36 protein-coding genes and 1 pseudogene are annotated in these 43784 nt (G+C 57.3%); 29 read left to right on the top strand and 8 right to left on the bottom strand.

What is annotated here, in order from left to right; all coding sequences use genetic code 11:
* From MPRO_RS18030 to xylB, 5 genes are all read left to right on the top strand, one after another.
* Positions 1–466: TOBE domain-containing protein (locus tag MPRO_RS18030; RefSeq protein WP_158651862.1), on the top strand; the 466-nt coding region annotated here is incomplete at its 5' end.
* A 128-nt stretch (positions 467–594) separates the two neighbouring features.
* Positions 595–2070: a mannitol dehydrogenase family protein gene (locus MPRO_RS18025; RefSeq protein WP_067296167.1), complete on the top strand. Its 1476-nt coding sequence runs from the start codon at positions 595–597 to the stop codon at positions 2068–2070.
* A 2-nt stretch (positions 2071–2072) separates the two neighbouring features.
* The gene (locus MPRO_RS18020; RefSeq protein WP_067296164.1) at positions 2073–2753 is read left to right on the top strand and encodes an HAD family hydrolase; all 681 of its coding nucleotides are present in this window, start codon (positions 2073–2075) and stop codon (positions 2751–2753) included.
* 43 nt (positions 2754–2796) lie between these two features.
* Positions 2797–3789 (top strand): transaldolase, encoded by a 993-nt coding sequence (gene tal / locus MPRO_RS18015; RefSeq protein WP_067296161.1) that lies wholly within the window; start codon positions 2797–2799, stop codon positions 3787–3789.
* Positions 3790–3884: 95 nt separating this feature from the next.
* Positions 3885–5378 carry a xylulokinase gene (gene xylB, locus MPRO_RS18010; protein ID WP_067296158.1) on the top strand — a complete coding sequence of 498 codons (1494 nt, stop codon included), beginning with the start codon at positions 3885–3887 and terminating at the stop codon, positions 5376–5378.
* Between the two features lie 51 nt (positions 5379–5429).
* On the opposite strand, the gene MPRO_RS18005 is transcribed toward xylB, so the two are convergent.
* The 3 genes from MPRO_RS18005 to MPRO_RS17995 all read right to left on the bottom strand — a co-directional run bounded on the left by MPRO_RS18005 (position 5430) and on the right by MPRO_RS17995 (position 7495).
* A complete protein-coding gene (locus tag MPRO_RS18005) occupies positions 5430–5900 on the bottom strand; it encodes a Crp/Fnr family transcriptional regulator (RefSeq protein ID WP_067296155.1) in 471 nt (156 codons plus the stop codon).
* Between the two features lie 58 nt (positions 5901–5958).
* Positions 5959–6774, bottom strand: a complete 816-nt coding sequence (locus MPRO_RS18000; RefSeq protein WP_067296152.1) for an MBL fold metallo-hydrolase — start codon at positions 6772–6774, stop codon at positions 5959–5961.
* A 112-nt stretch (positions 6775–6886) separates the two neighbouring features.
* Positions 6887–7495: a TetR/AcrR family transcriptional regulator gene (locus MPRO_RS17995; RefSeq protein ID WP_067296149.1), complete on the bottom strand. Its 609-nt coding sequence runs from the start codon at positions 7493–7495 to the stop codon at positions 6887–6889.
* Between the two features lie 108 nt (positions 7496–7603).
* Between MPRO_RS17995 and MPRO_RS17990 the strand changes: the two genes are divergently transcribed.
* Complete coding sequence (locus MPRO_RS17990; RefSeq protein ID WP_067296147.1) at positions 7604–8782, top strand: efflux RND transporter periplasmic adaptor subunit; 1179 nt, start codon at positions 7604–7606, stop codon at positions 8780–8782.
* A complete protein-coding gene (locus MPRO_RS17985) occupies positions 8779–11898 on the top strand; it encodes an efflux RND transporter permease subunit (RefSeq protein WP_067296145.1) in 3120 nt (1039 codons plus the stop codon). The genes MPRO_RS17990 and MPRO_RS17985 overlap by 4 nt, the downstream gene beginning before the upstream one ends.
* 13 nt (positions 11899–11911) lie before the next feature.
* Here the strand turns inward: MPRO_RS17985 and MPRO_RS17980 are convergent, their stop codons facing one another.
* Positions 11912–12571 carry a YoaK family protein gene (locus tag MPRO_RS17980; RefSeq protein ID WP_067296144.1) on the bottom strand — a complete coding sequence of 220 codons (660 nt, stop codon included), beginning with the start codon at positions 12569–12571 and terminating at the stop codon, positions 11912–11914.
* A 195-nt stretch (positions 12572–12766) separates the two neighbouring features.
* On the opposite strand from MPRO_RS17980, the gene MPRO_RS17975 reads away from it, so the two are divergent.
* From MPRO_RS17975 to MPRO_RS17960, 4 genes are all read left to right on the top strand, one after another.
* Positions 12767–13228: a methyltransferase family protein gene (locus tag MPRO_RS17975; protein WP_067296142.1), complete on the top strand. Its 462-nt coding sequence runs from the start codon at positions 12767–12769 to the stop codon at positions 13226–13228.
* Positions 13229–13284: 56 nt separating this feature from the next.
* On the top strand, positions 13285–14082 hold the full coding sequence (locus tag MPRO_RS17970; protein WP_082708955.1) for an EcsC family protein: 798 nt from the start codon (positions 13285–13287) through the stop codon (positions 14080–14082).
* 309 nt (positions 14083–14391) lie between these two features.
* Positions 14392–14673: a sll1863 family stress response protein gene (locus MPRO_RS17965; protein WP_245635132.1), complete on the top strand. Its 282-nt coding sequence runs from the start codon at positions 14392–14394 to the stop codon at positions 14671–14673.
* Positions 14674–14921: 248 nt separating this feature from the next.
* Positions 14922–15416, top strand: coding sequence for a gamma-glutamylcyclotransferase family protein (locus MPRO_RS17960; protein WP_067296135.1), 495 nt, complete (start codon positions 14922–14924; stop codon positions 15414–15416).
* Positions 15417–15490: 74 nt separating this feature from the next.
* Here MPRO_RS17960 and MPRO_RS17955 read toward each other — a convergent pair whose 3' ends face one another.
* Positions 15491–16162, bottom strand: a complete 672-nt coding sequence (locus tag MPRO_RS17955) for an FMN-binding negative transcriptional regulator (protein ID WP_067296132.1) — start codon at positions 16160–16162, stop codon at positions 15491–15493.
* Positions 16163–16281: 119 nt separating this feature from the next.
* Complete coding sequence (gltA, locus tag MPRO_RS17950; protein WP_067296128.1) at positions 16282–17553, bottom strand: citrate synthase; 1272 nt, start codon at positions 17551–17553, stop codon at positions 16282–16284.
* Positions 17554–17892: 339 nt separating this feature from the next.
* On the opposite strand from gltA, the gene MPRO_RS17945 reads away from it, so the two are divergent.
* The 14 genes and pseudogenes from MPRO_RS17945 to MPRO_RS17890 all read left to right on the top strand — a co-directional run bounded on the left by MPRO_RS17945 (position 17893) and on the right by MPRO_RS17890 (position 35389).
* Positions 17893–19734, top strand: a complete 1842-nt coding sequence (locus MPRO_RS17945) for a LodA/GoxA family CTQ-dependent oxidase (RefSeq protein WP_067296125.1) — start codon at positions 17893–17895, stop codon at positions 19732–19734.
* A complete protein-coding gene (locus MPRO_RS17940) occupies positions 19734–20846 on the top strand; it encodes an NAD(P)/FAD-dependent oxidoreductase (RefSeq protein WP_067296122.1) in 1113 nt (370 codons plus the stop codon). Before MPRO_RS17945 ends, MPRO_RS17940 begins: the two co-directional genes overlap by 1 nt.
* A gap of 124 nt (positions 20847–20970) precedes the next feature.
* Positions 20971–23133, top strand: coding sequence for a multicopper oxidase family protein (locus tag MPRO_RS17935; protein ID WP_067296120.1), 2163 nt, complete (start codon positions 20971–20973; stop codon positions 23131–23133).
* 320 nt (positions 23134–23453) lie between these two features.
* Positions 23454–24059: a tetratricopeptide repeat protein gene (locus MPRO_RS17930; protein ID WP_067296116.1), complete on the top strand. Its 606-nt coding sequence runs from the start codon at positions 23454–23456 to the stop codon at positions 24057–24059.
* Positions 24060–24346: 287 nt separating this feature from the next.
* On the top strand, positions 24347–25018 hold the full coding sequence (locus tag MPRO_RS25185) for a PEP-CTERM sorting domain-containing protein (protein WP_082708954.1): 672 nt from the start codon (positions 24347–24349) through the stop codon (positions 25016–25018).
* A 587-nt stretch (positions 25019–25605) separates the two neighbouring features.
* Positions 25606–26139 carry a hypothetical protein gene (locus tag MPRO_RS17925; protein WP_067296113.1) on the top strand — a complete coding sequence of 178 codons (534 nt, stop codon included), beginning with the start codon at positions 25606–25608 and terminating at the stop codon, positions 26137–26139.
* A gap of 588 nt (positions 26140–26727) precedes the next feature.
* Positions 26728–26997: pseudogene (locus MPRO_RS17920) on the top strand (NAD-glutamate dehydrogenase domain-containing protein); the annotation flags it as partial.
* Between the two features lie 289 nt (positions 26998–27286).
* Complete coding sequence (locus MPRO_RS17915; protein ID WP_067296106.1) at positions 27287–28501, top strand: M24 family metallopeptidase; 1215 nt, start codon at positions 27287–27289, stop codon at positions 28499–28501.
* A 148-nt stretch (positions 28502–28649) separates the two neighbouring features.
* Positions 28650–30257: a BCCT family transporter gene (locus tag MPRO_RS17910; protein ID WP_067296103.1), complete on the top strand. Its 1608-nt coding sequence runs from the start codon at positions 28650–28652 to the stop codon at positions 30255–30257.
* Positions 30254–31021 (top strand): creatininase, encoded by a 768-nt coding sequence (locus tag MPRO_RS17905; protein ID WP_067296101.1) that lies wholly within the window; start codon positions 30254–30256, stop codon positions 31019–31021. Before MPRO_RS17910 ends, MPRO_RS17905 begins: the two co-directional genes overlap by 4 nt.
* A 584-nt stretch (positions 31022–31605) precedes the next feature.
* Positions 31606–32820: a M24 family metallopeptidase gene (locus MPRO_RS17900; protein WP_067296099.1), complete on the top strand. Its 1215-nt coding sequence runs from the start codon at positions 31606–31608 to the stop codon at positions 32818–32820.
* Between the two features lie 296 nt (positions 32821–33116).
* The gene (locus MPRO_RS26520; protein WP_281177198.1) at positions 33117–33239 is read left to right on the top strand and encodes a hypothetical protein; all 123 of its coding nucleotides are present in this window, start codon (positions 33117–33119) and stop codon (positions 33237–33239) included.
* Between the two features lie 16 nt (positions 33240–33255).
* On the top strand, positions 33256–34764 hold the full coding sequence (locus MPRO_RS17895) for a sodium:solute symporter family protein (RefSeq protein WP_082708953.1): 1509 nt from the start codon (positions 33256–33258) through the stop codon (positions 34762–34764).
* A 97-nt stretch (positions 34765–34861) separates the two neighbouring features.
* Positions 34862–35389: an ACT domain-containing protein gene (locus MPRO_RS17890; RefSeq protein WP_067296097.1), complete on the top strand. Its 528-nt coding sequence runs from the start codon at positions 34862–34864 to the stop codon at positions 35387–35389.
* A gap of 11 nt (positions 35390–35400) precedes the next feature.
* Here MPRO_RS17890 and MPRO_RS17885 read toward each other — a convergent pair whose 3' ends face one another.
* Positions 35401–36285 (bottom strand): LysR substrate-binding domain-containing protein, encoded by an 885-nt coding sequence (locus MPRO_RS17885; protein ID WP_067296095.1) that lies wholly within the window; start codon positions 36283–36285, stop codon positions 35401–35403.
* A 146-nt stretch (positions 36286–36431) separates the two neighbouring features.
* A complete protein-coding gene (locus tag MPRO_RS17880; protein ID WP_067296093.1) occupies positions 36432–37853 on the bottom strand; it encodes a sigma-54 interaction domain-containing protein in 1422 nt (473 codons plus the stop codon).
* Positions 37854–38087: 234 nt separating this feature from the next.
* Here MPRO_RS17880 and speB point away from each other — a divergent pair, with 234 nt between their 5' ends.
* From speB to MPRO_RS17860, 4 genes are all read left to right on the top strand, one after another.
* Entirely contained in the window at positions 38088–39044 is a 957-nt protein-coding gene (speB, locus tag MPRO_RS17875) for an agmatinase (RefSeq protein ID WP_067296085.1), read from the top strand.
* An 80-nt stretch (positions 39045–39124) separates the two neighbouring features.
* Positions 39125–40534 (top strand): YjiH family protein, encoded by a 1410-nt coding sequence (locus MPRO_RS17870; protein ID WP_082708952.1) that lies wholly within the window; start codon positions 39125–39127, stop codon positions 40532–40534.
* A 106-nt stretch (positions 40535–40640) separates the two neighbouring features.
* Complete coding sequence (locus tag MPRO_RS17865) at positions 40641–42263, top strand: 5-guanidino-2-oxopentanoate decarboxylase (RefSeq protein WP_067296082.1); 1623 nt, start codon at positions 40641–40643, stop codon at positions 42261–42263.
* Between the two features lie 16 nt (positions 42264–42279).
* Positions 42280–43740 (top strand): aldehyde dehydrogenase family protein, encoded by a 1461-nt coding sequence (locus MPRO_RS17860; protein ID WP_067296079.1) that lies wholly within the window; start codon positions 42280–42282, stop codon positions 43738–43740.
* Positions 43741–43784: the final 44 nt, after the last annotated feature.

Below are 43784 nucleotides of genomic sequence, written 5' to 3'. Positions count from 1 at the left end.
CGGCTCGCCGCTGGAACTCTACCACCACCCGGTGAACCAGTTCGTGGCAGGCTTTATCGGCACGCCGAAAATGGCCTTCCTCAAAGGCAAAGTCAGCGCGGTCAGCAGCAGCGACGTGACAGTAGCCCTGGAATGCGGCCCGGAATATCAGCTGCCGCACCAGAGCACCAACCTCAAGGTCGGTGATGACATCACCATGGGCATCCGCCCCGAGCATATCGAAGTGGTCGCCAGCGATGCCAGCCCGTTCAAGGTCCGCCTGGACGTAACCGAGCACCTGGGTGCCGATACCTACTGCTACATCAAGCTGGGCAATGGCGAAATGATGACCGTGCGTGCGCCGGGAGATTTCAGCGCAGACTACGGCCAGAATGCAGCCCTGATCCCGGACCTGACCCAGGCACACCTGTTCGATGCCGATGGCAAGACCATCCCGCGCCCGCGCACCCAGGCCAAGGTTGCCTGAGCAGAGGCACAGCGAAAAATCCGTCCGGGCGCTGGGAGTGATTCCTGCCGCCCGCACAAGCCGAATTATGCTTAGCCGAGCTCTGCTGGCCTGAACAGGGCCACCCTTGGCCCGAGGTTACTACGACCATGAAACTGAATGCTGAAAATCTCCCATCGTTGCCGGCCCGGGTACTGCGGCCTGGCTATGACCGCAGCCTTGTGCGCCAGGGGATAGTGCACATAGGCGTGGGCGGCTTTCACCGTGCCCACGAGGCGGTATACACAGAAATGCTGCTAAACCAGGGGCAGGCAAATGACTGGGGAATCTGCGGCGTGGGCCTGCGCGCAGAAGACAGAGCCATGCAGACGGCGTTGGCGTCCCAGGATTATCTTTATACCCTGGTCGAGCTCGGGGATGGTGCCGATACCGCGGTGCAGGTCATCGGTGCCATTGGCGACTTTATGTTGGCCGATGATGGCTGCGATGCCCTGATTGCAAAGCTGGCGTCCCCCGACACCCGTATCGTCTCCCTGACCATTACCGAGGGCGGCTACTGCACCGATGACAGCACCGGCCAGTTCAATGCCAACTTGCCACAAATTCAGCACGACCTTGAACATCCCCAGGCGCCAAAGACCGTGTTTGGTTTTCTGGCCGAGGCGCTGATACGTCGCCGCGATGCCGGTATCGCACCTTTTACCCTGATGTCCTGCGACAACCTGCCCCATAACGGCGATGTTGCCCGCAAGGCGCTGCTGGGCTTCTGTACCCTGCGCGACAGCGCGCTGCATGATTGGGTGGCCGCCAATGTCAGCTTCCCCAATGCCATGGTGGATCGCATTACCCCCATGACCAGTGCCAGCCACCGCGCTCAGTTGCAGGCGAATACCGGTATTGAGGACAGCTGGCCGGTGGTGGCAGAACCTTTTCTGCAATGGGTGCTGGAAGACAAGTTCTGCAATGGTCGCCCCGAGTGGGAGCGGGTCGGTGTTCAGTTTACCGATGATGTAACGCCCTACGAGGAAATGAAGATTGGCCTGTTGAATGGCGCTCACCTGGCCATGGCGTATCTGGGGGCGTTGCTGGGGCATGAGTTTGCCCACGAAACCATGCAGGATACTCAACTGCGTGACTATGTACGCCGCTATATGGATCAGGATGTAACGCCGCTGCTGGCCGAAGTGCCGGGCATTGATCTGAACGACTACAAGGACACCCTGATAGAGCGCTTCTCCAATACGGCCATCTGCGATCAGGTCAGCCGGCTCTGTTCCGACGGCTCGTCCAAGTTTCCCAAGTTTGTTTTGCCGACCCTGCTGGGGCAGATCGAACAGGGCAGGGCGCTGGATCGAACTGCGCTGATCATCGCCGCCTGGTGCCATTACCTGGGCGGTGTGGATGAAAAGGGCAAGCGTTATCCTATTCCTGATCCGCGCGCGGCCTGGCTGGCCGAGGCCATCAGTGATACGGATAAACTCACCGACAACTTTCTTGCACTGGAAGACGTGTTCGGCCAGAAAATCCCGCAATCAACGGCCTTTAAAGAGGCCTTCCAGCGCCAGCTGGAACGGCTGCAAACTCTGGGTGTACGTGCCACCCTCGCAAAAGTGATGGCGGACTGAGCATGCAACAGCAACCCCTGGCTTGCGCGATCTTTGATATGGATGGCTTGCTGATCGACTCAGAGCCACTCTGGCTAGATACCCAGCAGACCCAGCTGCGCGAGCTCTATGATCTGGTGGTACCCGATGCTGAGCTACGGGCGTTTCAGGGCACCAGCACGGTGGAATTTTGCAGCCTTATGGCAGAGCGCCACCGTGCCCGGGGCGTCGATGCAGACAGGCTGCTGGCAGCGATGCTGCAACAGATGCAGAGCGCCATTGTTCGCGCGCCTCTGATGCCGGGGGCGCTGGCGCTGCTGCAGCGCCTGGCACAGCTGGATATTCCCATGGCCATTGCCTCTTCATCGCCGCTGGCGTTTATCGAGGCGGTGGTACAGACCCATAGGCTGCCCGTAACGGTGTTTGCCTCCGGGCTTGAGGTGGCGCGCTCAAAGCCCCACCCGGCGGTGTTCGAACTGGCTGCGACACGCCTCGGTGCCCAGGCGCTTGGGCACTGCCGCGTATGGGAGGACTCGGTCAATGGCGTTATTGCCGGCCGTGCCGCCGGCATGCGAGTGATCGCCGTGCCGGATCAGGCCCATCCGCAGCCGCAGCAGTTCGCCATTGCCCACCACATTCATGCATCGCTGCACGACAGTCTCGACGCCGATGGTCGCGTGCCTGTGCTGCACGACACACCTTAGCGAACAGTTTCCTAGCGATTTAACCCAATTCATGAGGGCCCCGATGGCCAATTTGCTGCAACAACTCAAACAACAGAGCACAGTGGTAGCCGATACCGGTGACCTGGACGCCATCCGTCGTTTTTCCCCCCAGGATGCCACTACTAACCCCTCGCTGATTCTGCAGGCCGTACAGTCCGGCAACTATGATGCGCAGGTGCAGACCATTTTGCACCAGGTGCGTGATCATGCCGGCAGTCTGGATGCGGCGGTGGACGAAGCCTGTGACCGCCTGGTAGTGGCGCTGGGGGCCATGATCTTGGCCCAGGTGCCGGGGCGGGTCTCTACCGAAGTGAATGCACGGCTGTCGTTCGATACGCAGGCGAGCCTTGCCAAGGCGCGCCGGCTGGTTGAGCTGTATGGCGATGTCGGCATCCCGCGTGAGCGCATCCTGATCAAGCTGGCGTCCACCTGGGAGGGTATCCGTGCCGCCGAAGTGTTGGAGAAAGAGGGCATTCAGTGCAACCTAACCCTGATTTTCAGCTTTGCCCAGGCCCGCGCCTGTGCCGAAGCTGGCGTCTATCTGATTTCGCCCTTTGTTGGCCGCATCCTCGACTGGTACCGCAAGGACGATCCGGCTCGCACCTATGCCCCGGCGGACGAGCCCGGTGTGCAGTCGGTACAGCGCATCTATCGTTACTTCCGCGCGCTTGAATACCCCACCGTGGTGATGGGGGCAAGCTTTCGCAACAGCGGTGAGATTCTGGCGTTGGCAGGCTGCGATCGGCTGACCATCAGCCCCAAACTGCTGGATGAACTGGCCAGCACTGAGGGTGATCTGGACGTGGTGCTGGCCGACAGTGGCGCGCGCGCCGAGCGTCCGGCACTGCTCACAGAAGCAAATTTTCGCTGGGACATGAATGAAGATGCCATGGCCACCGAAAAGCTGGCCGAGGGCATTCGCGGTTTCGAGGCCGACCAGCGCAAGTTAGAGCTCCTGCTGCGTGATCAGCTGGCGGCCATTCATACCTCCGGCAGCGCGGGACAGCAGGCATGAATGTGGCGGCTACAGAGCTGAATTGCCGCACACTCGCTGATGATCTGCTGCTTCTGGTCCATAACGGCAAAACAGCAGCAAAAGGGGCATAGGCCATGTATCTGGGCATTGATTGCGGTACCCAGGGCACCAAGGTGGTGATTCTTGATGCCGAGCAGGGGCATATTCGCGGCGAGGGCTATGCGCCCCACGCCCTGATCAGCGATGCCAATGGCCGGCGTGAACAGGCGCCGCAGTGGTGGATTGATGCTTTTGAGCAGGCCTACCGCCAGGCGCTGGGCCAGGCCGGGATCGACAGTCAGGCGATTCGTGGCATAGGTGTATCCGGGCAGCAGCATGGTCTGGTCGTGCTGGACGCCAGCGGTGCCGTGATCCGCCCGGCGAAGCTCTGGTGCGATACCGAAACCGCACCGCAGAATGCCGAATTGCTGACGCTGCTCGGGGGCGACGAGGGCTCCCGGGCACGCCTTGGGTTGACGTTGGCCACCGGTTATACGCTGTCCAAGCTGCTGTGGCTCAAACAGCGCGAACCTGAGTCCTTCGGACGTATCGCCCATATTCTGCTGCCCCACGATTACATCAATTACTGGCTGACGGGCGAAGTCGCCGCCGAATACGGTGACGCTTCCGGCACCGGTTATTTTGATATCCGGACCCGGCGCTGGGTGCCCGAAGTACTGGCGCTGATCGCCCCTGATGGCCAGCTGGAACGGGCGCTGCCGCCACTGCGTGAAGCGCACCAGGCGGTGGGGTTTGTACGGTCAGAGTTGGCCGCACGACTGGGGCTGAATGCGCAGGTACGGGTCTCCAGCGGCGGCGGCGACAACATGATGGGGGCCATAGGCACCGGCAATATAAGTGCAGGCATAGTGACTCTGAGTCTTGGAACCTCTGGCACGGTGTACGCCTATAGCGAACAGGTGCCGGGGCAGGAGGGCCCGGGGTTACTGGCGCCTTTCTGTTCATCGAGCAATGGCTGGCTGCCGCTGATCTGCACTATGAATCTTACCTCGGCCGCCAATGCGGTGCGTGAGTTGTTTGACCTGAATCTGGAAGATTTTAATCGGGCGGCGGCCAAGGCACCCATCGGCTGCGAGGGTGTCATCCTGCTGCCATTTTTCAATGGCGAACGGGTGCCTGCGCTGCCGGATGCCACTGGCAGCCTGCTGGGGCTCAATATGCAAAACATGACACCGGCGAATCTCTGCCGTGGGGTACTGGAGGGCACCAGCTTTGGTCTGCGCTACGGGCTCGATCTGATGCGGGACGCCGGTATCGAGGTACGGCAGATCCGCCTGATCGGCGGTGGTGCCAAGAGTGCGCTCTGGCGGCAGATGATCGCGGATATTATGCAGGCGCCGGTGATATGTCCGCGCATTGGCGAGGCTGCAGCGCTAGGCGCAGCCATTCAGGCGATTTGGTGTGATTGTCATGCGGGCGGGTTCGATGTTTCGCTGGGATCCCTGTGCCAGCGCTATGTAGTGCTGGATTCAGACAGCGTCCTGAATCCCAACCCTGAGTCGGTGCTTGCCTATGAGGCGGCCTATGCCCGATATCGGCAGACTTTGTCTGGGCTGCACGGGCTTTAAGTATCCAGCTCTCAGCTCTCAGCTCACGGCTTAGAGTGCACGGCTTAGAGCTTACGGGGCTGCTTTGCCCTGGAGTCCGGCTTTGAATAGCAGGTCGTTTACGTCGCGCAGGCGCCGGCTCAGTTCTCGGCCCAGGTTCATGTAAATCATGGTGAACTGGGCCGGATCCTTGCCGTAGAGTTCCTGCAGGTCGGTGGCGGAGAGTTCGATGGCGCTGCAGTCCTCCAGCGCCCTTACGCTGGCACTGCGTGGGCAAAAATCAATCAGAGCCATTTCGCCAAAGCAGTCGCCCTGGCCCAGTGTGCTGATGCAGTATTCACGGCCTTGCCAGTGGCGCAGAATCTCCACCTTGCCACGCTCCAGCACGAAGAGCTCTTCGGCCTTGTCGCCCTCGCGAAAAAAGAAATCGCCGGCCGCACACTGCTCGGTGCGGGTGCGCTGTAGCAGGAACTCCAGTACGTCGTCGGTAATGCCACCGAAGATTGGCATCTGCTGTAACAGGGATAGCTGGGAGTGGGTCATGGTGCTTGTCTCTTGCCTCTATCAGGGGCTTGTTGTGCGGGTTCCCTTGGCTGATTGTTCACAACTGCAGTACCAGGCCTTCACGTGCGACAAGCGAGCCGGGTCTGCGTGTTTGCAATTCGGTGTCCAGTTTTTGCAGTTCGGCGTCGGTGCGCTCGGGGGCGTGGTGGAATACCACCAGACGGCGCGCATCGGCGGCCTCGCACAGTGCCAGACCCGCTTCCCAGGTGGAATGCCCCCAGCCTCGGTGGGCCGGATAGTCGCTGTTGTTGTAGGTTGCATCGTAGATCACGGTATCGGCGTCGCGGATCAGGCGCACAATGGCCTCGTCCTGCCCCTCGGCCGGATGCTCGGTATCAGTTACATAACAGAGCGCGCGTCCGGCGTATTCGATGCGATAGGCGGTTGCACCGCCGGGGTGGTTCAGATTGCAGGTCAGCACCCGTACCGAGGCAGACGGCGACAAAGTATCGCCTGGGCTAAAGTCCTTAAAGCGGATGCTGGCCGCCATCTGGTGCAGCGGCACCGGAAAAAATGGCGCCTGCAGATATTGCTGCAGCGCGGATTCGATACCGCCGCTGCAGTTGCCGGCCCAAATCCGCAACCGGCTGTTGGCATCGTAGGCCGGTGCAAAGAAGGGCAGCCCCAGAATATGGTCGTAGTGCAGGTGGCTCAGCAACAGGTCGGCATCAATGCTGCCTTTAAGATGCAGGCCCAAGTGCTGCAGGCCGCTGCCGGCATCAAGAATAAGCAGGCGCTCGCCCGTGCGTACCTCCACGCAGGAGGTGTTGCCGCCATAGAGCAGGGTGTCCTGCCCAGGGCAGGGTATGGAGCCCCGCACGCCCCAGAATCGCACATGGAAATCGCCAGCCATTATTGCCTCAGCCTGTTCGTCGTCTGCTATGCAGTGTAGGAGCTGTAGCGCTGATGGGTGGCTGTATTTTATAGCGGGCTAATTTTCAGGTGCGGGCAGGGGAGCCTGCCGTTCAGGCCGCATAGGCGCGCAGGAACATGCTTACGCAGTTTTCCAGATAACGCTGGTGTTCGCTGTCCGCAATGGGCTCGCCGGTATTGAGTTCGAGTTGCATCTGCAGCTCACCCTGCACCATTTTAAGGAATTGCACCGCGGCAAAGCGCGTATCGGGCACTCGCAGCCGCCCCAGGGAATCGAGTTGCGCCAGCAGCTGGCTCATCATGGAGGTTAAGCGCTTGGGGCCTGCGTCGTAAAAAAGTCTGGACAACTGGGGGTAGGTTTTCGCCTCGCTCATGCAGGTACGCAGCACCTGAATGGCCTCGCGGGATTGCAGCAGGGCGGTAAACTGGCGAGCAATATCCAGCAGCTGCAGATGCAAGTCCAGGTGTGGCTCAAATAGCTCCGGCGTCATGGCGTGGGCGGCACACTTGCAGCCCACGGCACCCACGAAGAGGTCTTCCTTGTTGCCAAAGTGGCTATAGACCGTTTGCTTGGAGACACCGGCCTGGCGCGCAATTTGATCCATACTGGTATTCGAGAATCCCCGCTCGGTGAACAGTTCCACCGCGGCATCGAGTATCTGGATGCGTTTTTCTTCACTTTTACTTCTGGCTTTGCTCATCGGGCACCATAAATCATACTGGACAGTCTAGTTTAACGAGCCTAGACTTCCGTTCATTACTAGACTAGACAGTCCAGTCTTGCAAATTCATCAGCGGGCGAATGTAACATGAATACCCGGCAAGTTGTTTCTTTTAAGGCGGTTGCACGCCTGCGATCGCAGGCCCTGCGCGGGTTGCTGCTGCTTATGGGCACAGGTCTGGTTGCGACTCTGACCGGGTGCGCGGATTCTGATGCCACCCAGGCAACGCCCGCCAATTATCATGTCGCCCGCAGTTTGGTACTACAACAGCAGCCAGGATACGCCCTGACGCGTACCTTTATTGGCAAGGTCCAGGCGCGGCAGAGCGCCAGCATTGGCTTTGAGCAAAGCGGCAAGGTGGCAAAACTGCTGGCCGATGAAGGCGAAAGTGTGATTAAGGGCGCTGTGCTGGCGCAACAGGACACTGAACTGTTGCACATTGAACGCCAGGAATTGCAGGCCCAACTGCAGCAGACGCAGGCGGATATGGCACTGGTGCAGGCCAACCTCAAACGGCTGAATTCCCTTAACAAGCGTGGTTATACCTCGGAGCAAAGTCTGGATGAACTGCAGGCGCGGCAAAAGGGTCTGCAGGCTACTCGGGCACGGGTGCTTGCTTCCCTGGCTGCGAGTCAGCTGCGGATCGACAAATCCAGCCTGCGGGCACCCTACAGTGCCCAGATAAGCCGCCGCTTGATTGATGAAGGCGAGGTGGTTGGGGCTGGTACCCCTGCCTTTACCCTGTTGCAGGGCGGCCCGGCCGAGGTGCATGTGGGTGTGCCGGTGGACATGCTGGGGCAACTGCACATAGAGCAGCAGCTGGATGTGCGTGTAGGTACACAACAACTGAGTGCGCGGCTATTGACCAAGGGCGCGGATGTGGATGCCATTACCCGTACCGTCTCGCTGCGGCTGGAGCTGCCCGGCGATGCCGCATCGGTGAATGGCGAGCTGGCCTATCTGGCGCTGGAGCAAAGCTTCCAGCAGCCTGGCTACTGGGTGCCCCTGAGCGCATTAACCGACGGTCTGCGCGGACTCTGGAATATTTACAGCCTGCAACCAAAGGACGAGACCGGACTCTATGAGTTGCAGAGTCGTGACGTACAGGTGCTGCATGCCACCGCCACCGATGCCTTTGTCACAGGTGCACTGGCCGATGGCGAACGGGTGCTGAGCACGGGCCTGCAGCGTCTGGTACCGGGTCAGATCGTCAAGCTTGCGGCGGATACTGTAGCAACGGCACCTGTGGCGGACCCTGAACCATGAGGCGTCTGTTACAGAACGGCCGATTGCTGACACTGCTGGTGGCGGTGCTGATTGTGGCGGGTATAGGTGCACTCACCACCTTGCCGCGCACCGAAGATCCGCGCATTCTCAACCGCCAGGCCGTCGTCATCACCCATTTGCCGGGCGCCAGTGCCGAGCGGATTGAGGCCCAGGTGAGTGAGAAAATTGAAAACGAACTGCGCACCCTGGCCGAAATCAAGCACCTGACCTCGACCTCGCGCCCTGGCATATCGATGGTCAAAATCGAACTGAAAGACAGCGTAACCGCCACCAGGCCCATCTGGTCCCGTACGCGGGATCTGCTGGGGGATGTGACATCTCTGCTGCCGCCAGGTGCCAGCAAGCCGGAACTGGACGATGATCGCGGTTACGCCTTCACCAGCCTGATCGCACTCAAGTGGCACGCCACAACCGAAGCTGATCTTGCCATCCTAGGGCGCTATGGCAAGGCGCTGCGCGATCGCATGCGTGGGTTGCCGGGCACTGACTTTGTGGATCTGTTTGGCGAGCAGGACGAAGAAATTCTGGTGCAGATCAATCCGCACCTGGCAAGCAACCTGCACCTGACACCTGCACAGATTGCGCAGCGTATTGAAGGCGGGGACGCCAAGGTATCCGCAGGTCAGCTCAATAATGACCATAACCAGCTGCAGGTGGAGCTCGCAGGCGCGCTGGACTCACTCGATCGCATCCGCCAGATTCCCCTGGCCAGCGACGACAACGGTTATTTGCTGCGCCTGGGAGATCTGGCCGAGGTGCGCCGCAGCCTCAAATGGCCCGAACAGGAACTGGCGATCATCGATGGCGACGCCGCTGTCGTAGTGGCGGTCCGCATGCTGCCGGATTTGCGCATCGATCGCTGGAGTACTGCACTGCGGGCGCATCTGGCGCAGTTCGAACAGCAGCTGCCGGCCAATATAGAGGCCGAAATTCTGTTTGATCAGAACCAGTATACCGAGCGTCGCCTGGGGGAATTGGTGAACAATATCCTGCTGGGTTTCAGCTTGATTGCGTTGGTGCTGCTGGTGACTCTGGGTTGGCGTTCAGCGCTGATTGTCACGCTTTCCCTGCCGCTTACGGTGCTTTTCACCCTGACGGTGATGAAATACTACGGCCTGCCAATCCATCAAATGTCCGTTACCGGGCTGGTGGTGGCGCTGGGCATCATGGTGGACAACGCCATCGTCATGGCCGACACCATCGCTCAGCGCCGGCGCCAGGGGCTCAATGCCATTGATGCGGTCGTGCGTTCCCTGCGCCACCTCTGGCTACCGCTGCTGGGCTCGACCCTCACCACTATTCTGGCCTTCATGCCCATAGTGCTGATGCCGGGGCCGGCGGGGGAGTTTGTCGGCGGTATTGCCCTTAGTGTGATCTTTGCGCTTATTGGCTCCTACCTGATTTCCCACAGCGTGGTGGCCGTGCTGGCCGGGCGCTTTCTGCGCGCAGGTGATGCCAGCCAGACGCATTGGTATCAGCAGGGCGTGCAGCTGGAGTGGCTGGCACGCCTGTTTCGACGTTCGCTGGAGATCGTGCTGCGTTTCCCCAAGATGGCTATCTTGCTGCTGTTTCTGATGCCCCTGACCGGCTTTATTAGCGCAGGCCAGCTTAAGGAGCAGTTTTTCCCGCCCTCAGACCGGGACATGTTTCAGATCGAAATGTATCTTCCGGCTCAGACCAGCATTGTTGAAACCCGCCGTGTCAGTGCCGAAGTTAGCGCGCTGCTGCAGAATACGGCAGGAGTCGATTCCGTACAGTGGTTTCTGGGTAACAGTGCGCCGGCCTTCTACTACAACATGATCGGGGGGCAGCAGGGCTCGCCGAACTTTGGTCAGGCGATGGTCAGTACCCACGATTTTCGCATCGCCAACCGTCTGATTCCACAGCTGCAGCGCGAGCTCGATGATCTGTTGCCTGAAGCACAGATTCTGGTGCGCACGCTGGAGCAGGGACCGCCGTTCAATGCGCCCATTGAGCTGCGCCTCTACGGTCCCAATCTTGATCAGTTGCAGGCCCTGGGCCAGCAGGCGCGTGAGGTGCTTTCCAGAACCCAGGATGTGATTCACAGCCGCGCGACCCTGCAACCCGGCACGCCCAAGGTGCGGGTAAGGGTCGATGAAGCAGCGGGCCAGATCAGTGGCTTTACGTTGCAGGGCATCGCTGGCGCGCTCCAGGGGACGCTCAGTGGCGTTACCGGCGGCAGCATTCTGGAAAGTACCGAGTCGGTACCGGTGCGGGTGCGGGTGGGCAATGAAGATCGCCGCGAATTGCAGGATCTGGCCAACCTGAGCCTCACCTCGCCCAGCGCAGGTGGCAATATACCGCTGTCGGCATTGGCAAGGCTGGAACTGGAGCCCAGCCGTGGTGCCATACCCCGGCGTGATGGCCAGCGCGTTAACGTCGTTGAAGGTTATCTGCGCGCAGGGATACTGGCCTCGGTGGCACTGGCGGAGTTTCGGCAGAACCTTGAAGACGCCGAGTTTCATCTGCCGGTGGGCTATCGCATGGAGTTTGGTGGTGAGTCGGCTGGGCGTAACGACGCCGTAGGTAACCTGATGGCGAGCCTGGGCGTGATCCTGACCCTGCTGATTACGGTGGTGGTGCTGTCATTCAACTCGTTCCGTATCAGCACACTGATTTTTCTGTCGGCGCTGCAATCGGCGGGGCTCGGTCTGCTCAGCGTTTACCTGTTCTCGTATCCCTTTGGCTTTACCGTGATTATCGGTCTGCTGGGCCTGATGGGACTGGCGATCAATGCGGCCATCGTTATTCTGGCCGAGCTCAAGGCCGATGCCCTGGCGGTAAGGGGAGATCCGGCCGCAATTGTGCACGCGGTGCAAAGCTGCAGTCGTCATATAGGCTCCACCACTATCACGACAGTGGGGGGATTTTTGCCGCTGATCCTGGCAGGGGGTGGTTTTTGGCCGCCGTTCGCCATTGCCATTGCCGGTGGCACTGTGCTGACGACCCTGCTGTCGTTTTACTTTGTACCGGCAGCTTTCATGCTGATGGGGCGTTACAAGGCGTTTGATGTTGCAGGCGGTGAGCCGCAGCAAAGCCCGGTGGACGGGCGCACGCTGCAAACGCTCAATTAACAGTAGAGCCTGTTCAGGCGGACTTTCTGAAGACGTAAAAGTGATATAGCAGCGCCAGTGCGAAGCAGATCAGTGCGGGTACGGCCAGGGCATAAAACTGCAGCTGGCCGTAGAGCAAGGCACCCGTAACGCCGCCGGCGACGAAGCCCGCAATAATCAAAATCAGAAGCAGCGCCTTGCGCCGGTCAAAGCGCTCGCCGCGAAGCGAGGCGCCCAGCATGATGCCCAGATCGGTGAAAATACCGGTTACGTGGGTGGTGCGGATAATGGCACCGCTGTAGGTGGTCGCCAGAGCATTCTGCATGCCGCAGGCGGCGGAGGCGAAGTAGTGCCCCAGTACCGAACCCTGGTTGAGAAAATAGATCGCGATCAGCAAGCAGGCACCTTCAATAAAGAGCAGTGAGTCATAGTGCCGGCCCAGCTTCAGGGATGGACTGGATATCAGAAAGCCCGACAGTGCCGCACCGAGCAGAAAGCTCAGCAGTATTGCCGCCAGGTGCAGGCTGGCACTGGATGCGCTCGCCAGCTGGGCCCCTAGCAGGGTGGCGGTGCCCGACAGATGCGAGATGGACTGGTGCGCAAACCCCAGCAGCCCGACGGCATTTACCGTGCCCGCGAGCAGTGCCAGCATAAAGGCGCCCAGTTCAATCCAGCGCGGCAGTTTTGAGATCATGGATCCATCCTTATGTAAGCGCTAACCGCGAGTGGTTATACATTGCCTCTTGTGTGCTGGCACAGACCGCGGCTATTTTAACAGCCCAGCTGCAACAGTGTCGCATGGGCGGATGTAGTAAACGGCCGCCCCTTGCGCTTAGCTATCGCGATAAAGTGGCATCAGTACTGGATGCCTTGGCAGAAAGGGAACAGCATGATCAATCTCGAGCTCAAAATTCCGCCCGTTGCCCTGGTGCTCATCTGTGCTGTGCTGATGTGGCTAGTCTCGGTGTTTTTGCCGCAGCATGGTCTGCCGGATACTATTGCCCGCGTGGTCGCCCTTGTTTTTGTGGCGGCCAGCACGATGATCGGTGTTTTGGGCGTAGGGGCATTTATTAAGGCAAAGACCACGGTCGATCCATTGTTGCGGCACAAGACATCCTCGCTGGTGACGTCTGGCGTTTATGGATTCAGCCGTAACCCCATGTATCTGGGAATGCTGGGACTGCTTGTTGGCTTCGGATTATTCCTCGGCAGCCTCTATTCACTGAGCCTGTGTGTTGGCTTTGTGTTGTACCTTAATCGCTTTCAGATTGAGCCTGAAGAGCGGATGCTGGCAGCACAGTTCCCGGCAGAGTTCGCCCGTTACCAAGCCGAGGTACGGCGCTGGATTTGATACGCCTTGACCCAACACAAAGCAGCATTATGCTCTGAGTGGCCAAAGGAGTCTGTATGTCGAAGTCACTTGAATCAATGTCGCTGGATGCAGTTCATATCGATGAGCTTAAGAACGCCAAGCACTTGCTGGAAAATCCGGGTATAGCCGCGCGTCTGTCAAATTCACTGGCCACGCCTATTGATCGGGCGATAAAGCTGCTGCCATCAACAGCCCACAAAACCATTATGGCGGCAGTCACCAAATCGCTGGAGACGGCGTTGCGCACGGCACTATTTACCTTGGGAGACGGCCCGCAGCCGGCTTCCAATCTGACGCACCGGGCAACGGCCGCGCTCAGTGGCGCCGCGGGGGGCGCCTTTGGTCTGGCTGCCCTGGCGATTGAGCTGCCCGTTTCCACCACCATTATGCTGCGCTCGATCGCCGATATTGCCCGGGGCGAGGGCGAAGACCTGAAGCGGGAAGAGTCCCGGCTTGCCTGTCTTGAGGTGTTCGCTTTGGGAGGGGGCAGTGACAAGGATGATGCCGCAGAGTCCGGCTACTTCGGTATTCGGGCCGCGCTGGCGTCTGCCGTTACCGAGGCGGTGAGCCATGTCGCCTCCAAGGGGGTGGTAAAAGATGGCGCGCCGGCACTGGTGCGGCTTATTACTCAAATTGCCGCGAGATTCAGCATTCCCGTGACGCAAAAGGCTGCAGCACAGGCCGTACCGATTATAGGGGCGGCGGGCGGCGCCTTGATCAACACATTGTTCATCGGCCATTTCCAGGATATTGCCCGCGGGCACTTTACCGTCCGCCGGCTGGAGCGGATTTATGGGGCTGAGCGGGTACAGGCGCTATACGACAGTTTGTAGTCTTTCGCAGTCCCCAAATTTGTTAATAACTTTTGGCGGCGGGCGTTCGCTTCAGCACAAAGCCTGCAGCTATAGCCGGAATATGGCCATGTAGGGGCATGAATAACGACTATCCTTGATCAGATGGATCTGAGTCGTTAGTCGCTGGATTCCAGCGCTCCAGTTCGGATTCAGGGCGACCCGGCAGTGCTAATTCTGCACGGGTGCCGGTTGCAAAGCAGGCTGAGCGAAACAGCAACGGCTGTGAGCGCATTGATATCCCCGTTCAGCAATCACCCTAATCCTTTGCCAAGGAGACTGATTGTGAATATGAAAGATGCTTACGAGAAAAAGATGCAGGCCCAGCTCAATGAATGGGATGCCGACATTAAAAAACTCAAGGCCCATGCGGACAAGGCCAGGGCCGATGCGCAGATTGAGTACTTCAAACAGATTGAGGAGTTGCGTGAGCGCCAGCAGCGGGCGCAGCAGAAACTGACCGAAATTCAGCAGGCCAGCGATACGGCCTGGGAAGACCTCAGAGTCGGCGCTGAAAGCGCCTGGGACTCGTTCGCTGATGCCATGCGCGCAGCCAGATCCCGTTTCAAGTAAGTACGAACCCTTTTATGGAAAGCGTCGGAAGGCCAATCGCCTATGTGCCAGCTCCGGAATAAGGACTCCCTTGGGCTGGAAGGATGTAAATTTATGTCTATCCGATTGGGGCCAGAAGGCGTGCGGTAATGTTTTAACATCACGATAGAGCAGCAGAAACTGGCGGCACCATTCGCATCCCGATGGGCGCGAAAAATGGCACCTGTACCTGTCCTGGTTTTGTTCTGGGCCGTTGATGAGGGGATAGCATGTTGTATTTTGCCTATGGATCGAACCTTTCGGAACGGCGGCTGCGGGCCCGAATATCCTCGGTTATAAAAGTCGCCAATGGCGTGCTCGACGGGCATCAGCTGAGGTTTCATAAAGTCAGCCAAAGGGACGGCTCTGCCAAATGCGATGTTTTCGCCACAGGTGTTGCCCGGCACTTTGTGCTCGGTGTGGTGTTTGAAGTATCGGAATCCGACAGGGATAGCCTCGACCGCTATGAAGGCCTGAATTGTGGCTATGAGGCCAGGGACATTTTGGTCCGGCTGGAGGATGGATCAAGTGTGTCAGCCTTCACCTACTGCGCTACCCGTATTGATTCGGCGTTACTCCCTTTTGACTGGTATCGGGAGCATGTACTCAGAGGGGCCCAGGAGCACGGCTTTGCGCACAGCTATATTCAACAGATTGAGGTAATTGAGTGCGTCACCGATCCCGATGAAGCACGCTGTTCTCGAGAACTGGCCATTTACCGCTAAGCAGAAAGCGCTGTTTGTCGGGGGGTAATTCTGCGTCGTGGCTGCGTGGCCTGCAGCGATATGGCCGGGCCTGGTCAATTCTCAGTTGTGGTGATTGCCGGAGTATTCCCCTGTTCCTGGGTACCGGATTTCACTAGCTCGGCGATTTTTCGATACTGCTCCTCGCGCTCGCAGGATAAGCCGGCAATTACGCCAAGTCTGTTGCGTTCCGGCTGATTTTGACTGAGCTTCCATTGGCCTGTTATTGCAGTGATTTCAATTTCCAGCCCGACAATGGCGGGCAACATTTTTTGGATGAACTCCTCGGGTGCGTCAGCGGTTGACCAGGGCGTTTCCTGTTCCGCCTCATGTTGCTCTGTCAGGCGGTTGATCATTCCCAGCAGCCAGTCTTTGTCCTGAATATAGGACATCACCCCTTTGACATGGACCACGACATAGTTCCATGTCGGCACTGCTTTGCCGGTTTCCTGTTTGGTTGGATAGTGGTTGGGCGAGATATAGCAGTTCGGACCATTGAACACGACCAGTACGTCGGACCCGTCTGCGACCGTTTTCCATAGGGGGTTCACTTTGGCGATATGGGCCTGAAGCACCTTCCTGCCATCCTTTTCGCAGATTAACGTGGGCAGGTGATTTGCTTCCAAACCGGATTCAGAATGGGTAATCAAAGTGGCGAAGGGGTAATCTCGGATCAAGCCTTCCAGCTGTGCCCTATTATGTTGTTGGAAATTCTTGGGGTTATGCATGATGAATCCCGCTGGCGCCAATGCCTGGTATTAACTCGGCGGACATGCAGCTTTCCTGTGTGTCCGCCGGGCCACAAGCTGCGCATAGTCGCGCACTTGCGCCCGTTTTTCCAGCCAGCTTAATAATCCCGCTGCTTGACGCCGGTATAGAGCTGGCGAGGTCGGCCGATGCGGTTCGGGCTGCTGTGGAACTCGCTCCAGTGGGAAATCCAGCCGATGGTACGGGCGACGGCGAAAATCACGGTGAACATATTAGTCGGGATGCCGATGGCATTCAGGATAATGCCGGAATAGAAATCAACGTTTGGGTAGAGTTTGCGCTTTATAAAGTAGTCGTCCTGCAGCGCTATCTGTTCGAGCTGCCGTGCGATCTTCAACAGTGGGTCATCGGATTTGCCGAGTTCTTTTAGTACCTCATCGCAGCTGGCCTTCATCACCGTGGCCCGTGGGTCGAAGTTGTGATAAACGCGATGGCCAAAGCCCATCAGGCGGAAGCTGTCGTCCGGATCCTTGGCGCGCTTGATGAACTCGGGAATACGGGACTCGTCGCCGATCTCCTGCAGCATGCTCAATACCGCTTCGTTGGCGCCGCCGTGTGCCGGGCCCCAGAGCGCAGCTATGCCGGATGCAATGCAGGCGAAAGGATTGGCGCCGGAGGAACCCGCCAGGCGCACGGTGGAGGTGGAGGCATTCTGTTCGTGGTCGGCGTGCAGCATGAAGATACGATCCATCGCCTTGGCCAGCACAGGGCTGGGTTTGGAATCCGAGCAGGGTGTGCCAAACATCATGTGCAGGAAATTCTCGGCATAGGCCAGATTGTTGCGCGGATACATGAAGGGCTGGCCAATGGAATACTTGTAGCACATCGCCGCCAGGGTCGGCATCTTGGCAATCAGGCGAAAGGCGCAGACTTCGCGGTGATGCGGATCGCTGATATCCAGCGAGTCGTGGTAGAAGGCCGACAGGGCGCCGACACAGGCTACCATGATGGCCATCGGGTGTGCATCACGGCGGAATCCGCGAAAAAAGTAGGTGATCTGTTCGTGCACCATGGTGTGGTTCATGACGAGATGAACGAATTCTGCCTTCTGTTTCGGGGTCGGCAGCTCGCCGTTAAGCAGCAGGTAACAGACCTCCAGATAGTCGGACTTCTCGGCCAATTGCTCGATGGGGTAGCCTCGGTGCAGCAGTATGCCCTTGTCGCCGTCTATGTAAGTGATGCCGGATTCGCAGGCCGCGGTGGAAACGAAACCGGGATCATAAGTAAAGAGCCCCATGCCACTGAGCGAGCGTACGTCTATGACGTCCGGACCCAGAGTGCCGGAATACATCGGCAATTCGATAGGTGCGTCGATACCGTCGACGATCAATTGTGCTTTTCTGTCAGTCATGGGGTGCGCCTCGAAGGGTCGTTCGGGTGACCCTGTGGTTACAGATACCGCTATGGTTATAGATCATTTTAGTCGGGAATTGGCGGGTTCCAGCGTCAGAATTTGTGTTGCAGCCAAGTCAGGACACTGTGGCTGGAACCGGCGCCTGGCGCGGCCCATTAATTCAGGCGTGCGGACTCATCTGCCACCCCTGCAGGATCAGCTTCTATACTGCATCAGACCTTCTGACTGATCGGCGATACTAGATGGACGATTGGCTCGATGTCAGATGCCTGCTCATCTCCAATCAGGTGTCTGGGATCCATACGGAATTAATACAATTGAACAAGGAAGTGACACATGGCTGAGATCGCGTACGCCAAGATCCATCCGGCTATTGGTATCGCCCGGGTTGGCAACTCGTCCAGGGCTGATGGCTATTTCATTGGCCCTCAGGTTACGGAGCCTGAAGCCAGAGAACCCGGCGCCTACCGAGATAATACAGGTGCGCTGAAACGGGAAGTGGCCGAATTTCGTATCTATGGCTACGATGCCGCAGGCCAGGTAGTGCGAGAGCTGACCATGGATGCCCAGACCCGGATTGAGTGGCAGGTGGAGCTCGCCAACCACAAGGCGGCCTGGTACAACTTCGAACTGGCCCTCGATATTCCGGAAGCGGCCACGGCAAAACCTTCCACCCGGCGCAATGCCACTATCACCGGTGATGACAGGCACAAGCTATCCATCACCCCCGGCCCTCGCAGCATTTGTACGCCAGCCTGCCAGGGCCTGCAATACCAGTTCGGCGGCGGCACCTTTATGGATATAGAGGTGCCGCTGGGGGAATTGCGTACCGACAGCGTGGGCCGCCTGCATGTGTTTGGTGGTTACGGCAAATCGGCCTCCTATCTGAATGAAGCACCCAAAACCTTTGCCAATAATGATTCCTGGTACGACGACACCGGCGACGGCCCGGTAACGGCCACCGTGCTGCTGGATGGTCGCGCCATTGCGGTATCGCCGGCCTGGGTGCTGGTGGCTCCGCCCAACTACGGCCCGCAGCAGAAAGCGGTGCGCACGCTCTATGCCCTGATGACGGATCTCGCCATTCGGGCCGGCCAGTTGCCGGCGCCTTGCAAGCCGTCTTTTAGTACCGACATTCTGCCTATCCTCAAGGCCATGTGTGATCTGCAGTGGATGAACGCAGGCTTTGCCGCCGGTTTCGGCTATGGCATGTCGCAGCACTTTCTGGAGCCCCGTTACCTCGCTCAGCTGGCATCGCCAGGCGATGACTATGCGCAGCTCAGGCGTACTGTGGCCCATGGTTTTCGTAATCCTGAAGACGGCGATATTTCCATGAAGCTCTGGCCCTGGGTCTATGGCGACACCATGGGCGTGCCCATGCCGCAGCTGGCGAACGCCATGAATGCTTTGACGCAGACTCAGCTGGCGCTATTGGAAAAGTGGGCTGAGGGTGATTTCGAGGCAGACTATGACCCTAACTATCAGCAGCCACGCTGCATTAGCGAGGTGCCATTGGCAGAGCAACCGGCCATGCTCGACAAGGCCGCGCTGGAATTCTGTATCGCCGATGCCTTCCACCCGGGTTGCGAGGTGACCTGGCCGGTGCGCCACAGCACTATGTATATGGAAGCCTACCGCTGGCGGCACCGCGCCGCCAATAATCCTGAATCCGATTACGGCACCACCCTGACGCCGGCCATGGCACTGTCGTATGACGGCCCGCTCTATGGTCAGTCACCGGGCTCCATCACCCGCTGGATGGCGATTCCCTGGCAGACAGACACTGCCAGCTGCCGCTCCGGTTACGATCGGGATTACGATCCCTATCTGCCCACGTTCTGGCCCGCCAGGGTACCCAACCAGGTACTCAGCGAGGAAAACTACCTTAAGGTGGTCGACACCGCTCTGCCGCGCGAGGAACGCCTGGCAGCTTATAACCGCCGCTCGGATTGGGATCGCACCCTGGGAGTGGGCAGCTCCACCCAGCTGGCGAACATGGTGACCCAGTTTGATCACCAGGGCATCGTTGAGGTTCGACCCGGTGTGCCTGATGATCCTGATTTTGCGCCAGTGATGCAGGTGGAGGATCGAGGCGGCCAGGATCTGACGCCTGAAGAGCGCCATGACACTGACCGTGCCATGCGCCAGGTGCTGATATGCCGGCACAGTAAAAGCTGATGGTCCGGCAAACCTTTGATGTGATCGTCTGTGGGGCAGGACCGGCGGGCCTTGCGCTGGCAACCCTGCTGGCGCCGAACCGCCGGGTACTGCTACTGGAACGCAGGGCCAGCCAGGGCATTGGCCCCCGTATTGGTGAATCTCTGCCCGGTGCCGCAGCACCGCTGTTGCACAAGCTGGGCGTGCTGGAGCAGTTTCATCGCGGCGGCCATCGTGAACGCGGGCCTGCCATTGCCGTCTGGGATAGGGAAACGCCGGTTTGGAAGGATGCCATTCTGGACCCTAACGGTCCTGGCTGGCACCTTGACCGGCGAGGCTTTGAGGCAATGTTGCGCCAGCGAACGCTGGAGTCCGGTGCTTCGCTGGTGGATGGATGCCGCCATATTCGTATCGAGCGTCAGCAGGGCAGCTGGCAGCTGGGTACCGGCGACGTTCAGTACGGCGCGCCCGTGGTGGTGGATGCCACCGGTCGCGCCAGCGGTATTGCCCGCCAGCTGGGGCTGCACCAATCTACCGAGGATCCGCTGCTGTGCCTGTACAGCTTTCTTGACAGTCACCCCGATGATCCGGACTGCAGCATGCGCATTCAGGCGGACGAGCAGGGCTGGTGGTACACGGTGCCGCTGCCAGGGGATAAAAGAGTGCTGGCCTACCATCTGGATAGCGATAACCCGCTGTGGCGCCAGCTTAAACGCGGAGCTGATTTCCTTGCTCTTGCCCGACAGCACCCGCTGCTGGCCGAGGCATTGCAGGGCCTGGCACCCGCACGGATGCAATGTCGCCCAGCCGGTACCGCCATGTTAAATGTCACAGCGCTGGAGTCTGTCGGCGATGGCTTTTTGGCGGTCGGCGATGCGCTCTTTAGTTTCGATCCCATTTCCTCCCAGGGTCTATTTCACTCCCTGGCGTCGGCCGCCAGCGCGGCCAATGCCATAATCGCGGGGTCAACCGATGCCCTGGATCGCCACCGGCGGGAAATGCAGACGGTGGCGGCTCAGTACCTTTTTCACTGGCGGGGCACCTATCAGGGGCCTGCACGCTTTGGCCGTTATCCGTTCTGGCAGCGCCGACAGGGCTTTCAGGCCGCGGCAACCCAGGCTCTTGTGAGCTGAAGGTTAGACACTCCGGAAATCTGTGGCCACTGCTACAGAAGGTGCAGGTGCATCAACAGATCAAATTAAACAAACCACGATGAGAAAATCACAACTCCCAGACCACTACAGGGAAGGTATCGTTATGAACTGGTCGATCTCGGCAAAACGCCCGTCCAGAGGGCTGCCTCTATCATTGCTTGTCAGCGTCTTGCTGGTGTCTTCGCCCTCGCAGGCCGCCGATATCCGGGAACTGCCACAGTTACCCCATGCCATGCTGCAGGTTCAGAGCGGGGTGGTAACGCCGCCTGAGACGGCGCCGGCCGTGGCCCTGCTTGCGAGTGCGCAAAAGCGGGGACCCGGCACTGAAGTCTTCTATGATCTGACCCTGGAATACGTCAACGGCAGTCTGTACAACCCCTCCACCCAGCAAATGGACGCAACCCGGCTCAGGGCCCTGACCGGCAGCGTGACCAGCAAGGTGGTGCCTTATATAGGGCCGGTGGTGGAGCTCTACCCGGGGGAAACCTTCCGCCTGACCTTGAACAACAAGCTGCCCGCCGAGGATCCCTCCTGTCCCGACGGTAGCGAGCACAGTAACGGCGGCAACTGTTTCAATACCACCAACATGCACACCCATGGCTTGTGGATCAGCCCTTCAGGCAACAGCGACAATGTGCTGCTGAGAATCAAGCCGGATGTGAGCTTCCAGTACGAATACAACATCCCGATAGACCATCCGGCCGGCACCTTCTGGTATCACCCGCACTTGCACGGTTCCACCGCGTTGCAGGTGTCGAGCGGCATGGCGGGGCCCCTGGTTATTCGCGGCACCCGTCACCCGCAGCAGGTCGGCGACCAGCTTCGCTCAGGGGATCTGGATACCCTGTTGCAACAGGTGACGCCGGACAACCCTCAGCCGATTAAGGAACGTATTCTGGTTTTCCAGCAGATCGGCTACGCCTGCCGGCAACCGGGTGCAGCGCCCGGCCAGCTGGGCCCGATTCTTACAGACAGTAATGGCAACTGGATCTGCAATGAGAAAAGCCCTGAAGAAAGCGAAAGAGTTGGCCAGATCGAGTCTTACGATCAGTTCGGTGTCAGCAACGGCATTAGCGCCTGGAACACCTCCGGTCGCTATACCAGTATCAATGGGGTCGTAATGCCGACCTTTACCCAGGTACGAGCCGGCGATCTTGAGCGCTGGCGGCTGGTGCATGCCGGTGTGCGGGATACCATCAACCTGCAGTTTCGCAAAGCCCGTGTTTCTGGCATCGAAGCCGGTTATAAGCCGGCCTCCCTTGAGGCCCGCACCGAGCAGGTAGACCTGCAATGCGAAGGCGCTCCCATCCCGCAGTTTTCGGTGGCCTCGGATGGCCTGACCCGGGCGCAGATCGCCAGCCAGGAACAGACCATACTGCAGCCCGGTTATCGGGAAGATCTGCTGATGACCTTTCCTTCCGCCGGCACCTACTGCGTGATAGACAGCAGCCTGGATGCGAACCAGACCGTTAACAGCCAGGCTCACGGTCGTGAACTGCTGGGCTATGTCGAGGTATTGCCGCCGCTGGCAGAGGCTCAAAGCAGGGTGCAGCAGTTGGCAGGCCTGATGGACCCCAACCTGAGTGACGCCTTGCGCAACTGGGTACAAGACTGGCTTGTGGCGTCGGCCCTGAAGTTCATGCCGGCAGATGTACGCGGCAGTATCGTAAAGGATCTTGAAAATCAGCTGAAACTCAGTGCCTTCGTTGATCACCCGACGATTACGCCATCCGAGGTCACCGGTGCCCAAACCCTGGGCTTTAACATCGATATACAACAGGCTCCGACTCCGAATAGCTACGAGATTGGCAGCCTCGATTACAGCGTCTCGACCGGAAAATACAGCTTGAAGGATGCCAGCGCCTATTCGCCCTCCAAGGTAAATCGGGTGCTCAAGCTCGGTGGCATTGATGAATGGACCCTCAGCTCCTTTCTGGCGGGCCATCCCTTTCATATACACGTTAACCCCTTCCAGGTGGTGTCGGTGCAAAAGTGTCTCAGCGAAAATTGCACGGACCCGGCCAGCTGGCAGGATTTGACCGCCGATCCAACGAGTCAGTACTACGGCATGACAGGCCGCTGGCGAGATACGCTCTTTGTCGAGCAGGGAGTGGTGATCAAGACCCGCACCCGTTATGAGCGTTATATCGGCGAGTTCGTGCTGCATTGTCATATTCTGGATCACGAAGATGAAGGCATGATGCAGAATGTGATTGTAGCGCTGCCCGACGGCAAGGGTGGGGTGTCTGAGATGGGACATCATTAAAAGGAAGCTTTGTCTGGGAGTTATATCTGGGCCAGCGGCTGGACGGTGAACGGGGCTATTAACCCGGTGGACAAATAGGTTCCGTCCCTATTTGTCCACCGGGTTAATAAGTACAGACGTCGCCTTCTATGGCTCGGTTTTGGATTGTTATTGGCTGGATCTGTATGGCAGATTTTTTGTTCACTATGTAATTTATTAGTCCTGATTTTTTAATTTAGGTAAGGAGACTTAGAACGATTATATTTCGCAGGGTCATTTGAGATTGACTTAGAAAGACGGATAATCCGCAGAAATAACAAGACAAATATGGTAAGACCTCCATGAAGAAATTGAATTTAATTATATTTTTGAACATATTTATAGTGTCCTGTGCAAATCCGGTAAACCTGCATACTGCTCAAAACTATGCCCAGGGGTGTTCGAGCTTCCAGCATCAGGGTGAGTGGTGGAAAGCTCGAAAGGCCTGCGGCAGAGCCGCGATTAACGCTGAGCTGGGCGGCGCTGCTCCACGAGCAATAGCAAGTTTATGGTACGAATATGGCCGTACCTCTGGAGCTATATGTGATTATACAGAAGCAAAGAAAGGTTTAGAGTTATCCCTGAAATTAGATAAGGTAAATAATGGCCCAATCCTTATGGATTACTTTGAACTAGCTCGTTTGCATTTTCATCAAAAACTATTTGAAGACGCCGTGGGTTATTATCAGTCAGGTATCTTGGCAACATCGAAAGAAATAGTGTCCAAAGATCCAATTGGATATGCAGATATTCTGGATGAATATGGGGATGCATTGAAACAGATTGGCGACATCAAAAAAAGCGAAGCAGCGGTAGCACAATCTACACAATTGCGCTCATTTAGCCCCAGCGCCGAAGCCATTACCAAAAGTACACCCTATGGGGGATTTTGTGACCAGAAATCCTAGCAGATCTACCAAGTGAAACGCGCTAAAGAATGTACCTTTCGTCGTATGCGCTCGGGCTTTCCAGCGCCGTATGAGTGATAGGATACCTTTATATTTACAACTTTAGATGAGAGTTAGCTCAACATTGAGAGTAGAGTGTTTCCTAATAAACTTGTCAGTTATTTTTACAGTTTTTTAACTATATAGCCGTTGTCAAAAAAATGTCATTTAAATACAATGGGTTGCATTTTGGCATATATTTTGCTTAATAAAAGGTTTGGCTTGGTTTTTTCTTTTTTGGTGGTGATATGATCAAACTATTTATTTCTTGTTTTGTTTTTGTTCTTTCGATAAGTAGTCATGTGCAAGCTATTCCAATCTATGCCGATACTGTAAATAGCTTCACTGGGGGAGCAGACTTCGCTGTTGTTGATGGATCTGGTGGTAATTATACAGGTGCGTCAGGCTATGGTGTTTTCGATGCTTTAGCTGTTTCAGAACTAGATGGGGCTGTATTGGCGCTAGGGTATGATACATCATCAATTGGCGAAATTGTTATGTCCTTTAGCACAGGTTCAATAATCGATGGAGCAGGCGCAGATCTTAGGTTTTACGACTCTTTTGGTCTATCCGAAGGTTTTATGCTAGATATTAGCCTTGATGGATTAACGTTCTTTAGCGTTGGAACCTTTACCGGAGATCTAATTACTACGTGCTCTCCCGGATTGCCTTGTATAACAGATGTGGATATCTCGGGCGCTGGAATTAGTAGTGCAAGTTTTTTTAGGATTACTGCGGATCCATTGTCAAGTGTACTATTTCATCCTGCAGGGTATGACCTGGATGCAGTTGAAGCATTAAATTTTTCAGCTGCATTTATCCCACCGGTGCAGTCTATTCCAGAACCTGGAAGTATCGCTTTATTTGGATTGGGGCTTGCCGGAATTTGGTTTTCAATAAAAAGAGGAAAGCTTTCTTAGGTTTTTAGCCTTAGTTTCGTCGCTCTTTTAGCTCCTTTCCTTGTAAGGTGACAACGGCTGTCTACAAGAGGATGGAGCCGAGCCTCTTTACTTTGAGGCTACGCCATCCATCAGTCGGCATCTACCTCCATTGCACGCGGGAATGATACTACGGACGCGTTTCATTCAGCTGAAGGTCTAGGAGGCTGTCCGACAATACTCAACCGACTGCGAGCCACCTGAGTTTGGCTGTTTTTTGTGCTGTTTTGCGTTAAATAGAACCACTATTCGCCTTAAAACACCGCAAAAACCCGCTCAAATCAGTCGGCTCTCGCTACGGCCAGCATTCTCGGAAAGCCTCCTAGGAGGTTTTCCGACAATACTCAACCTACTGCGGGATTTCTTCACTGCAATAGTGGTAGGTGGATTATGGCCATTTTTATATCATGGGGGCGGATGAATAGCGCTACAGGCCAGTATCCTGGCACAGGGCTAAAAATGTGCTAATACTTCATTAGGGTCAAAATGGTATTTCCTATGTTTACCGGAACACTGGCCGCAGGGAAAGTGGCTTCTGAGGCTGCTACTCATATATTCTGAGGGTTCACATGGATAGAATTGTAAATATTCATATATTAACGAAGCGTTTAATAGTGATGACACTTATCTGCGTAATGGTGTTTGGCGCAATTTTTGGTTTAAGCTATTTTTTCAGCCAAAGATTTATGATGACATGGGCTGGATTTTTGTGCGGCATTGTTGGCGGTTTTGTCAGTATTCAACAAAGAATTAAAACTGTTTCCGACGAGGAATTAGAATTACTCACAAAATCGTGGTTTCAAATTCTGTTAGTTCCCGTTTTTGGTGGTGTCTTTTCACTGGTTTTATACTGTTTGTTCCTGTCAGGCATAGTGTCAGGGACTTTATTTCCAGCTTTTTATATTCCTGAGCCATCCAACTCTATTCCCGATTCTGGTTTCATGATTGACTTGTTCACCAAGACATATCCATTGACGGGTCAGGATTTTGCGAAATTTCTTTTCTGGTCGTTTGTCGCGGGGTTTTCGGAAAGATTTGTTCCTCAAATAATTAGTAATGTTGTTAATAAAGCATCAGAAAAAGACAGTGAGGTTGACCGCTAAAGCGACAGGATATGACAGGTTTAATCAAAATAAATAGTTCATTTTCAGCGTGCGGTACTGATAAATTTAGTATGCAGTTATTATGATTCATACACTATTAACCCGGTGGACAAATAGGTTCCCTCCCTATTTGTCCGTCACGCCAGAACTCTTTAGCCTAAAAGAATGGGCGCAAGTGCATGGACTTGCTGGCCTTCTTGGGGGCGAAGAGATGGCGTTCGCATTGGCCTGCGGCCAATGATGAAGCATCCCTGCTTCATGTATTAACCCGGGTTAATACCATCAAGGTGCCGATCAGTTCGCCCACATATCGCACTAATACAAGCAAACTACGAACCAGTAGTACCAAAGAGATTCGACAAGAATAATGAATACAATGGGTTCTATTTAATTTCGGGGAAGCGCGTTCGACACAGCCTTACACGCAGGGAGTATTGGCCTGTCCCTGTGGGGGGAAGGACATCTGGTCACTGATCGACAGTGTTGCTTTTCCGGACGAAGATCGCGTCGTTGGATGCCTTTATCGAAGTGCTTGATGCCGTCGTTAGAACCAACTTCTTCATTGACAGCGTCTGATCAGAGCCTGGCTTGGCATTCAAGCTTGAGCCTGCACGTATCAGAGCCATGCCCAAGCCGGTTCCAGCCTATGAGATTTTTGTCTTCAGTTCCACGATTGAAGGGATTCACCTGCGTGGTGGAAAGGTGGCACGTGGCGGGCTGCGCTGGTCCGAGCGAATGGAGGACTACCGCACTGAGGTGCTGGGACTGGTTAAGGCTCAGGTGGTCAAGACCGCGGTGATCGTTCCCACCGGGGCCAAAGGTGGCATTATCTGTAAAGATCTCGATCTGGACGCTGATCATGCTGCGTTTGCTCTAACCCTAATGTTCACCGCCGGGCACAAAATAATGGAAAGATGAACGTTCACAATGACAGGTCAATACATATCAGCAGCCTGTCCATCGCTGTCGGTCTGAATCAATCATTTACATTACAAATACATCCATTTTAATTATTGATTTCTATTATATACATATCAGGGATAGGATCCTGTTAAGCCAACGAAACGCCCGGGCACCGCGCCCGTTCAGCCGAAGTGGATATCGTCTGGCCTTAAAGTTTCGACAAGAATAACCAGGAGCAAAAACAATGCTAGCCATGCCCCAGACTCTGCAGCTGCCCAACGGCGAAAAAGTACGCCCAACCTTCAGCAAGGCTGAACTCCAGTCTCGCCTCGACAAGCTGCGCCGCTACATGGCGGAAAACGATGTTCAGGCCGTGCTCTTTACGTCCTACCACAACATCAACTACTACAGCGATTTCGTCTATTGCCGCTTTGGCCGCGACTACGGCCTGGTCGTTACTCAGGACAACTACACCACCATCAGCGCCAATATCGACGGTGGCCAGCCGTATCGTCGCAACCAGCTGGGCGACAACGTCATCTACACCGACTGGCAGAAGGACAACTTCTTCTACGCCGTGAAACAGCTGATCAAGGACGGCGGCAAGGTCGGTGTCGAGCACGATCACATGCCGCTGCAGAACCTGCACAAAATGCAGGCAGCACTGCCCGCTGCGACCTTCGTGGACATAGGCGTGCCGACCATGAAGATGCGCATGATCAAGTCGACGGAAGAAATCGCGCTGATCAAGCAGGGTGCCCGCGTAGCGGACGTCGGTGGCGCGGCCATCCGTGATGCCATCGCTGTTGGCGTGCCTGAGTTCGAAATAGCCCTGGCCGGTACCCAGGCCATGGTGCGCGAAATTGCAGGTACCTTCCCCCACGGCGAACTGATGGACACCTGGGTCTGGTTCCAGTCGGGTATCAATACCGATGGCGCCCATAACCCCGTCACCACCCGCAAGGTCGAGGCCGGCGATATTCTGAGCCTGAATACCTTCCCGATGATCGCGGGCTACTACACCGCCCTGGAACGTACCCTGTTCGCGGAACATGCCTCCGATCGTCACCTGGAGCTGTGGGAAATCAACTGCAAGGTACACCGTCGCGGCCTCGAGCTGATCAAGCCCGGCGCACGCTGCAGCGATATCGCCGCCGAGCTGAACGAGATCTTCGCCCAGCACGATGTGCTGCAGTACCGCACCTTCGGCTACGGCCACTCCTTCGGCACCCTGAGCCACTACTACGGCCGTGAAGCAGGCCTGGAGCTGCGTGAAGACGTCCATACCGTGCTGGAGCCCGGCATGGTGGTCTCCATTGAGCCCATGCTGATGATCCCCGAAGGCCGTGCCGGTGCCGGTGGCTACCGCGAGCACGACATCCTGGTGGTGGGTGACAACAGCGCCGAAAACATCACCCGTTTCCCGTTCGGCCCCGAACACAACATCATCAAGGGCTAACAGATGTAATGCGGCAGCTTTGCAGATAAGCTGCCGCTCTTGTCTGGGCGAAAACGGTTTACGACAGCCGAAGACCCGCGCACCGGGTCTTCGGTATACAAGAATAATATTTAGGGGGCCCCCCCCCCCCCCGCATGAGGTAGCCATCATGGTGCTTACCAAAGGCCTTTGTAAGGGAATTAATCCGTATATCGTGATTATCTCCCTGGCCGTTATATTCACGTTTATCCTCTACACCCTTCTACTGCCTGAGCAATCAGCAACTATCATAGACGCAGCACGTACCCTCATCACCCTCACCGCAAGCAGCTGGTATGTAACACTCGCCGGCGGCTTTCTGGTGTTTTGCATCTGGATAACATTCAGCCGTTACGGCAACATACGACTGGGCGACGATAACGAAAAGCCCGAATTCAGCTTCTTTGCCTGGTTTGCCATGGTCTATGCGGCCGGTCAGGGCATCGGCATTATCTTCTGGTCCATCGCAGAACCCATGTTCCACTTTTCGAGCGGCACCCCCTTCTCCGCCGCAGTCGGCGACGCTGAGGCCGCCGAGGTTGCGATGAAGGTCACCTTCTTTCACTGGGGCTTTAATGCCTGGGCGATTTACTGCGTAGTGGGTTTGGCCCTTGCCTTTGTGTCCTACCGCCTGAAAAAGCCACTCAGTATCCGCTATACCCTGTACCCTCTGCTCGGTGACCGCGTCGACGGCTGGATAGGCGTGCTTGTCGATATCATCGCCGTATTTGCAACCCTGTTTGGAATCGCAACCTCGCTGGGCCTCGGTGTTCAGCAGATCAATGCCGGACTGAACGCCATCTGGGATGTACCCCAGAACACCAGCATCCAGCTCCTGCTGGTTGTGGTCATTACCCTCTGCGCCCTTATTTCGGTACTTACCGGCCTCAAACGCGGCATAAAATACCTCTCAATCAGCAATATGTGGCTCACATTGTTGCTGTTGGGATTTTTCATTATATTCGGGCCGACCCTGTACATTCTCAATCTGCTCTATGGCGTTTCTATCGACTATATCGTTGACCTGGTATCAATGAATATTTTCCTTGAAGAACCCACTCAGTCAATTGGCGATGCGGATGCCAGCTGGAAAAGCATGTGGCAGGGTTGGTGGACAGTGTTCTACTGGGGATGGTGGATGTCCTGGGCACCTTTCGTCGGTGTCTTCGTTGCCCGCGTATCCCGTGGCCGTACCATTCGTGAATTCGTGCTCGGCGTTGTCGGTGCCTCCAGCCTGCTGTCCTTTGTATGGCTGGCAGCCTATGGCGGTACTGCATTGAACATCGACCTTTTCGGCAATGGCACTATCGCTGAAGCTGTCAGTAACAATGTCGCCACCGCACTCTATGCCACCTTTGACGGCATGAATCTGGGCACCCTGGGTGATATGGCTGCGATTGCAGGCACGCTGCTGGTGGCGTCATACTTCATTACGTCGTCTGACTCAGGCACCCTGGTACTGACCACTATCATGAGTGAAGGCAATCAGCACCCACTCAAGCGCCACCGCACCTTCTGGGGCGTCATGCAGGGCGTCGTCGCTGCAGTGTTACTCGTAGCCGGTGGCAGCGCAGCATTGAGCACCTTGCAAACGGCGTCCATTATCGCAGCTCTGCCGTTCTCTGTTTTGATGGTGCTCATGTGCGTGGCACTGATCAAGGGCGTCCGACAGGAGTACAAGCGCATGGAATCTGCAACCTTAGCCGGGAAAGTACCCGCTGGAGAGTTACCGCGATGACCAGAATGGCAAACCTTGACTGGAAGACCTACGAGCAGCGAGTCGCAGAAGGAAATGCGACCATACTCCTGCCCATTGGCGCCATCGAGCAGCATGGCCCGCATATGTCGATGAATCCCGACGTGTTGATTCCCGAAGGTATCTCGGACGCTGTTGCCAAGGAACTGGCCAACGTCCTGATAGCCCCGCCGATTTCGTACGGATACAAATCCCAGGTAAAATCGGGCGGAGGCAACTTTTTCCCGGGCACGACCTGCGTTAATGGCAAGACGCTAATCGATACCGTAAAAGACGTTCTGGTCGCGTTCGCACGCCACGGCAACCGCCGCTTCGTGCTGATCAATGGCCATTACGAAAATTCAATGTTTATCATTGAGGGTATCGACCTGGCGCTCGAGCACCTGCGCCATGAAAACATTGATGCCAAGGTAATGTTGCTGTCGTACTGGGATTACGTCGACAAGGAAACCATCGCGACCGTCTTTCCGGATGGTTTCACCGGATGGGATGTCGAGCATGGCGGCGTTCTGGAGACATCGCTGATGCTGCACCTGCACCCTCAGCTGGTCGATATGGAGAAGGTGATCGATCATCCAGCGGCCAGCTTCCCGCCGTACGACGTATTCCCGTCCGACCCTTCCTGGGTACCGTCCAGCGGCACCCTGTCATCGGCCAGCAAGGCGACGGCGCAGCACGGCAAACTGCTGTTCGATGTCTGCGTTGATGGCATTGCCAAAAGCATAGGCTCGCACTTCAAAGACTGAGGTCAACAACAGCGGCCCGTGCATCAAAGATGCGCGGGTACAGCTGTACCACGACAGCCTACATACCCCACCCGAGTCAAACCTTGCTTTGACTCAGGTCCCCTTCTCGCACGTCAACACGCGCTATTCTCCCCACCCTCTGATGCCAGCTTCAGTGCCACACCGCCGTTCCCTGAATGTGATTTTCGCCATGGCAGACACCTTGCTAGCTCTCAGCCACTGGCCCATCAGGGCACTGACTGATTAGTACCCGAAGCTGCTGTATGGCGATGAGTTCCAGTGATCTGCCTGAGTCCCCCGCGCACCTGCCCTGCTTCACACCGCCACCCGCGCTGACCGCGTTAAACGCTCACCATTCCGGACATCGCTGTGCCCTGTATTAACCCAGATAAACCCGCAGCTGCGTTCAGAACAGCTTAGGCAAAACAAGGCATTTACATTACAAATACATCCATTTTAATTATTGATTTCTATTATATCTATATCAGAGATAGGATCCTTTTAAGCCAACGAAACGCCCGTTCAGCCGAAGTGGATATCGTCTGGCCTTAAAGTTTCGACAAGAATAACCAGGAGCAAAAACAATGCTAGCCATGCCCCAGACCCTGCAGCTGCCTAACGGCGAAAAAGTACGCCCAACCTTCAGCAAGGCTGAACTCCAGTCCCGCCTCGACAAGCTGCGCCGCTACATGGCGGAAAACGATGTTCAGGCCGTGCTCTTTACGTCCTACCACAACATCAACTACTACAGCGATTTCGTCTATTGCCGCTTTGGCCGTGACTACGGCCTGGTCGTTACTCAGGACAACTACACCACCATTAGCGCCAATATCGACGGTGGCCAGCCGTATCGTCGCAACCAGCTGGGTGACAACGTCATCTACACCGACTGGCAGAAGGACAACTTCTTCTACGCCGTTAAACAGCTGATCAAGGACGGCGGCAAGGTCGGTGTCGAGCACGATCACATGCCGCTGCAGAACCTGCACAAAATGCAGGCAGCACTGCCCGCTGCGACCTTTGTGGACATAGGCGTGCCCACCATGAAGATGCGCATGATCAAGTCGACGGAAGAAATCGCGGTGATCAAGCAGGGCGCCCGGGTGGCAGACGTCGGTGGCGCAGCCATCCGTGATGCCATCGCCGTTGGCGTGCCTGAGTTCGAAATCGCCCTGGCCGGTACTCAGGCCATGGTGCGGGAAATTGCCGGTACTTTCCCCCACGGCGAGCTGATGGACACCTGGGTCTGGTTCCAGTCCGGTATCAATACCGATGGCGCCCATAACCCCGTCACCACCCGCAAGGTCGAGGCCGGCGATATTCTGAGCCTGAACACCTTCCCGATGATCGCGGGCTACTACACCGCCCTGGAGCGTACCCTGTTCGCAGAACATGCCTCCGATCGTCACCTGGAGCTGTGGGAAATCAATTGCAAGGTGCACCGTCGTGGCCTTGAGCTGATCAAGCCCGGCGCACGTTGCAGCGAGATTGCCGCCGAGCTGAACGACATCTTCGCCCAGCACGATGTACTGCAATACCGCACCTTCGGCTACGGCCACTCCTTCGGTACCCTGAGCCATTACTACGGCCGTGAAGCGGGTCTGGAGCTGCGTGAAGACGTTCATACCGTTTTGGAGCCTGGCATGGTGGTCTCCATGGAGCCGATGCTGATGATTCCGGAAGGCCGTGCCGGAGCCGGCGGCTACCGCGAGCACGACATCCTGGTGGTGGGCGACAACAGCGCCGAAAACATCACCCGCTTCCCGTTTGGCCCCGAGCACAACATCATCAAGGGCTAAAAACCTTTTACAGGCCTTTTACAGGCCGACCGCGCAACGGGAGCGCTCCACCCCACAGGGCGTTCTCGCCGGGGCTTTCCAGCCCCGGTGCACTTTCGGACCTTGGCCTGCGAGCACCTGGTGCCTCGCAGGCCGAGCGCCCGAATCTTCACCTTAAGATCCCGCGCTTGAGCAAGCGCAGCTCAGCAAGAGCACCAATACAGACCCGATAGATCCTCAAGGCAGTACCTACCAACAGCTCGACTATAAAAATAATCTGCGGCGAGCACGGCTCCCGCACGCACAGGTAACTCATCATGCTCATCAACGCCTGGACCCTGGACTGGTTCCTTATCCTCAATGCCGCATTGCTCACCCTGACTGCGGTGTCCTATGGCTGGCGCGAACTTCGGGCCAATTCATCCACCTCGGTAAACTGATCGCAGGGAGAGCGATATGGACACTTATGACTGGCTTAACTGGGGCCTGCTGCTCGGCTCCTTCGCAGTATTGATCTATATAGGCTATGCCTCCAGCCGCACCGTAAAATCAGACGATGCGGCCGGCTTTCTGGTCGCAGGCCGTTCACTCGGGCCCTTCGTTGGCGCCGGTACCATCGTTGCCACCGGCTTTAGTGGCTGGGGCTTTATGGGCTCACCGGGCGTCGCATTCGAGTTTGGCGCCATCGAAATCCTCGGCAACTTCTTTTTCGCACCGGCCATGGTGATCGCCGTGCTGTATTTTGCCAGTTTTCTGCGCAAACAGGCCGACAGTCTTGGCAGCTGCACCATCCCGCAATACATTGCACAGCTGCACGGCAGCGGGCCTTTGTCCCGCCTCGTTCAGGGTGTGGCGGCACTGATATCCATCGTCCTGCTGCTGGTCTTTCTCACCAGCCAGATCAAGGCGGTCGGCCTGCTGGGAGCCTCCTGGCTTGGCATCGATCTTGGCAGCAGCGCCACCATGATGATTGGCGTCATTATTCTCTACACCATGCTGGGCGGACTTGCCGCCGTAGCCTGGACCGACACCCTGATGGTCTGCGGCATGGCCGTAGGTGCCGTTGTCATGATGGTGCAGATGTTTACCGATCTTAGCCCGGCCGAGCTTGTCGCGCGTCTGGATGCCATTGATCCTGCTCTGCTTAACCCCAGCAGCGCCCAGCCCTACGGCGAGAACAAGAGCTCCGTCTTCTTGGTGCTGCCCTATGCGTTCCTGTTCACCGCGGTACTGCCGTACATGGCGGTGCGCTTTCTCGCGCTCAAGCCCGGCGTCAAGTTCCATCAAGTCGCAATCTGGGTTGCCCCACTGGGCTGCCTGCTGAGCCTGGTCCCTATCGTCGGCCTCTATGTACGCGCCAAGCATCCGGAACTGGCCCAGGCCGATCAGGCCATGCCCTACTACCTGAGCCACTACCTGCACCCGATACTGGGGGGCATCATCACCCTCTTTATCCTGTTTGCGATGAAATCCACCGCCAATTCCCTGCTGCACACCATCTCGTCGGCCGCCTCCCACGATCTGCGCCTGGCGCTCTTTCCCAACAGCGGCGCCTCCAACGAAAGAGTCCTTTGGATCAACCGCAGCGCCGTGGCACTGCTGGGCATCACCGGCCTGGTCATGATGTTGTTCGCGCCGCCATTCATGCTGTCGTGGCTCGGTATTCTGGGCACCGGCACCCTGCTGGCAGTGCTGATAGGACCGGTATTTATTTCGTCCATCTGGCGCGGCAACAGCTACGGCGCACTGGCCGCCATGTTCTCTGGACTTATCACCAGTGGCGGCTGCCTGCTGTTTACGGATCTGGGCTGGGTCGAAGGGCCGCTGATCGGCTGCGCGGTATCGAGCTTCATGTACGTTGCCGTCAGCCAGTTGACGTTCTCAAGATCACCCAGAACCCAGTCAGCCGGGCTCTCCCGGCAAAAGCCTCAGGGACAACCCCAGAGCCGGGTAAGCCATGGCTGAAACAATTGCGAACTCAACCCTCTGAGACCCCGGGGCTCGCTCGCAAGAGCCGGGCCCTTACTGACTTTTACCACCCAAGACAAACGGAAAACGCCCAATGAATACCACCTGGTTGATTACCCTGGCAGGCCCCGACTGTCCCGATCTGCTGCAGCAGTTCAGTGAAACCATTGCCCTGAGTGAAGGCCTGTTACTGGACCGCCAGTTGGCAGTGATGGATGGCCGGATTAGCGGCCTGATGAAATTACAGCTGCCGGATACACACGCCGACTGGGCCTGGAAACGCCTCGAAAGCTTCAGCGCCCAGGGACTGCATATCGTTACCCGCCAGACTTTGGAGAACCCGTCGCCCGGCGGTAAGCAGCTGTCACTGGCGGTAAAAGGTAACTTTCGCCTTGGGCTGGATCACGAGATCCGCCAGATTCTGGAAAGCCACGGCGCCAGGATTGAGCAGTACAATCAGCATTTCGTCGGCGCGCCGCTGCTCGGCGAACAGGGTTTTCATGCCCGCATCCACGCCAGACTCACCCGTAATCTGTCGCCGGCACGCCTTACCTCTGCACTGAATCGACTGGCCCGCGGACTCGAGTTTGATCTCAATACCGAAGACCTGCAGCAGGCCTAAGCGAGAGCCCGTCAGACCCGGTGGGGCGGCTGATACAGTTGACTCTGTTGCAGCCCCTGGCCCAGATACTCCAGCAAGCGGGCGCTGGCGGCCGACAGGCTTGCCACGTCGTAATTGAAACCGATAGTCACATCCCCCAGGGACGGCAGGTGCCCGAGCGTCTTGTCGGCTCGCAGCACACCCGGCACCGTATTGCTGGCCAGGGCACTGATGCCAAGCCCGGCTTCAATCGCCGACTGTATCCCCAGCAGGCTCGAGGTGCAGTACAGAATGCGCCAGGCAATACCTGCCTTGTTCAGCGCCTCGGTAACGTGATGGCGATAGACGCAGCCCTTGGGATAAAGCACCAGAGGCACAGGCTCTGCCGGGTCAAGCTGAAACCCAAGGCCACTGACCCAGGTCAGCGGTTCAACAATGGCATCCCCCGGCGGAATCTCGGACGAGGGATGTTCATCCATACTCATCACCATATCGTATGCGCCACGCAGGTAATCCCGCCGCAGGTTAACACTCAGATCACTGCTGACATCCAGCATCACATTGGGATAGGCGCGGGAGAATTTTGACAGCATCATGGGCAGGAAAGACACTTCGAAATCATTGGGGATGCCCAGGCGCACCGAGCCGCTCACCGCCGGGGTCATCAGCTGCGACACGGCGGTATCGTTTAAATCCAGTATCTTGCGGGCATAGCCGTATAGCATCTGACCCTCTTCAGTCAGACGCAGCCCCTGGCTGCGATTAAACAGCTGCAGCGCCACCAGCTCCTCGAGCCGCTTCACTTGCAGGCTGACCGCAGGCTGCGAACGCCCGAGTACCTCGCCCGCCTGGGTAAAACCGCCCAGATCATTGATGGTGACGAAGGTGCGCAGCAAATCCATCGGCAGGTTTTTCATGCAATATTCTCACGCCAGTTGCACAGCCATGCGGAAGCTTCCGCTCAGACAACCACATTAACAAACCAAATGTGTTCGACGCCAGTATTTACAATCAATATAAACCAATGCAGATCCGCGCACCCTGCACCCGTGCCTTGCCCAGGCTAGTTTTTATGTACCTGCAAGCCATGCTTGCGCAGCCGCCGGAACACCGTCGGTTGGCTGATACCCAGGTAGTCGGCCAGCTCATAGGTGGTGCTGCAGCGTTTAAGGGCCTGCTGCAACAACTGCTTTTCAAAGGCCTCTAGCGCCTCGGGCAATGAGCTGAAATCCCCGGATTCCAAGACTGATGCGGGCTGCCCGGACGCCAACGAAGGCGCAGCAGCGGTGCCGCTGACACTGGGCACAGGGTCGGGCCCCTCGTAGTGAATTACCGTGCCTGGGCTTGCGACATAGGAGCGCTCCAGCACATTCTCCAGCTCCCGCACATTGCCAGGCCAGGCATAATGAATCAGCTGATGCCGGGCACGGCTGTCCAATACCTTGTGCTGCTGGTAGCGGGCGTTGAGGCGTTCGAGTACGCGCTCCAGCAGCAGCGGAATATCCTCGGGCCTATCCCGCAGCGGCGCAATGGTGACAGGCACCACATTGAGCCGGTAGTACAGATCCAGCCGGAAATGCCCCGCCTCCACCTGTTGCTGCAAGGGCTGATTGGTGGCACTGATCAGACGGAAGTCCAGTATCCTGGGCTCGGTACTGCCAATGCGCGTGACCTTGCCATCCTGCAGCACCTTGAGCAACTTGACCTGCATCGACAGTGGCAGATCACCCACTTCATCAAGAAACAGCGTGCCCTGGTGCGCCTGCTCAATCAGCCCGGGCTTGCCCTGCCGCGACGCGCCGGTAAAGGAGCCAGGCGCATAGCCAAACATTTCCGACTCGAACAGATTTTCCGGGATGGCACTGCAGTTAACCTCGATAAAAGGCCCCTCCCTGCGCGGACTCAAGTGGTGCGCCAGCTGCGCAAAGGCCGTCTTGCCGACACCGGATTCTCCCAGCATCAGCAGGTTTGCATCCGAGGGCGCCACACGTTGCAGCAGGGTGTACAGCTCCTTCAGCTGCGCGCTTTTAAACGTCAGCTCCTGCGCCTGTATGACCTCGGCATCGTGGGCAACGCTGCGTTGCTGCAGCTTTTGCTGCAACAGCTCGTACTCCTGCTGCAGCAGCTGCAGATCGGTAAGATCCTGGGAAAAACTGATTACGCGATAGAGCGTGCCCTGAGCATCAAACAGCGGAAAACCCTCCGCCATCACTGTGCGGCCGGTTTCCGTCGTCTGCATCAACTGCACCGCCCGGTGACTTTTTAGTACCTGCGCCGAGACCGACGGTTTGAGTACACCCTCGCGTTCCAGATCGTAGACTGAGCCCCCGAGCATCTGGTTGATTTCTCGCCCATAGATGATGGCGCACTTGCTGCCAGCCTTGAGAATACGGCCCTCGCCATCGGTGATCATGATGTTGTCGCGGGATTTCTCCAGCACCAGCTCCAGCTCTGCGTCAGCCACAGATGTGGTTTTCTGCGTCATCAAACTCCCTCCGTTTCCGTGTGTTGGCGACAGCAACCGCTTTGTGGGAAACACGTCGATTCATTTCTGAATTTTAATTCATTAATGAATCATAAGGCAACGCATAATAATTCATACATGAATTAAAACATCCTAATATGTTGAAATATATGGATATTATTTATTGGCACGGTTTTCGCTTAGTACAACGACATTACGACACCTATCTGAACACAGAGAATAAAAGGTAACCCCATGACGAACTCCCGTTTCAACCAACCCCTGGGCGGTAACGAAATGCCCCGCTTCGGCGGTCCCGCCACCATGATGCGCCTGCCGGCCCAGGAAACCGCCGCAGGTCTGGATGTCGCCTTTATTGGTGTGCCCTTCGATATTGGTACTTCCAACCGTCCGGGCGCCCGTCTGGCACCGCGCCAGATTCGCGACGAATCCCGCATGCTGCGGCCCTACAATGTCGCCACCTTTGCTGCCCCGTTTGAAAGCCTGCAAGTGGCCGATATCGGCGACGTGCCGATCAACACCTTCAACCTGCTCAAAAGCATGGACATCATCGAAGAGTTCTATGACGAGGTGCTGGAACACAACTGCAAGCCCCTGACCCTCGGCGGTGACCACACCATCGCACTGCCGATACTGCGTGCGCTGCGCAAGAAGTATGGCCCCATCGGCATGGTACATGTCGATGCCCATGCCGACATTAACGACCAGATGTTCGGAGAGAAGATCGCACACGGCACGCCCTTTCGCCGTGCCGCCGAAGAGGGCCTGCTGGACTGCAACCGCGTAGTACAGATTGGCCTGCGCGGCACCGGCTATAGCGCCGATGAATTCGACTGGTCCCGTGACCAGGGTTTTCGTGTGGTCCCGGCCGAGGATTGCTGGCACAAGTCCCTCACACCCCTGATGGAAGAAGTCCGCGCCAAGGTCGGCGGCGGCCCGGTTTACATCAGTTTTGACGTCGACGGTCTGGACCCGGCTTATGCCCCCGGTACCGGCACTGCCGAGATCGCAGGACTGACTGTGCCCCAGGGACTGGAAATTATCCGCGGCTGCCGCGGGCTCGATATCGTCGGCGGCGACATGGTGGAAATCTCCCCGCCCTACGACACCACTGGCAATACAGCGCTGCTGGGCGCCAACCTGCTGTTTGAAATGCTCTGCGTAATGCCAGGCGTACGCTACGACAAGTAGCACTCACTCCCGACAGGCGCAACCCTGACGGCGTCTGTCGGAATTTGAGACAATAACTACAATATTCGAGGAATCTCCTGATGAATCAACATTTGGACCAACAGGAAGCCGCCAGTGTTCTGATGAGCGATCACAACGGCGCCCGTCCCAAACACAGCCTCTACGCTTACCTGAAATTCATTATCCCATCCCTGATTGGCATACTGTTTTTCCTCACGCCGGTCGTCGTCGACGACAAGGTCACCATCGGTCTGGGGGTCGTGGCTGACATGCTCAAGGCCTCAACCAAGGATTACCTGCCCGCCTTTGCCACCGTATTGCTCGTGCTCTCCGCTGGCATCGCACTCTTCGCTGCGGCATTCAAACCCCGCTGGGCGCAGCGAGACAGTGCCCTGGCCGAAGTCTTCACGCCCAAGGGAGTCTGGCTCGCACTGCGCGTGCTCGGCGCAGCCTTCGCCGCCATGACAATGCTTGAGGTCGGCCCCGAATGGATCTGGAACCGCAATACCGGCGGCGTGATGCTGATAGACCTGACGCCGATGCTGATCACCTTCTTTTTCTTCGCCGCCATTCTGTTGCCGTTTCTGGTCGACTTCGGCTTTATGGAATTTATCGGCACCCTGGCAAGCAATATATTTCGCTGGCTCTTCAAACTGCCGGGGCGCTCATCCATTGACGCCGTCGCCTCCTGGCTGGGTTCTGGCACCGTGGGCGTACTGATCACAACCCAGCAGTACGAACAGGGATTCTATTCCAAGCGCGAAGCGGCGGTCATCGCCACCAACTTTTCCATTACCTCGATCGCCTTCAGCCTGCTGATCGCCAATGTTATCGGGCTGGAGCATCTCTTCGTTCCCTTCTACCTGACCGTTGTGGCCACAGGCCTGATCGCCGCGGTGATCACCCCGCGCCTGCCACCGCTGAGCTGGAAAAAAGACGAATACCACGAAGCCACCGGCAAACAGATCAAGGAAGAACTTCCCCAGGGACATTCACTGTTTTCCTGGGGGCTGGAACAGGCCGTACGCCGTGCCGCCACAGCACCAGGGCCAGCAGCTCTGGGCAAAAACTGCCTGATGAATGTCAGCGATATCTGGTTTGGTCTGCTGCCGCTGGTGATGGCCATTGGTACCATCTCGCTGGCACTGGCTGAATACACGCCGGTTTTCACCTGGCTGTCCTACCCCTTTATTCCGCTGCTGGAGCTGCTGCGCATACCCGAAGCCGCCGCCGCCGCACCGACCATGCTGGTTGGTTTTGCCGACATGTTCCTGCCGGCGGTACTGGGCAAGGGCATTGAAAGCGAACTGACGCGCTTCGTCATCGCCAGCGTCTCCCTGACACAGCTGATTTACATGTCCGAAATTGGCGTGCTGTTGTTAAAGTCGAAAATTCCGCTGAACCTGCTGGAACTGTTCGTGATCTTTATTATACGCACCCTGATTACCCTGCCGATCATCGCCCTGATCGCCCATACCCTGGTGTTCTGATCCAGACACAAGGCGCAGGCCCGCAGTCATGGGGCCCGCGCCCGACAAACGGGGCCTGCGGGCCCCGGCTCTGTCTTCACCTGCCAAACCTATGTTGGAGAGACCAATGAGTACCTGTGGAGAAATCCTGGTTGAACTGCTGGAAGCCTACGGCATAGACACCGTCTTTGGCATTCCCGGTGTCCACACCGTTGAGCTGTACCGTGGCCTGCCGAATACCGACATCCGCCATGTCACCCCGCGCCACGAACAGGGGGCAGGCTTTATGGCCGATGGCCACGCCCGTGTCACCGGCAAACCCGGTGTCTGTTTTATTATCACGGGCCCCGGCATGACCAATATCGCCACCGCCTTGGGCCAGGCCTATGCCGATTCAATCCCGATGCTGGTGATTTCCAGCGTCAACCACAGCCATGAGCTCGGGCTCGCCGGTGGCCGGCTGCACGAACTGCCCAATCAGCGCCAGCTGATATCCGGTCTTACCGCCTTCAGCCATACCTTAATGCGCCCGGACGAGTTGCCGGACATACTGGCCCGCGCCTTCTCGATTTTCACAAGCGCCCGCCCTCGCCCGGTGCATATCGAGATTCCGCTGGATGTCATTACGGCCAAGGCGGATCATATCCGTCGTACTGTCGCTGCGCTGCCAAGCCGACCGGCGCCGGCACCCGCGGCAATCGAACAGGCCGCCGCACTGTTACAAAAGGCACACAACCCCGTGGTATTGCTCGGCGGTGGCTGCAGCGATGCCGCCAGTGATGCCAGAGCACTGGTGGAGACGCTGAATGCGCCCACACTGCTGACCATCAATGCCAAGGGCGTCCTCATGCCCGGACACCCTCTGTCACTGGGATCCAACCAGTCACTGGAGCCGGTGCGGGCAATGGTACGCGACGCTGACGTTGTGTTGGCCATCGGCACGGAGCTTGGCGAGACCGATTACGATGTGGTATTTGATGGCGGTTTTAGTATCCCCAATCAACTGATCCGCATCGATATCGACGCCGAACAGCTGAGCCGCAACTACCCCGCCGATATCGCCATCCTCAGCGATGCGGGCCTGGCCATGGCGGCTCTGCGACTGCAACTTGAACGCAACGGCTTTCGTGCCGCTGTTCAGGGGGCTCAGCGCGTGCAAGACGTACGGGCTCAATTCGAGCAGGACTGGCCACAGCCCTTTCGCGCCCAGCAGCAGGTACTGGAAACCATCCAGCAGACCCTGCCAGGCGTGATCATTGCCGGCGATTCAACTCAGCCGGTGTACTCAGGCAACCATCTGTACGAAGCCGAGTCACCGCGCAGCTGGTTCAACTCATCCACCGGCTACGGCACCCTGGGCTACGGTCTTCCGGCGGCTATCGGCGCCAAGCTGGCCCTGCCCGAACGCCCCGTGGTGGCCTTGATCGGCGATGGCGGCATCCAGTTCACTCTGCCCGAACTCGCCTCGGCGGTTGAAGCCGGCGCACCCGTCATAGTGCTGCTGTGGAACAACAGCGGCTATGGCGAGATCAAGCGCTATATGGAAAACCGCGATATCCCCACCATCGGGGTCGATATCTATACGCCGGATTTCCTCACCATCGCCCGCGGGTTTGGCTGCTATGGCGTGGCACCCACCAGCTTCGCCGAGCTGCGCGAACAGTTGCTGATCGCCGCCGACGCCAAACGTCCGACCATTATCGAAGTGCGTGAAGACGCCGACTTCATCACCGCGTTTACCCACGGCTGACGCCAGGAGCATACCCATGTACGACAAGCTCTTTATTAACGGTGATTGGGTCGCCCCAAGCTGCGGCAAAACCCTGGCGGTGATTAATCCCGCCACTGAAGTCGTCATCGCCAAGGTTGCCGCGGGCGGCGCGGCCGATGTCGACCGCGCCGTCGCCGCGGCCAAACAGGCATTCGCGGGCTGGAGCAAAACGAGCGGTGCTCAGCGCGGGACCTATCTGCGAGCCATAGCCCGGGCCATCGAGGCCCGCGCGCAAGAGCTGGCGGCACTGTCGTCCAGCAACAACGGCAAACCCCTGTTTGAAGCCCAGATTGATATCGAGGATGCCATCGCCACCTGGGATTACTACGCAGGCCTGGCCGAACAGCTCGATGCGCGCCAGAACGCCGAGGTAGCACTGGCCATGCCGGGCTACAAATCTTGCAGTCGACTGGAGCCTGCGGGGGTTGTGGGCCTGATCGTGCCCTGGAACTTCCCCTTCGTCACCACAGCCTGGAAGGTGGCGCCAGCACTGGCCGCCGGCTGCACCCTGGTGCTGAAGCCATCCGAAATCACGCCTTTGGTCGAGCTCCAACTGGGCACCATTGCACAGAGCGTCGGCCTGCCTGCAGGCGTGATCAATATCGTCTGCGGCAGTGGTAGCGACGTCGGCAACGCCCTGACCGCACACCCGGATATTGCCAAAATTTCCTTTACCGGCAGCAACCGGGTCGGCGAGATCGTCATGCAAAGCGCGGCCAAGCAGGTCAAGGGGCTGAGTCTCGAGCTGGGCGGAAAATCACCGATGCTGGTGATGGATGATGCCGACCTTGATCAGGCCACGGACTGGATTCTCGGCGGCATTTTCTACAATGCCGGCCAGATGTGTTCCGCCACTTCACGCCTGCTGCTGCACGACAGCATAGCGCCAAGGCTGCTCGAACGCCTCAAAACCGCGACCCAAGCGCTGATACTCGGCGATGCCTTCAAAGAGGGCGTACAGATGGGGCCGCTGACGAGCAAGGCCCAGTTCGACACCGTAATGGGCTATATCGAACGCGGCCGCGCCGAGGGTCTGACACTGCTGACCGGCGGCAAGCGTGCAGAAGGTTTCGAGCGGGGTTACTTTATCGAGCCGACCATCTTTGTGGATGTGCCGACAGATTCAGCCCTCTGGCGGGAAGAAATTTTCGGCCCCGTGCTCTGTGTGCGTACCTTTGGCAGCGAGGCAGAGGTCATCGAGCTTGCCAATGACTCCGACTTCGGCCTGGCCGCCGGCATCATCAGCCAGGACAGCGCCCGCGCCCAGCGGATCGCCGAACAGTTGCAGGCCGGACATATCTGGATCAACAGCTTACAGGTCGTCTGCCCCGAAACCTCCTGGGGCGGTTTCAAGCGCAGCGGTATTGGTCGTGAACTGGGGCCCTGGGGCCTGGGTGCCTACCAGGAAGTGAAACATATCACCCAGCCGCTGAGCGAGAGTGAACGCAACTATTAACCCGGCGGACAAATAGGTTCCCTCCCTATTTGTCCGTCACGCCA

This window comes from Marinobacterium profundum (assembly GCF_001528745.1).
Lineage (GTDB): Bacteria > Pseudomonadota > Gammaproteobacteria > Pseudomonadales > Balneatricaceae > Marinobacterium_A > Marinobacterium_A profundum.
This window is presented reverse-complemented; position numbering and strand designations above follow the sequence as displayed.

What these genes read in the sequence shown, in the direction of transcription:
- MPRO_RS18025 (WP_067296167.1), top strand. Translation starts at nt 595, where the DNA reads ATGAAACTGAATGCTGAAAATCTCCCATCGTTGCCGGCCCGGGTACTG.
- MPRO_RS18020 (WP_067296164.1), top strand. Translation starts at nt 2,073, where the DNA reads ATGCAACAGCAACCCCTGGCTTGCGCGATCTTTGATATGGATGGCTTG.
- tal (WP_067296161.1), top strand. Translation starts at nt 2,797, where the DNA reads ATGGCCAATTTGCTGCAACAACTCAAACAACAGAGCACAGTGGTAGCC.
- xylB (WP_067296158.1), top strand. Translation starts at nt 3,885, where the DNA reads ATGTATCTGGGCATTGATTGCGGTACCCAGGGCACCAAGGTGGTGATT.
- MPRO_RS18005 (WP_067296155.1), bottom strand. Translation starts at nt 5,900, where the DNA reads ATGACCCACTCCCAGCTATCCCTGTTACAGCAGATGCCAATCTTCGGT.
- MPRO_RS18000 (WP_067296152.1), bottom strand. Translation starts at nt 6,774, where the DNA reads ATGGCTGGCGATTTCCATGTGCGATTCTGGGGCGTGCGGGGCTCCATA.
- MPRO_RS17995 (WP_067296149.1), bottom strand. Translation starts at nt 7,495, where the DNA reads ATGAGCAAAGCCAGAAGTAAAAGTGAAGAAAAACGCATCCAGATACTC.
- MPRO_RS17990 (WP_067296147.1), top strand. Translation starts at nt 7,604, where the DNA reads ATGAATACCCGGCAAGTTGTTTCTTTTAAGGCGGTTGCACGCCTGCGA.
- MPRO_RS17985 (WP_067296145.1), top strand. Translation starts at nt 8,779, where the DNA reads ATGAGGCGTCTGTTACAGAACGGCCGATTGCTGACACTGCTGGTGGCG.
- MPRO_RS17980 (WP_067296144.1), bottom strand. Translation starts at nt 12,571, where the DNA reads ATGATCTCAAAACTGCCGCGCTGGATTGAACTGGGCGCCTTTATGCTG.
- MPRO_RS17975 (WP_067296142.1), top strand. Translation starts at nt 12,767, where the DNA reads ATGATCAATCTCGAGCTCAAAATTCCGCCCGTTGCCCTGGTGCTCATC.
- MPRO_RS17970 (WP_082708955.1), top strand. Translation starts at nt 13,285, where the DNA reads ATGTCGAAGTCACTTGAATCAATGTCGCTGGATGCAGTTCATATCGAT.
- MPRO_RS17965 (WP_245635132.1), top strand. Translation starts at nt 14,392, where the DNA reads ATGAAAGATGCTTACGAGAAAAAGATGCAGGCCCAGCTCAATGAATGG.
- MPRO_RS17960 (WP_067296135.1), top strand. Translation starts at nt 14,922, where the DNA reads ATGTTGTATTTTGCCTATGGATCGAACCTTTCGGAACGGCGGCTGCGG.
- MPRO_RS17955 (WP_067296132.1), bottom strand. Translation starts at nt 16,162, where the DNA reads ATGCATAACCCCAAGAATTTCCAACAACATAATAGGGCACAGCTGGAA.
- gltA (WP_067296128.1), bottom strand. Translation starts at nt 17,553, where the DNA reads ATGACTGACAGAAAAGCACAATTGATCGTCGACGGTATCGACGCACCT.
- MPRO_RS17945 (WP_067296125.1), top strand. Translation starts at nt 17,893, where the DNA reads ATGGCTGAGATCGCGTACGCCAAGATCCATCCGGCTATTGGTATCGCC.
- MPRO_RS17940 (WP_067296122.1), top strand. Translation starts at nt 19,734, where the DNA reads ATGGTCCGGCAAACCTTTGATGTGATCGTCTGTGGGGCAGGACCGGCG.
- MPRO_RS17935 (WP_067296120.1), top strand. Translation starts at nt 20,971, where the DNA reads ATGAACTGGTCGATCTCGGCAAAACGCCCGTCCAGAGGGCTGCCTCTA.
- MPRO_RS17930 (WP_067296116.1), top strand. Translation starts at nt 23,454, where the DNA reads ATGAAGAAATTGAATTTAATTATATTTTTGAACATATTTATAGTGTCC.
- MPRO_RS25185 (WP_082708954.1), top strand. Translation starts at nt 24,347, where the DNA reads ATGATCAAACTATTTATTTCTTGTTTTGTTTTTGTTCTTTCGATAAGT.
- MPRO_RS17925 (WP_067296113.1), top strand. Translation starts at nt 25,606, where the DNA reads ATGGATAGAATTGTAAATATTCATATATTAACGAAGCGTTTAATAGTG.
- MPRO_RS17915 (WP_067296106.1), top strand. Translation starts at nt 27,287, where the DNA reads ATGCTAGCCATGCCCCAGACTCTGCAGCTGCCCAACGGCGAAAAAGTA.
- MPRO_RS17910 (WP_067296103.1), top strand. Translation starts at nt 28,650, where the DNA reads ATGGTGCTTACCAAAGGCCTTTGTAAGGGAATTAATCCGTATATCGTG.
- MPRO_RS17905 (WP_067296101.1), top strand. Translation starts at nt 30,254, where the DNA reads ATGACCAGAATGGCAAACCTTGACTGGAAGACCTACGAGCAGCGAGTC.
- MPRO_RS17900 (WP_067296099.1), top strand. Translation starts at nt 31,606, where the DNA reads ATGCTAGCCATGCCCCAGACCCTGCAGCTGCCTAACGGCGAAAAAGTA.
- MPRO_RS26520 (WP_281177198.1), top strand. Translation starts at nt 33,117, where the DNA reads ATGCTCATCAACGCCTGGACCCTGGACTGGTTCCTTATCCTCAATGCC.
- MPRO_RS17895 (WP_082708953.1), top strand. Translation starts at nt 33,256, where the DNA reads ATGGACACTTATGACTGGCTTAACTGGGGCCTGCTGCTCGGCTCCTTC.
- MPRO_RS17890 (WP_067296097.1), top strand. Translation starts at nt 34,862, where the DNA reads ATGAATACCACCTGGTTGATTACCCTGGCAGGCCCCGACTGTCCCGAT.
- MPRO_RS17885 (WP_067296095.1), bottom strand. Translation starts at nt 36,285, where the DNA reads ATGAAAAACCTGCCGATGGATTTGCTGCGCACCTTCGTCACCATCAAT.
- MPRO_RS17880 (WP_067296093.1), bottom strand. Translation starts at nt 37,853, where the DNA reads ATGACGCAGAAAACCACATCTGTGGCTGACGCAGAGCTGGAGCTGGTG.
- speB (WP_067296085.1), top strand. Translation starts at nt 38,088, where the DNA reads ATGACGAACTCCCGTTTCAACCAACCCCTGGGCGGTAACGAAATGCCC.
- MPRO_RS17870 (WP_082708952.1), top strand. Translation starts at nt 39,125, where the DNA reads ATGAATCAACATTTGGACCAACAGGAAGCCGCCAGTGTTCTGATGAGC.
- MPRO_RS17865 (WP_067296082.1), top strand. Translation starts at nt 40,641, where the DNA reads ATGAGTACCTGTGGAGAAATCCTGGTTGAACTGCTGGAAGCCTACGGC.
- MPRO_RS17860 (WP_067296079.1), top strand. Translation starts at nt 42,280, where the DNA reads ATGTACGACAAGCTCTTTATTAACGGTGATTGGGTCGCCCCAAGCTGC.